The following is a 56,492-nucleotide window of genomic DNA, read 5'->3' as shown; positions in this document are numbered from 1 at the left end:
AGATCTTCATGCAGGAGGCGCTGCCAGCGGCCCCGGACGCTATCCGTGCCTTGGCCGGCGAGTTGATCATGATGACGCTCAGTGCGGTGGGAAAGGATTTTTCCGGAAGTCCTCGAACGCCAGCGGAGATCGAGACCTACGCCGACGCGATGGCCGATATGTTCTGCGCCTATCTCGGAAGCCTTGGACACCGGGCTTGAGGCAGTCGATTAGCCGGCGAACTATTACGTTCCCTTGACTTCACTCCGCCGCCTTCGCCAGTGGCCTGATGCGCGCCATCATCGAGCGCAGCGCCGCGGGTTTCAGCGGCTTGTTGATCACCGGAACATCGAGCCTGTCGGCGGCGGTGCGCACCTCGTTCGAACGGTCGGCGGTGAGCAGCACGGCCGGGATGTCCTCGCCATGGACCGCGCGCAGCTTTCGGATTGCACCGAGGCCGGTTTCGCCATCGAGATGATAATCGGCAAGGATGATGTCCGGGCGAGGCATCTCCGGCCGGTCGAGGTCCCGCGATCCGGGAGCGGTATCGACGATGCAGCCCCATCCTTCAAGCAACAGCCGCATGCCTTCGAGGATGCGGGTGTCATTGTCGATACAGAGAATGCGAAGCCCCGCAAGCGAGGTTGTGGCGCGCGCAGGCGCCTTCGCCTCGACCTCGCGGCGGGGCTCCTGCACGGCCGCGGCCGGCAGGATGACCGAGAAACGCGTGCCCTTGCCCGGATTTGAGAAGATCTGGATTTCGAGGCGCAGCACCCGGGCGAGGCGGTCGACAATGGAGAGACCAAGGCCAAGGCCCTCGGCTTCGCGCGCGCCTTCATCGAGCCGGGTGAACTCGTGAAACACGGTGTTCAGCTTGTCGCCGGCAATGCCAATGCCGGTATCGATGACCTGGATCTCGGCCAGGTCGCCGCGCCGCCGCACGCCCACCAGCACACGGCCATGGCGCGTATATTTGATCGCGTTGGACACGAGATTCTGGATCAGGCGGCGCAGCAGGTTGCGGTCCGTCATCACGCTGAGTGACGACGGCATGATCGTCAGGTCGAGCTTCTTCTCGGCGGCCAGCGGCCGGAAGTCGTTGCCGATCTGTCCGAGCAGTCCATCCAGGCTGAAGGTGGTGTCGTCAGGCTTCATCGCGCCGGCATCGAGGCGGGAAATATCGAGCACTGCGCCGAGGATGGTCTCCACCGATTCCAGTGATGATTCGATGTTGACTGCCGCTTTGCCGGCAGCCCCCTTGCCGGCCTTCTCGATCAGCGACGAACAGTAGAGCCGGGCGGCGTTCAGGGGCTGCAGGATGTCGTGGCCGGCGGCGGCAAGGAAGCGCGTCTTGCCCAGATTGGCCTCCTCGGCCAGCATCTGCGCCTGTGCCAGCTCCTCATTGACGCGGGTGAGTTCGATCGTGCGGTTCTTGACGCGCTGCTCCAGCGATTCATTGGCGCGCTTCAGCGCCAGGTCCTGTTCGACGCGCCCGGAGATGTCGGCGTAGGTGGCGACGATGCCACCGTCCGGCATTGGGTTGGAGCGCAGCTCCAGGATGCGGCCGCTGGTCTTCAGTTCCATCTGCCAAGGGCTGACGAAACTGGTCAGCCGGTTCAGCATCGCCACCCGCTGGTCCGCCGGAATGTCGCCGCGCTCGGCAAGGTGATAAAGGATGCGGTCGAGCGAGACGCCAACCTGGCCCATCTCGTCGGGCAGGTCGAACAGCGCCCGGTACTGGCGGTTCCAGCAGATCAGGCGGAAGTCCCGGTCGAAGACGGTGATGCCCTGTTCCATCTGGTCGAGCGCGATCTGCAGCAGGTCGCGATTGTGCTGAAGCGCCTCGGTGGCATCGTCAAGCAGGCGGAAGGCATCCTTGGATTCGCGGTCATTGCGACGCAACAACAGCTCCAGGATCAGCCGTGCCGAGGAGGAGCCGACGGCGCTCGCTAGCAATTGCTCGGAGAAGCGGATCACATCCATGCTCGCTTGCTCCTTGCCATGCAGCGACGTGCCGCTGCTCTTTTCGAAGGATTGAAAGGAGCGCTCGGTGCGTTCGACGCCGAGATAGCGCGAGATCGTGTCCTTGAGGTCGTTGACGGTGATGGCGGTGCGGAAGCGGCGAAGGCTCGGCATCGGACCGGCCTCGCGCGGCACGAAGATGGCCGCCTGGATGCGTTCGAGCGGCACCGAGGCACGGGAAAGCGAGCCCAGGACGAAGAACAGCGTGTTGATCGAAAGGCTCCACAGCACGCCGTGGTTCAGCGGCTCCGCGATGGTGCCGAACAGTGCCTGCGGCCGCAAGGCGTCGAAGCCGAACAGGCCATGGATGATGATGTCGGCATCGGGCGCGGCGAACGAAGGCAAGAGCAGCGTGTAGCCCCAGACGAGGATGCCGGTGACCATGCCCAGTGCCGCGCCCCTGCCGTTGGCGCCACGCCAGATCAAGCCGCCGATAAGGGCCGGCGCGAACTGGGCGATGGCCGCGAAGGACATCAGGCCGATCGATGACAGTCGCGCACTGTTGGTGCTCTCGCGGTAATAGAGAAAGGCGACGAACAGCATGATGAAGATGGATGCCCGCCGCACATTGAGGATCAGCGTCGACCAATCTTCGCTCTCCGAGGTCGTGGTCTTGAGCAGGCGGCGCACGAACAGCGGGATGACGAGGTCGTTGGAGATCATGATCGACAGCGCGACGCTCTCGACGATCACCATGGCGGTCGCCGCCGACAGCCCGCCGATGAAGGCGGCCATGGCCAGCACATCATGGCCGTTGAACAAGGGCAGGGAAAGCACATAGAGGTCGCTGCTGGTCCTGGTGCCGACCAGCGCCAGGCCGGCGAAGGCGATCGGCAGCACGAACAGGTTGATCGCCACGAGGTAGAGCGGGAACACCCAGGTTGCGGTGCGCAGTTCGGCCTCGCTGCGGTTCTCGACTATGGTGACGTAGAACTGGCGCGGCAGCATGATGATGGCGAAGCCGCTGAGGCCCGTCAGCACCAGCCAGGTTGCAAGCGACGTCGAGTAGCCCATCGCCTGGCGGACCTGTGTATTCTCGGCGAGTTTGGCGAACATGTCGGACGGGCCGCCGAAGATCAGGAAGGTGACCATCAAGCCGATCGCCAGGAAGGCGGCCAGCTTGACCACTGTTTCGACGGCGACCGCCAGCACGAGTCCGTCCTGGTGCTCGGTGGCGTCCGCGTGGCGCGTGCCGAACAGCACCGCAAACAGGGCGAGCAGCATGGCGACGACCAGCGAGATATCGCTGACAAACGGATCGAAGGAGGGAGGCGAGCCGGTATAGTGCTCGACCATCAGGCTGACCGAACCAGAGATCGCCTTCAGCTGCAGCGCGATATAGGGGACCGCGCCGATCGTGGCGATCAGCGTGGCGATTGCCGCGACGCTGAAACTCTTGCCGTAGCGCGCCCCGAGCAAGTCGGCGATCGAGGTGATCTTCTCCGACTTTGCCAGCCGCACGAGGCGGTTGAGCAGGGGAAAGCCGAACACGAACACCAGCACCGGGCCGGTATAGATGCCGAGGAATTCGAGGCCGCGCTCGGAGGAGAGGCCAACCGAACCGAAGAAGGTCCAGGAGGTGCAATAGATGGCGAGGCTGAGCGCGTAGATGAAGGGCCGGGCCCGGCCCGGACCTGATATGGCCGAGCGCCGGTCGCCCAGGCTGGCGATGACGAACAGCAACGTCACATAGGCGATCGCGATGATGACGATGAACCAGCCTTGCACGCCCGGAAAATCCTCCCTTCGCCGATTTTCTATCCGGCTTGCCCAGACGCAATCACAGCTTGGGGATCAAGTCCATCACGGCTTTGGGAGCACAAGGAGAGATGTATTGGCCTCCTACAGCCAAGATAAACCAGTGGCTTACCCGTTTTTGCCCATGTTGCAACCGCAGGTTTTTGCTATGTTGCGCATGGGTCGGCGCCGAACGAAGGGGTGGAGCGGTAGCGCGGCTTGTCATGACAGGAGGGTCATATGCTGAAAGAATTCCAGGAATTCGTTTCCAAGGGCAATGTGATGGACTTGGCCGTCGCTGTCATCATCGGCGCCGCCTTCGGCACGATCGTCACTTCGCTGGTCAACGACATCATCATGCCCTTCATCGGTGCGCTCGGCGGCGTCGACTTTTCCAACTATTTCATTGGCCTGTCACACAACGTGACTGCCACCAATCTGGCCGACGCGCGCAAGCAAGGCGCCGTTTTCGCCTATGGCAATTTCATCACCGTGGCGCTGAATTTCATCATCCTCGCCTTCATCATCTTCTTGATGGTCAAGGCGGTGAACAATTTGCGCAAGCGGCTCGAGCGCGAGAAGCCCGCTGCTCCGGCCGCCCCGCCGCCTGCCGATGTCGCTCTGCTCACCGAAATTCGCGATCTCCTCGCCAGGAGATAACGGCAACGGATCGCTGGACCAAAACCCCGGTCGTTCGCGGCCGGGGTTTTTCGTTTTCGCATCTGCTAGAGAGCGGCAACCCAAGCGAAAACGGATCCGTAGATGAGCCTGATCGAGACCTTGCGCGCTGAAGCCCGGGCCGCGCCCGAAAGCGGCATTGTCGCCGTCGTCAACCATGGCCGGCTGCGCGAAGGCCTGATCCCGCTCTGGGCGGGCGAAGGCGACCTGCCGACGCCTGCCTTCATCAGCGACGCCGCCACCCGTGGACTGGCAGGTGGCGAGACGTTCTACACCTGGCAGAAAGGTATCCCCGATCTCAGGCAGGCGCTTGCCCGCTATTACGCCAGGCATTTCGGCAAGACTTTCCCGGAGGAGGAATTCATCGTCACCGGATCCGGCATGCATGCGATCCAGTTGGCGCTCGCCGCACTCGCCGGCGCTGGCGACGAGGTTGTCTATCTGTCGCCGGCGTGGCCGAATTTCGAGGCTGCCGCGGCGATCGCGGGAGCGGTGCCTGTGCCTGTCACGCTAGACCAGTCCGGCAATGGCTGGTCATGCGATGTCGAGAAGATCGCAGTGGCAATCACGCCGCGTACAAAGGCATTGTTCATCAACACGCCGTCCAATCCGACCGGCTGGACCGCCGATCATGAGACCCTTCAGGCGATCCTCGACCTTGCCCGCGCGAAGAACCTCTGGATCATCGCCGACGAGATTTATTCGCTGTTCCACTACGGCCACGGACGCGCGCCATCCTTCCTCGACATCGCGTCACCGGAAGACCGCATCCTGTTCGTCAACAGCTTTTCCAAGAACTGGGCGATGACGGGCTGGCGTGTCGGCTGGATCAAGACGCATCCCGCCTTGCAGCAGGTGTTCGAGAACCTGATCCAGTACTCGAATTCCGGCGTTGCCCAGTTCATGCAGCGCGGCGCGGTCGCGGCCCTCGACGAGGGCGATGCGTTCATTGCCGAACAGGTGGAGCGGGCGAGGGCGGCCCGCGATCTGGTCTGCGATATCCTGGGCGCAACAGGCCGGGCACGGTTCACGGTACCACAGGGCGCGTTCTACCTGTTCTTTAAGGTAGACGGCATCACCGATTCACGCGCCGCGGCGTTTGACATCGTCGACAAGGCCAATGTCGGCCTGGCGCCCGGCACCGCCTTCGGTCCCGGCGGCGAAGCCTTTCTCAGGCTGTGCTTCCACCGCCGCCTCGATCAGATCGAGGAGGCGGCGCACCGGCTGGCAAAATGGATGAAGACTGCTTGAGTAGAATTTCGGGCGGCTTCAGCCGCCCGACTTGGGTACCAGCAGGGGAATGATGCGGTCGCTGTTGGCGATCGAAGGCCGGCCGGCGGAGCCGTAGGGAATGCCCAGCGCATCCCAGGTCTCGACCAGCGCGTCCTGCAGCGAGGCGATCAGTTCATCTGAGTGGAACGGCGTCGGCGTGATGCGCAGCCGTTCCGTGCCGCGCGGCACCGTCGGATAGTTGATCGGCTGGATGTAGATGCCGTGCACGCCAAGCAGGCGGTCGCTGGCCATCTTGCAGAGTTCCGGGTCACCGACGAGCAGCGGCACGATGTGGGTCGGCGATTCCATCACCGGCAGGCCGGCGGCGGCAAGGATCTGCTTGGTCCGTGTCGCCTGCCGCTGCTGGGAATCACGCTCGGCCTGCGAGCGCTTCAGATGGCGGATGGAGGCAGTGGTGGCGGCTGCGAGAGCCGGCGGCAGCGCGGTGGTGAAGATGAAGCCGGGCGCATAGGAGCGCACGGCGTCGATGACCGCGCTCGTGCCTGTGATGTAGCCGCCCAGTGTTCCGAATGCCTTGGCCAGCGTGCCCTGGATGATGTCGATACGATCCGCCAGGCCTTCGCGTTCGGTGATGCCGCCACCGCGCGGTCCGTACATGCCTACCGCATGGACTTCATCGATGTAGGTCATGGCGTTGTGGCGCTCGGCGAGCTCGACGATCTGCTTGATGGGAGCAATGTCGCCGTCCATCGAATAGACGCTCTCGAAGACGATCAGCTTGGCCCGCTCGCGGCCGGCCGCCTGCAGCAGGCTTTCAAGATGCGCGACGTCGTTGTGGCGGAAGATCTTCTTCTCCGCGCCGGAGCGCCGCACGCCTTCGATCATCGAGGCATGGTTCAGTTCGTCCGAGATGATCAGGCAATTGGGCAGCAGCCGTGCTATGGTCGAGATCGATGCTTCGTTGGAGACAAAGCCCGAGGTGAAGACCAGTGCGGCCTCCTTGTCGTGCAGGTCGGCCAGTTCCAGTTCGAGCTCGACCAGCGGGTTGCTGGTGCCGGAAATGTTGCGGGTGCCGCCCGCGCCCGAGCCCATTTTGCCCGCCGCATTCTGGAATGCTGCGATGACGTCGGGATGTTGGCCCATGCCGAGATAGTCGTTCGAGCACCAGACGGTGATTTCCTCGGCACGGCCATTGGCGCGCCATATGGCGCGCGGAAATTTGCCTGCGATGCGTTCCAGGTCGGCGAAGACGCGGTAGCGACGCTCGGCGTGGAGCTGATCGATCGCTTCTTCGAAGAACCGCTGATAGTTCATGTCGGTTTCCCAATTTTGCGCGGGATCATAGTCATTGGCCTATTCGGCGTCCACCGGGCCTCTTTGGTCAAAATGCCACGCCCCAAGCCTGTTCCTAACGAAGCCGGATCGTGGCCTATTCCCTTGATGTGGATCAACTTTGTTTCAGAACGATGCCACACGCCGGCGAGACTGGTTACCGTGGACTGTAATGGTTCTGTCACGGGCTTTCCATATGGCTGTCGATGAGACAGTTTCCTGTAAATCTTGATCTGCGAGGACGCGAATGACGGTTTTGGTCACGGGCGGCGCCGGCTATATCGGCAGCCACATGGTCTGGGAGTTGCTGGATGCGGGCGAAAGCGTTGTCGTGCTCGACCGTCTCTCGACCGGTTTCGAATGGGCGGTGGCGCCCGAGGCGAAGCTGGTCGTCGGCGATGTTGCCGACAAGGAATTGGTCGGCGGGGTCATCCGGGATAACAAGGTCGACGCGATCATTCATTTCGCCGGCTCGATCGTGGTTCCCGAATCGGTCGCGGACCCTCTCGGCTACTATGAGAACAACACCTGCAAGACGCGCACGCTGATCGAAACGGCGGTGCGCGAAGGCGTGCCCAACTTCATCTTCTCCTCGACCGCCGCGGTCTATGGCGGCGCCGGGCTGGAGCCGGTGCGCGAGGATGCACGCCTGGCGCCTGAATCGCCCTATGGCCTGTCGAAGCTGATGAGCGAATGGATGCTGCGCGACGCAGCCATAGCCCACGGGCTGCGCTACACGGCGCTGCGCTATTTCAATGTCGCCGGCGCCGATCCGAAAGGGCGTGCCGGTCAGTCCACGCCGGGCGCCACGCATCTGATCAAGGTCGCCTGCGAGACCGCGCTCGGCAAGCGTCCCTTCATGCAGGTGTTCGGCACAGACTATGAGACGCCGGACGGGACATGCATGCGCGATTACATCCATGTCAGCGATCTTGCGGCAGCGCATCGCCTGGCGCTGCAGCGGCTGCGGGCCGGAGGCACGAGCCTCGTCGCCAATTGCGGCTACAGCCATGGCTATTCGGTGCTCGAGGTCATCGACAGCGTGCGGCGCTCCTTCGGCCGGGATTTCGAGGTGAGGATGGGTGATCGGCGTCCCGGTGACGCGGCGGCGGTGGTTGCCAATTCGGATCTCGCTCGTGCGGAGTTCGGCTGGATCCCGCAGCGAGACGATCTCGACCAGATCGTTGCCGATGCACTAGCCTGGGAGCGTATCCTGACCAGCAAGAATTCAGTACGGAGTTGACCGACCATCTCTTGGGCCAAGGGCTCGTCCCCTGCGCGCAGACGCGCTATTGAGGGTCCTGGGGGGCGCCCGGAGGCGCGCCACCCGGTTTGATCCTTTGAGGTGGGGCGAATGAAGATTGTGGTGCTCGGAGCGGGCGTCGTCGGTACGGCGGCCGCCTATTATCTCGCGGCGGATGGCCACGAAGTCACTGTCATCGAGCGCCACCCGATGGCGGCGCGGGGCACCAGCCAGTCGAACGCCGGTCTGGTCTCGCCGGGAGACGCCACCGCCTGGGCCTCGCCCACCGCGCTGAAGACATTCCTGCGCGGGCTCTACAATCATGACCTCGGCATCAAGGTACGGCTGCGCTTCGATCCCTATTTCTTCGCATGGAGCCTGCGTTTCCTGCGCCAGTGCACCTTTGCGCGCATGCGCGCCAATACCGACATCAAGCTGCGCCTGGCGCTGTATTCCCGCGACTGCATCAACGCCATCTCGGCCGACACCGGTATTCACTACGATGAACGCAGCAAGGGCATTCTCTATTTCTTCCGCTCGCAGCAGAGCCTGGATACAGGGACGGACAATTATCGTTATCTCGGCCAGCATGGCCTGCCGATCGAGATCGTCGATCGCAATCGCCTTGTCGAGCTTGAACCAGGCCTTGCGGGTGCCAAGCACAAGATCGCCGGCGGCGTCTATTCGCCAATCGACCAGACCGGCGATTCCAGCCAGTTCACGCGCAATCTCGCGGCCTACGCCGCCGAGAAACTCGGCGTCCGGTTTCTCTACGGCACGACAGTGGAAGGCCTCGACATAGAGGGCGACCGGGTGCGCGCGGTGATGACCTCGGCCGGGCCGATAGAAGGCGACGCGGTGGTGATCTCGATGGGGCCGGAGAGTGGTCTGTTCGGCCGCCGCTACGGCATCGACCTGCCTGTCTATCCGGTCAAGGGCTACACCGCGACCATCCCGCTGGAGGACGAGAGCAAGGGGCCGACCATGGGTGGGGCGGATGAAGACCAGTTGATCGCCTATTCGCGGCTGGGCAACCGGTTGCGGCTTGCCTCGACCGCCGAATTCACGGGCTTCGACCGCACCCACAAGCCATCCGATTTCGCGGCGATGTTCCGGACCGGCAAGGATCTGTTCCCGGGCGCCTTCGACGAGAAGAAAGCCGAGCTTTGGGCTGGCCTGAGGCCGATGATGCCGGGCTCGGTACCGGTCATCGGGCCGGCCCGCTACAGGAATCTCTATCTCGACACTGGCCACGGCCATGTCGGCTGGACCATGGCCTGTGGCTCGGGAAAATTCCTGGCCGACCTTGTCGCTGGCCGCAAGCCGGAGATCGATCCGCAAGGATTGACCTACGCAGGGTAGATCTTGTCTGCGTCGACTGCCGCGCGCCACGAGCGAACGTAATCCACCCACGCCGGGTCGGCTGGCGGCTCAGTTCTTTCGCCCTTGCCTTGGGCGGCGCGGCCCTGATCCGAAGCCAGCAACGCCGCGCCGATGCTGGTGCCGGTCGCGGCTTCCGATGCGATCACGGGACGTGTGGTGGCCGCTGCCAGCATGCCGATAAAAAGCCGGTTGCGGGCGAAAGGGCCCTCGACGATGGTCGGACCGTCGGCCCCGATCAGATCGAGGCAAACAGAGGTCATAACAGCGAGATAGAACGAGATGGCGACGAAGCGCTGGCCGTTGGTCATGCCCTCGGCATTGAGCCATCCGGCGGCACGATGCGGGAACGGTCCCGAGCCTTGCTGGGTCGATGGCATCAGGAGTGTTTTGTGGGCCAACACATTGGCGACGTCGTCTTCGGTCCAGTCCTCCGAATGGCCCTCCGTCAGCACGGAAAATTCACGGCCACCCATGAAGCGCGCCGAAGGGACGGGGGCACCGAGCGCGTTGACATTGACCAGAGTATCGCGCGCCGGATCGAGCGCGACCTGCCGGCCCCCGACGGCCATCGACACCACCCAGGTACCCGTTGATACGACGGAAAAAGGCGGTGCGTCGGACAGAAGATGCGGTAGCAGCGAGGCGTTGGAATCGTGCAGGCCGCAGAATACGGGCGTTTGTGGCTCAAGCCCGGTTCGCGCGGCAAGCGCAGGCAGGATCGGACCGAGGCGGTCCCTGGCTTGTCGCACCGGCGCCATCAGGCCGCGCCAACCCAGGCGGTCGACCAATGACGAAAAATCCGCGTTCCACGGGTTCCACAGATCGGTGTGGCAACCGAGCGATGTCACCTCGTTGGCGGCGATGCCGGTCAGGCGCAGCGCCCAGTATTGCGGGTACATCAGCATCGCCGTGGCTCTGGCGAACTCCGCTGGAAAGCGTTTCTGCTGCCAGAAGAATTGCGCGCCGAGATTGAGACCCATGGGCAGGCGCGGCGTGCCGGTCTGGGCGAAGGGCGGCCGGACCGCATCATAGTCCGCCGCCAGCCCGTCGGGGCCGTCGAACTCATAGTCGAGCACCGGCAGCGCCAGTTCGCCCGAGGCGTCGACCAAGGCGCCTGTCGCGCCGTGCGTGGTGATCGAGATGGCGTTGATGCGCTGTTCGCGGTTGAGACTTGCCAGGCTGTTGAGGATGAATGTCCAGAGCGACTCGATATCGTGATGCGGGTAGGGCGCCTGCCGCACAGGCGCATTCTTCATGCGGCGCAGCGCGACCTCACTCAACGTCGCAAGGTCGACCAGTGCCACCTTGGCGTTGGTCTTGCCGATGTCGATGACGGCGATGTGATTGATAGCGCTCATTCCATATGGAACACGGTTTCCAGCGGCACGGCCACCGGCTCATTGTCCTGTCTGGTCTCCATGATATCAGCCATGTGAGCCCACCAGCGCTGCATCACCGGATGCTTCGGCAATTCGGCCATGCCGTGATCGTCCTGGCGCCACAGCACGCCGAACAGGATGTTGGTTTCCTCGTCGAGATGGATCGAATAATCGGACACGCCGGCCTGTTTCAGCAGCTCGACCAGCGACGGCCAGATCTCGTCGTGGCGCTTCCTGTATTCGGCCTTCATGCCGGGCTTGAGCCTCATCTTGAACGCGTATTTCTCGGGCATCAGCGTCCCCCGCGCATCCGCCGCCAGACGATCGGCAATGCGATGACGATGATCAGCAGCAGGCCGATGAAGATCGACATGACGATGCCGGGCACGTTGAGCAGGCCAAGCCCGAAGGTCACCAGCCCCATGATGAAGGCGGCAAGCACGACGCCCAGAATGCTGCCGGCGCCGCCGAGGATGCTGACGCCGCCGAGCACCACCATGGTGATGACTTCGAGTTCATAGCCCTGCGCGATCGAGGGCCGCGTCGAGCCCAGCCGCGAGGTGATCAGCACCGAGGCGATGCCCGACATCAGCCCGGTCAGGCAGAACAGGATGAATTTTGTGCGGCCGACGCGTACGCCGGAAAACTGTGCCGCGACCGGATTGTTGCCGATGGCAAAGACACGGCGGCCGAAGCTCGTGCGGTGCAGAAGGAACCAGTAGACGACGGCGGCGATGAGGAAGAGCACCAGCTCGAACGACACCACCCACCAGACGTAACCCTGGCCGAACAAGGCGAAGCTTTCCGGATAGCCCTTGTAGGCCTGGTCGCCGAGGATGATGAAGGCAATGCCGCGAAACAGGCTCATCGTGCCGATGGTGACGACGATGGACGGCAATCCCAGCCTCGTGACCAGCAGCCCGTTGAAGGCGCCGCAGCCGAGTCCGACGACGATGCCGATCAGCACCAGCACCGGCGTGTCGGCGCCGGTCTGCACGGCCATGCCCATCATGGTCGATGCCAGCGCGATGATGGCGGCCACCGACAGGTCGATCTCACCGGATATGATCAGCAGCGCCATGGCGAAGGCGATCAGGCCCTTCTCGGTGAAATTGAAGGTCAGATCCGACAGCGAATACGGATCGAGGAAATAGGGCGAGGCGAAGCTGTTGATGATGAAGATGGCAACGGCCACCACGACCAGCAGTGCTTCCCAGGAAAAGATCGCCGAGCGCAGCGGCGTGTCGAGCCGGTCGGGAATGTGGCGCGGGGCAGGGACGTCGGTCATGCCGCCTCCACTTTTCTCAGGATGATGCGGCCTTGCCGGCGTTCGCCGCGCGCGTTGAGCACGACGGCAAGGATGATGGCGCTACCCGAAATCGCCATCTGCCAGAAGGGCGAAATGTTGATGACCGGCAGCGCGTTGGAGATGATGCCGAGGAACAACGCGCCGAGCACCGCGCCACCGGCCGAGCCGATGCCGCCAGCGATCGAGATGCCGCCGATGACGCAGGCGGCGATGATGTTGAGCTCATAGCCGTTGGCGACCTCGACTGAGGCGATGACATAGCGCGAGATCCACAGGTAGCCCGAGAGGCCGCCGATCATGCCGGAGATGCAGAAGACGATGAATTTCGTCCGGCCGACATCGATGCCGGCATAAACCGACGCCGTCGGGTTGACGCCGATGGCGTAGATCGAGCGGCCGAGCGCGGTGCGCGTCATCAGGATGAAGAACAGCGCGATGACAAGGATAGCGATCCAGGACAGCACCGGAATGCCGAGGAAGGCCGCCCGCTGAAAGCCGATGAAATCCGGGCTCATCTTGTCGGCATTGACCCAGGCGCCCCCGGACAGGACGAAGGTAGCGCCGCGATAGATGGTCAGCGTGCCCAGTGTGACCACGATCGAGGGGATGTTCAGCCGCCAGACCAAAAGGCCGTTGATGGCGCCGAGCACGAGGCCGACCAGCAGTGCGATGACGATCAGCAGCGGGATGGGGATCGCCGGATGCGCGGCGTTCAGCATCGCCACCACCATGCCGGTAAAGCAGAGGTTTGAGGCCATCGACAGGTCGATCGACCGGGTCAAGATGACAACCATCTGGCCGAGCGCCAGGATCATCAGGATCGAGGTGTCGTTGAACACCTGGCGCAGATTGCCGGGGTCGGCAAAGGCTGGGAAGCGGGTCGAGATCAGCCCGATCAAAACGATGATTGCGGCCAACAGCCAGATTTCGCGGTACTTCAGGAAAGCCTTCATGCCGCGATCCCTGCTGCTGTCCTGACCAGCGTTTCGGCGTCCAGACCCTTGTTGTCGTAGACCGCCGCGACCAGACCCTCGCGCATCACGACGACGCGGTCGGACATGCCGAGGATTTCGGGCAACTCGGACGACACCATGATCACCGACAACCCCTGCGCCACCAACTCGGCCATGAAACCGTGCACGGCCGCCTTGGAGCCGATGTCGATGCCCTTGGTCGGCTCATCCAAAATGATCACCTTTGGCGCGGTCGCCAGCCATTTGGCGATGACGATCTTCTGCTGGTTGCCGCCCGACAGCGTGCCGACATCCTGGCTGAGCGAGGATGCGCGCAGGTCTAGCCGCTCGGTATAGGAGCGGGCGAGCGAGAACTCTTCCGCCAGCCGCAGCAGGCCGGATTTCGACGTGCGCTTGAGTGAAGGCAGCGAGACATTCTGGAAGATCGGCAGGCCGATCACCACGCCTTGCTTGCCGCGCTCCTCCGGCACATAGACGATCCCGGCATCGATCGAATCCGCCGCCGATTTCGGCGCGATCGTCCTGCCTTCCAGGGTGATCGTGCCGGCTGAGGTGCGGGTGATGCCCGAAATCGCCTGCATCACTTCGCTGCGCCCGGCGCCGACAAGGCCGTAGAAGCCGAGGATCTCGCCCTTGTGCAGTTCGAAGCCGATGTCGTTGAATTCGGTCGGGTGCGACAGGCCGGAGACGGAAAGCACCGGCACGCCGATCTCGGCCTTACGCTGCGGGAAGATGTGGTCGACCGAACGGCCGACCATCATGCGAACGATCTGGCTCTGGCCCGCATCCTTGATCAGGCCTTCGCCAACCATCTCACCGTCCCGGAACACCGTGTAGCGGTCGGCTATGCGGTAGATCTCATCGAACTTGTGGCTGATGAACAGGATCGCCTTGCCCTCTTCCTTGAGGAACTCGATGAGCAAGAACAGCTCCTCGATCTCCTTCATCGAAAGCGCGGCGGTCGGCTCGTCCATGATGACGATCTGCGCGTCGATCGACATGGCGCGCGCCACGGCGACCAGATGCTTGTTGGCGATGCCGAGATCCTTTAGCCGTGCGTCGGCGTCAATATGGCCGGCATGCATGGTGTCGAGCACTTCGCGAGCGTTCTTACGCATCGTGCGCCAGTCGATGGTGCCGAAGCGTGATCGCGGCGCATGGCCGAGAAATATGTTTTCGGCGACGGTCAGGTCGTCGAACAGAACGGTTTCCTGATGGATCGCGGTAACGCCATGGCCGAAGGCCGCATGTGCGCTGGGCAAGGTGACGGCCTGACCGTCAATGCTGATGGTGCCGGCATCGGGCTGGTAGATGCCGGTCATGATCTTGACCAGCGTTGACTTGCCGGCGCCGTTTTCGCCGATGAGTGCTGTCACCTGGCCCGGATAGAGCGCCAGGCTGACATTGTGCAGCGCGCGCACTCCGGGAAAACTCTTCGAGATACCGGACAGCGTCAGGCGTGGGGCTGAGGCCGGAGGCCCCTCCTTTGCCGTGCCGTCTTGGGCTGTCGTGTCCATATCCGTATCAAGCCCTGAAACAAGGTCCGTTTGAAGTCGCGGCGGAGCGTGAGCCCCGCCGCGTCAGCTCGAAGTGCGCCAGGATCAATAGATCTTGGAGAACTTCTCGATGTTGGACTTGTCGAACTGGAAGGGCGGAGCCATCGCAGCCGAGTTGGTGTCGTCGAGCGTGACCTTGCCGACGCGGCCGATCGACAGCGTGGCGCCGGGCTTCGCCACTTCCTTCTTCACGGCCAGATCATGGGCGAGGTAGACGGCGGAGTAGCCGAGGTCGATCGGGTTCCACAGGGCGACAGCCTGGCTGGCACCGTTGTCGATGAACTTCTTGAACTCGGACGGCAGCGCGAGGCCGGTGACATTGACCTTGCCGATCAGGTTCGCGTCGGTGACGACCTGGGCCGCGGCAACGACGCCGACGGTGGTCGGTGCGATGATCGCCTTCAGGTTCGGATAGGACTTCAGCAGGCCTTTGGCCTCGTCCGTGCTCTTGGCCGAATCGTCATCGCCATAGACGGTGGCGACCAGTTTGATCTTGGGGAACTTCTCCGGCAGCACCTTCTTGGCCGCGTCGATCCAGGCGTTCTGGTTGGTCGCGGTCGACGAGGCCGACAGGATGGCGACGTCGCCGCCTTCCGGCAGGTAGTCGGCGGCAAGCTTGATGATGGTCTCGCCGATCAGGCCGGTGTCGGACGGATTAAGGTGAAGCTGGCGGCCTTCCTTGGCAACGCCGGAATCCCACGAGATCACGGTGATGCCGCGTTCCATGGCCTTCTTCAGCACCGGAACCAGCGCATCGGCGTCATTGGCCGAAATGGCGATGGCGTTGACCTTCTGGGCGATCAGCGAATTGACCACCTCGATCTGCGCCTCGGCGGTCGCCTTGGTCGGGCCGGTGTAGATGATGTCGACGTCGCCGAGTTCCTTGGCGGCTTCTTCGGCGCCCTTGTTGGCGGCATCGAAGAAGCCGTTGCCCAGCGACTTCACAACCAGCGCGATCTTGACGTTCTCGGCATAGGCGGCATTCACGAACATGGCGGCGGAAAATGCCGCCGTAACCATCAATTTCTTCAGAAAGCTCATCGTATATCCTCCCTTGAGCGTTGCATTCCATCGCCGCTGCGGGCGCGAGTCGTCTCAGGCCTGCAGTGAAGATTCTTCCTTGTTGCTTGCCGGTTTGCGGGCGACGATCAGCGTCACGCCTGCGGTCTCCAGCATCTTTGCTTCCCTGTCCTCGATGCCGTCATCGGTGATGACCGTGGCGATGCGCGACAGTCCGCACAGGATCAGGCTGGAGCGCTTGCGGAACTTCGACGAGTCGATCAGCACCACCAGCTCGTCGGCCTGGTCGATCAGCTTCTGCTCGGCCTGGATCAGCAGCGGGTCTGCTTCCATCAGGCCGAGTGGCCCGAGCCCTTGCGCACCCATGAACATGCGGCGCGCATAGAAATTGCGCGTCACGTCATTGTCGAAGGGCGACAGGATGATGTTCTGCTCGCGGTAGATGGTGCCGCCCGACAGCATGACCGTGTTCTTGGAATGCTTGAGCAGATGCTCGGCGATCGGGAACGAATTGGTGAAGATCGGCATGCGGTGGCCGGTCAGGAAATGCACCATCTGGAAGGTCGTGGTGCCGCCATTGATGATGATCGGCTCGCCATCCTTGCAAAGCTCCACGGCTTCGCGGGCAATCGCCCGTTTCTGCGAGGCATTGATCGTTTCGTTGACGGAAAAGGGCCGGCCGGCAAGGCCGATGAATTGCGGCGGCGAGATCGCCTCGGCACCGCCACGCACACGGCGAAGGCGCTTCTGGACATGCATGGCGGCGATGTCACGCCGGATCGTCGCCTCGGAAGAGTCCGTCAGGTCGACCAGTTCCTGGACCGTCACCACAGGCTTTTCCTGGATGGCGGACAGAATGATCCTGTGGCGCTCTTTCTCGTGCATGGTTCCTCCCTTGCCCAGGCATCTAGGCACCCAAAACGCGCAGTGTCAATCATTTCCGATCATATAATTTCATTGTGCAGTGCAATATGATCGATTTTGATCGTTTGTGATTGACAAGTTCGGCGCTTCCGTGGAAATTCGGGCAAAAGGGACGACGCCGTTTGCGTGTCCCACGGGAGGATATCCAAATGCTCGACAAGCGCTCCGGCACGCGCCTCGCCAATTTGTGGGACGAGGTGAAAGCCCAGGCCATGAGCGAACCGGAACGCCTCGTCTATCGTTCCAATGTTCTGGGTTCCGACAAGCGCGTCACCAACTATGGCGGCGGCAACACCTCATCCAAGATCTGGCAGAAGGATCCGCTCACCGGCGCGAGCGTCGAAGTGCTGTGGGTGAAGGGTTCGGGTGGCGACAGCGCCTCGATCAAGCTCGACGGCTTTGCCACGCTCTACATGGACAAATTGCGCGCGCTCAAAGGCCTCTATCGCGGTGTCGAGCATGAAGACGAGATGGTCGGCTTCCTGCCGCACTGCACCTTCAACCTCAACCCGCGCGCGGCCTCCATCGACACGCCGCTGCATGCCTTCGTGCCGAAGCCTTTTGTCGACCACATGCATCCCGACGCCATCATCGCCATCGCGGCGGCAAAAGATTCGAAGGCGCTCACACAGCAGATTTTCGGTGATGCGATCGGCTGGCTGCCGTGGAAGCGGCCGGGCTTCGAACTCGGCCTGTGGCTGGAGAAATTCTGTCTCGAACATCCCGCCGCCAAGGGCGTCATCCTCGAAAGCCATGGACTGTTCACTTGGGGCGATACCCCGAAGGAATGCTACGAGACGACGATCTCGGTGATCAACCAGGCGATCGACTGGTTCGAGCGCAGGTCCGAGGGCAAGCCGATCTTCGGCGGCGAGCTGGTCAAGTCGCTCGATGCGGCCCACCGTCGCGCGGTCGCCGCGAAGCTGATGCCGAGGATACGCGGCCTGATCTCGGAAAAGAGCCACAAGCTCGGCCATTTCGATGATTCCGCCGCCGTGCTCGAATTCGTCAATTCCAGGGACATGCGTGCGCTGGCGGCGCTCGGCACATCCTGCCCCGATCATTTCCTGCGCACCAAGATCCGGCCGCTGGTCATCGAGTTCGATCCGGCCAAGCCTGATGTCGATGCCGTCATTGCCCGTCTCGCTGACCACGTCGCCGCCTATCGTGTCGGCTACCAGGCTTATTACGACAGTTGCAAGCATGCGGACTCGCCCGCCATCCGCGATCCCAATGCCGTGGTCTATCTGATGCCCGGCGTCGGCATGTTCACCTTCGCCGGCGACAAGGCGACAGCGCGCATCTCCGGCGAATTCTACGTCAACGCCATCAACGTCATGCGCGGCGCCTCGACCGTCTCGTCCTATGTCGGCCTGCCCGCACAGGAGGCCTTCAATATCGAGTATTGGCTGCTCGAGGATCTGAAGCTGCAACGCATGCCCAAGCCGAAGTCGCTTGCCGGGCAGATCGCGTTGGTCACCGGCGGCGCCGGCGGCATTGGCCGTGCAACGGCCAATCGGCTGCTGCGCGAGGGCGCCTGCGTCGTGCTGGCCGATATCGACGAGGCCGCACTCAACAGCGCCAATGACGAACTGGCCAAGGCCTATGGCAAGGATTTCGTGCGTCCGGTGGTGATCAACGTGACTTCCGAGGATCAGGTCGTCTCCGGCTTTGCCGAGACGGCGGTGGAATTCGGCGGCATCGACATTCTGGTGTCGAACGCCGGTTTGGCCTCGTCGGCGCCGATCGAGGACACGACGCTGGCGCTGTGGAACAAGAACATGGACATCCTGTCCACCGGCTATTTCCTCGTTTCGCGGGAAGCGTTCCGGCTGTTCCGGGTGCAGAAGATCGGCGGCAATATCGTCTTCGTCGCCTCCAAGAATGGCCTTGCCGCATCGCCCAATGCAGCCGCCTATTGCACGGCCAAGGCCGCCGAGATTCATCTCGCCCGCTGCCTCGCGCTGGAAGGTGCTGAGGCGCAAATCCGGGTCAATGTCGTCAATCCCGATGCGGTGCTGCGTGGCTCGAAGATCTGGACCGGCGAGTGGAAGGAACAGCGCGCCGCCGCCTACAAGATGTCGACCGACGACCTGGAGGAGCACTACCGTTCGCGCTCGATGCTGAAGCGGTCGGTGTTTCCCGAGGATATCGCCGAAGCCATCTATTTCTTCGCTTCCGATATGTCGGCCAAGTCGACCGGCAACATCATCAATGTCGACGCCGGCAACGCCCAGAGCTTTACGCGATAATCGTCTGACGGCGGCGCTGCCCCTCACCCTTACCCTCTCCCCGTAAAGAACGGGGAGAGGGGTCGCCGGCGCCGGAGTGCTTCCCTTCTCCCCGTCCCCATACGGGGAGAAGGTGCCGGCAGGCGGATGAGGGGCAGCGCCGACCAAACATACTTGGGAGGAAACCGCAGTGTCCGAAACCATCATCTCCGCCGATCTCGTCGACAAGGATAATGCCGCGCGCAAGGCCGACCTCGAACGCGACTACGCCTCGCTTGGTGAGCGTCTCGACCGCCGCGGCATCGCCATCGATGCCATCCGCGACAAGGTCGAAAAATTCGCGGTTGCCATTCCCTCCTGGGGCGTCGGCACAGGCGGCACCCGCTTCGCCCGCTTTCCCGGCGCCGGCGAGCCGCGCGACATCTTCGACAAGATCGAGGACTGCGCCGTCATCCAGCAACTGACACAGGCGACGCCGACCGTCTCCTTGCACATTCCGTGGGACAAGGCCGATCCGAACCGGCTGAAACAGGCGGCCTCGCGTTTCGGCCTCGGCTTCGATGCCATGAATTCCAACACCTTTTCCGATGCCAGGGATCAGGCTCTTTCCTATAAATTCGGTTCGCTGTCGCATGCTGATGCCGCCACGCGTCGGCAAGCGGTCGAGCACAATCTCGAATGCATCGAGATCGGCAAGACGCTGGGCTCCAAGGCGCTGACGGTGTGGATCGGCGACGGCTCGAATTTCCCCGGCCAGGTCAATTTCGCCAGGGCGTTCGAGCGCTATCTCGACGCCATGAAGGAGGTCTATGCCGGGCTGCCGGCCGACTGGAAGCTGTTCACCGAGCACAAGATGTACGAGCCGGCCTTCTATTCCACCGTCGTGCAGGACTGGGGCACCAACTACATGATCGCTCAGGAGTTGGGCGACAAGGCGTTCTGCTTGGTCGACCTCGGCCACCACGCCCCCAACGTCAACATCGAGATGATCGTGTCGCGGCTGATCCAGTTCAGGAAGCTCGGCGGCTTCCACTTCAATGATTCGAAATATGGCGACGATGATCTCGATGCCGGGTCGATCGATCCCTACCGGCTGTTCCTCGTCTTCAACGAACTGGTCGATGCCGAACTGTCTGGCGCCGAAGGCTTTGATCCGGCGCACATGCTCGACCAGAGCCACAATGTCACCGATCCGATCGAAAGCCTGATGCTGTCGGCCGTCGAGGTGCAGCGCGCCTATGCGCAGGCGCTGCTGGTCGACCGCAAGGCGCTGCAAGGCTACCAGGACAGCAATGACGCCCTGATGGCAACGCAGACGCTGAAGGCGGCCTACCGCACCGATGTCGAGCCGATCCTCGCCATGGCGCGGCTGAAGACTGGCGGTGCCATCGACCCGGTCGCCGCCTACCGTGCCGCGGGCTACCGCGCCAAGGTCGCGGCGGAACGCCCGGCCGTCGCCGGCGGCTCGGGCGGCATCGTCTAGCGCCGGTTCCCTCCTGTCCCCTCGGGGAGAGGTCGGATTTGCCCCGAATTGCCCTTTGCAATTCGGCTGGCAGTCCGGGTGAGGGGGTTCTTTCTCACGCTCCTTCAATTGTCAGTGGACTCGATCATTCCAACACGGTCTTCTAAGCGTCCCCGCCCGGAGACCCGCCATGCCTCTCAACCGTCGGACGCTGATCGCCGCCAGCCTTTCCATCACCTTTGCCCTGGCTCCATTGGCGAACGTCTTCGCCGCTTCGCCAGCCCCCGCCAAGGGCGAGCACGGCATGGTGGTAACGGCCCAGCATCTGGCCTCGGAAGTCGGTGTCGAGGTTTTGAAGAAGGGCGGCAATGCCGTCGATGCCGCGGTCGCCGTCGGCTATGCGCTGGCCGTCGTCTATCCCAATGCCGGCAACATCGGCGGCGGCGGCTTCATGACCATCCGCTTCAAGGACGGCAGATCGACCTTCCTCGATTTCCGCGAGCGCGCGCCGCTGGCGGCGACAAAAACCATGTATCTCGACAAGGATGGCAACCCCGTGAGAGGCGCCAGCCTGGACGGCTATCTTGCGGTCGGCGTGCCCGGTTCCGTCGCCGGTCTCGAGATGGCGCGTGAAAAATATGGCACATTGTCCAGGCAAGATCTGATGGCGCCGGCGATCAGCTATGCCAAGGATGGGTTCGTCCTCAATCAGGGTGACGCCGCTTCTTTTGCCGGCGGCGCCGACAGGATGGCAAAGGACCCCGCGGCTGCTGCCATCTTCCTGAAACCGGATAGCAAGCCCTATGGCATCGGCGAGCGGCTGGTCCAGCCCGACCTTGCCGCTTCCTTGTCAGCCATTTCCGAAAAAGGCCCTGATGCCTTCTACAAGGGCGCCATTGCGGACGCCATCGTCAAGGCGAGCGGCGCCAAGGGCGGCATCCTGGCCAAGCAGGATTTCGAGCAATATGCGGTGCGCGAACTCAAGCCGGTGACCTGCAGCTATCGCGGCTATGAGATCACGTCCTCACCACCGCCGAGCTCCGGCGGCGTCATCATCTGCGAAATCCTCAACGTGCTGGAAGGCTATCCGCTGTCCTATCTCGGCGCCGGTTCCGCCGAGACGGTCCATGTCATGGTCGAAGCCATGCGCCATGCTTATGTCGACCGCAATTCAGCACTTGGCGATCCCGATTTCGTCGACAATCCGGTGACCAAACTGCTGGACAAGGCCTATGCCAAGGACATCCGCGCCAAGATCGATCCGTCCCGGGCCGGCGTGTCGCAGGACCTGATGCCGAGGGGCTTTGGCGAGAGCAAGGAGACGACCCACTATTCCATCATCGACAATGACGGCAACGCGGTCGCCGTCACCTACACGTTGAACGGCTCCTTTGGCGCCGGCGTCGTCGCCGATGGCACCGGCATCCTGCTCAACAACGAGATGGACGATTTCACCCAGAAGCCGGGCGTGCCCAACCTCTATGGCCTGGTGCAGGGCGAGGCCAACGCCATCCAACCGAAGAAGACACCGCTGTCATCGATGAGCCCGACCATCGTGGCCAAGGCGGGCAAGCCGTTCATGGTCATCGGCAGCCCGGGCGGCTCGCGCATCATCACCATCACGCTTGAAGCGATCGTCAACGTCATCGACCACGGCATGAACATCCAGGAGGCGATCGACGCGCCGCGCATCCATCACCAATGGCTACCCGACACGGTGTATATCGAGCCCTTTGGTCTGTCGCCGGACACCGAAAGACTGCTGGCCGGCATGGGCTATCACCTCGATCTTGGTGATTCGACCTGGGGACAGGCGGCGGGCATCCTGGTTGGCGGCAAGAGCCTGGCGGAAATCGAGAAGGGCGGCGGCGCCCGCTACAACGGCGCCATCGATAGCCGCGCCGCATCCGGCGAGGCCCTGGGGTACTAGTCCGATCCGGAAAACGGAATCCGGTTCGCGCGCGGTCAGGCGATCAGCGTGATGGTCGATGCAATCAGCATCAACGCGGCGATGCCGACGAATATCGCATAGATGCGCGGCCGATCGAGCAGAAGCGCGTTTCCGGATATCCACGCCGAGGTGGCGCCGCCAAGCGCGTAGAGGAAACCACTGCGATGTCCAAGCGTCAGCGAGGCGGCCATCAATCCGCCGATGATCAGGGCACCGAACACGATGATCACGGCGACGGCATATTTCTCGAAGTCGTTTCCTCCGATGCTCGGGCCCATCGCGTTCAAGGTTGACAGGTCATTCGGGTCGAACGGATTCGTCGACCCATATTCGTCTTGACCCACAGGCTCTCGCATCATTCATTCTCCGTAAAGCGGCAACAAACCACCAAGCCTCGCCGAGCGCAACCGCGTCACACTTTGCTGATTGCGTTCGGTAAGGTCTTCAACACTTTCTGGCGGCGACCTGCCACCGTTTTTTCACCTCGTGCCCAACCAAGCGTCGCACAACCCAGCGCGCTTGCCTCATGGCGACTCTCAGCCGGACCGTTCGAATATGGGATGTGTTCGTGGAGGAAAGATGATCTCTTGAAGATCCGCTCACTGGATTTGATGGTCGGCACGAAAGCAGGTCAACAGTTTCTGCAAGGAGCGCCTGAGGGTTTCGGCGAATTCCGCGTTGAAATCATAACTCAGCCAATCGTTCAGCATGCCTGACATAAAGCACTGAAGCGTCGTCGACGCCGTTTCGGCCGTCCACAGACCAGCCAGATCGCCATTCGCCTGCGCGGCTTCGAACCCGCGCTGGAACGTCAGGAGCATGGTTGTTGTGAAGGGACCGCTGCCAAAGCAAGGCTTCCTGCATCTCACCGATATACTCACATCGCGTGACGATAATTTGATGGACCGTCTGCGTGTGTGCGTCCGTCTCGAACAGATCGATGACGTCGAGCGCGCGTGTGCCGACGGCCTTCAGGGGGTCCGCGGCACCCTCGATCGCTTTCTCTGTCAGTGCAGCGTGCAGGGAATAAACGCGGTCGAGTATGGCCGTTCGCCTTGTTCGGCGCGCTGGTGGCAATCTGGCTGCGTGGGCTCAGCAATGACGTCTACTTCCAGATCGGCCTGGCGGCGAAGAACACCATCCTGATCGTCGAGTTCGCGGTGCTGAAGCGGCAGGAAGGTCTCAGCGCTTTCCATGCCGCTCTCGAGGCGGCGCGGCTGCGCTTCCGGCCGATCATCATGACGTCGCTGGCCTTCATCCTCGGCGTCCTGCCGCTGGCGATCAGCACCGGAGCTGGCTCGGCCAGCCGCCACTCGATCGGCACCGGCGTCATAGGCGGCATGCTCGCGGCGACCTTCCTCGCCATCTTCCTCATACCACTGTTCTTCAAGTTGATCGGCGGCCGGGAGAAGAAACAGGCTGTGGCGCGGTCCGCCGGCGAGGGCAATGAAGTGACGGCGAGTGTTTAGTTCGCATGCTGGCGCTTCCCCGCGCGGCCTTTGATGCCTATCTGTCTACAGATGACAGGCATAGAGCGGGAACAGGTGGCAGGAGTTGGCGCAACGATCGGGAAGTGCTGACCTTCCGCTGCATGGCGGCCGCGTGCCGAAATGGCTGGGCGACCGCATGACGCGCCTTGGCGCTGTCATGTGCGAGGCGATCATTCATCACTATGGCCGCGACGAACTGCTGCGCCGCCTGGCAAATCCCTTCTGGTTCCAATCGTTCGGCGCCGTCATGGGGATGGACTGGCATTCGTCAGGCATCACCACCAGCGTTGTCGGCGCCTTGAAGCGCGGTCTGTCGCCGCTTTCCGGCGAACTCGGCATTCATGTCTGTGGTGGCCGCGGCGCCCATTCGCGCAAGACGCCGCACGAACTGACGCTGATCGGCGAGCGCGTCGGGTTGGACGGGGCGGGCCTCGCCAATGCCAGTCGCCTCGTCGCCAAGGTGGACAGCGCTGCCGTGCAGGACGGCTTCGATCTCTACCTGCATGGTTTCATCGTCACCGATGACGGCAACTGGGTGGTGGTGCAGCAAGGCATGAACGGGGACAGCAAGGTGGCGCGCCGCTACCACTGGCTCTCCGAGGGCCTGAAGAGCTTTGTCGATCAGCCCCACGCCGCCATCGAGGGCGCCAACCAGGGCGAGATCGTCAATCTGACCGATCGCCGTGCCGATGCCTCGCGCCAGGGGCAGTTGGACCTGCTGCGGGATCTCGGTCCGGACCGCATCGTCAGGGAGTTGGCGACGTTGGAGCGTGGTCCGCCACCTCCGCCAGAACAGCCGCTTCTGCCTTATCTCGTGATGCCGGCGCACCACGATGTCCGCGAGAGCGATGTCGTTATGCGCCGCCTTCACGGAAACATCGCGGCGGCTGCCGACCGAGGGCCCGAGGATTTCGCCGAACTGCTGCTGGTGCCCGGTGTCGGCGCCCGCACGGTGCGCGCCCTGGCTCTGGTGGCAGAGGTCCTGCATGGCGCGCCGTGCCGTTTTTCCGACCCCGGCCGCTTCTCGCTGGCTCATGGCGGCAAGGATCGGCACCCGTTCCCGGTGCCGCTGAAAGTCTATGACGAGACGATCGGCGTGCTGAAGTCCGCCGTCCAGAAGGCCAGGCTCGGACGCGAGGAAGAGGTCGCGGCACTCCGGCGCCTTGACGACCAGTCGCGTCAGGTCGAACGCTATGCCACCGGTCCCAGCCTCAAGGAAATCATCGCCGGAGAGCTCGATCAGTCACATCTGCTCGGCGGCAGAAGCGTGTTCGGATGGGAACCGGCGCCTGAGACTGCGCCCATGATATCGAAAAAGCCCTGACCGTGCCGCTTCCGGAACCCGGTCGGCACGCCGATGGAGGCGCCAGGCTCGCCTTCATCGACGATGGCGCGTGGCTACGCGCTCCAACAGGCTATGTTTTTGCTTATCGCCAAGATGGGTAATTCTGCGGCCAATGAAATTGTAGGCATCTATTTGAGCGCCGCTGCCGCGATTTCCTATCTCACGGGAGCCGGCGGCAATTCGAACAGGGTGGCGCCGTTCTCCTGGCCCCGCTCGACATAGCCGATGATTCGAAACCATCTGGCGACGTCAGGTCCCTGGAGCCAGCTGCGCGAGCGAATGGGAAGATTGCCGGCGAGCGCCTGGATGTGGCGAATGTGCTGCTTGCAGAAGCGAACGGTCGTGGCGCGGAAGAAATCCTCCTGTGCGGCAAACAGCGTATCGGCCGCGTCGCTATTCTCATGCCAGGCGATGATCGCCACCGTCTTGTCGCCCTCGACAAGCGCATGCGCCCGGCCTTCCTTCAAGTTCATCATCAGATTGTCGTAGGCGATCTTGCTGTCCTTGCCGGCCGCGACGTACTCGTCCGACATTCGCTTGGACAGACCATGAAAGACATCCTCCAGATCCCCGAGCGTTGCTGCGCGTGCTCTCATTTCTCCTCCTGCGGCCCCGGCAGGCAGTTTGCCCTAAGGTTGGGGGATCACCAAGCAAATCAAATCCGCCGACAGCCCGATAGGAGCAAAGTCGTTTCACCCAGCGCGCCATGCAGTGACGGGCCGAGCGGCGTCCTTCAGATGCCGCCCATGCAGAGATATTTCATCTCGAGGTAATCCTCGAGGCCATGGCGGGACCCCTCCCGTCCGATGCCGGACTGCTTCATGCCACCGAAAGGCGCGGCTTCCGAGGACATACGTCCTGTGTTGATGCCCACCATGCCATATTCCAAGGCTTCGGCCACGCGCCAGACACGTTTCAGGTTGGAAGCATAGAAATAGGCGGCAAGGCCATAAATCGTGTCATTGGCGTCACGCACGACCTGATCGGCGTCTTCGAAGCGGATGATCGGAGCCAGGGGCCCAAATGTTTCTTCTCGCGCCAATGCCATTTCGCTGGAGATTTCGGTGAGGACAGTGGGCTGGAAAAAGGTCCCGTCCTTTCCAATCCTGCCGCCTCCGCACCGAATTGCACCGCCCTTCTCCAAGGCATCGGCGATGTGGGATTCGATCTTGGCGAGAGCCGCCCCGTCAATCAGCGGACCAATGGCGACGTCGGGATCAAAACCGTCACCGACCTGAAGCTGGCGAACCCGCCCGGCGAATTTGTCGACGAATTCATCATGAACGGCCGACTGGACGTAAAGGCGGTTCGCCGAAACGCAGGTCTGGCCGGCATTGCGAAACTTGGCCTGGATCGCACCGTCCACGGCAGCATCTATGTCGGCATCGTCGAAGACGATGAAAGGCGCATTGCCGCCGAGTTCCAGGCTGACCTTCTTGATCTGGTCCGAGCACTGCCGCATGAGCAGCCGCCCTACCTCGGTCGATCCGGTGAAGCTGATCTTGCGCACTTTGGGATTGTGGCAAAGCTCACGCCCTACCGCAGCGCCCTCGGAGGCGTAGACGAGGTTCACGACACCTTCGGGAAAACCTGCCTCTGCGGCCAGCGCGAACATGGCTCCGGCGACAAGCGGCGTTTGCTCGGCGGGCTTCAACACGATTGCGCAACCCGCCGCAAGCGCCGGCGAAATCTTGCGCGCCACCATGGATGCGGGAAAATTCCACGGCGTGATGGTGCCGACAACGCCGATCGGCTGCTTGATTACCAGCATGCGGCGGTCTGTCGACGGTGCCGAGATCGTCTCGCCGTATATGCGATTGGCTTCCTCAGCATACCATTGCAGATACGCCGCCGCATGCGACACTTCCGATTTGGCTTCTGCAAGCGGCTTACCCATTTCGGCGGTCAGGATCGCTGCGAGGTCGTCGGTGTGGTTGACGATCAACTGATGCCATTGCCAGAGCATTTCGCTGCGCTCCCGGGCGGTCAGCGCTGCCCATTCGGCCTGCGCGACATGGGCCTTGTCGATCGCCGTACGTGTCTCCTCGACGCCCATGTCCGGAAGTTCCGCAAGCAACTCACCGGTCGACGGATTAAGGACCTCGAATGTACGCTCGCTGACGACCAGCCCAAGGGCTGGCGCCCGGTCGATGGCGCCAAAAAGGTCGGGCGATTTCAGGTGGCGAGTCAGCGAGGGGAAGAGGGGCAAGACCGTTCTTCTTAGCAAATTGTTCGATTGGTTGAGCGCCGATGTTTAGCTCGCGAAATCGGCTTTCGCATAGGGCCTGAACCGCCAGTGGGCAGACCCAAGGTGAATTCGTGGAATGAAGGCGGACCCTTCATCATGTCGCATTCGCCCGGTATCCAAACTCGCTTTGTTCACTCTACAACGCCCCCACGCCGTATGGCAGCTTTGCGCCCGACATCGGCCGTAGAAACAGATATCGCCCTATCCCGAAAGCGGCCTGCTATCGCAGGCAACCCGAACCGTGCCGGTCAATATCGTCGGGCAAGTCGTCTCTCGAAAAACTCGAAGCCGACAGTGATCAATGCCGCCAGCAGGAAATATCCAAGTGCCGCGGCGAACAAAGGCTCGTAGACCCGAAAGGTCTGCGCGCGAACGAGGTTGGCTGCACCCATGAGTTCGAAGACCGTGATCGTCGAAGCGAGCGCCGTTCCCTTCAAAAGCAGGATATTCTGACCGCCGATCGCCGGCAGCGCCAACCTGAAAGCCTGCGGGAGAAGGACGGAAATCATGATCCGTGTTTTCGACAGGCCAAGCGACTGGCCAGCCTCACGCTGTCCTTCTGGAATGGCCTGTATCGCCCCTCTCCATATTTCGCCGCAGTAGGCCGCGGTGTTCAAGGAAAGGGTAAAAAACGCATAGAAGTCAGCGCCTCGCAATATGGGCCAGAGCGGGCTGTAGCGTATCGAAGGGACGCCGGCGAGAATCTGGCCGACGCCAAAGTAGCAGAGATAGAGCTGGACCAGGAGCGGCGTGCCGCGGAATGCGAGGATAAACGCGACCGCTGGATATCGCAGCCATCTCCTGTTGGACAACCGGGCCAAGGCAATCGGGATGGCAAGCAAATTGCCGACCACCGCGCAGCCGACGAACAGGATTATGGTGACCTGGACGCCGGCCACAAGCTGATTAGCAAGGTACACCCCAAACTCAGTCACGCTAGCTCTTCCTCCCGCCACGGACGGTGGCTGTTTCGAGGGCATGGAAAAGCATCGCTGATATCCCAGACATCACGAGGAAAATGAAGGCGATCGCGCAATAGAACATGAAGTAATCACGCGTCGCGCCGGCAGCCATTTTGCCGGCAAGAACGAGCTCGGTAAAACCGATCAGGCTGACCAGTGAGCTTTCCTTCAAGACGACCAGCCACAAATTACCAAGCCCGGGCAAAGCCAGAGGAACCATCTGCGGCACAGTCACCAGGAAGAACGTCTGGCGGCGTGTCAAACCTAGTGCATAGGCTGCCTCGACCTGACCTCGCGGGATGGCCACGATCGCTCCGCGCAAGACCTCGGTGCTGTAGCCACCTTGGACAATTCCAAGCGACAAGGTCGCGGCGACAAATCCATTGAGCTGGAATTCGGACGTCAGTCCAGCCAAACTCACAGCCCAGCGCAACGCGTCTGTCGCGCTGTAGTAGACGAGAAATATGATGAGAATATCCGGCACGGACCGGATGATTGTGGTGTAGGCGACGGCTGCAGAGACCGCTACGCGGTTCCTTGAGATCTTGGCCACCGCACCCACGAGGCCGAGTGCCAGGCCCACAAGATAGGCGCTGATCGAGATACCAAGGCTCAGGCAAGCACCGCGAAGCAATTCGTCGCCCCACCCCTGGTGTCCGAAGCCGAGCAGGGTTGTCCAGGACATGATGGGATACATAAAGCGGGTTCCAGTTCAATGAAGTGGTGCCGGCCCCTATGGAAGCCGGCACCAGGCCTGGAACAGACGATCAATCGCCGTAGATGTCGAAATCGAAATAGCGCTTGGTGATCGTGTCATATTCGCCGCTGGCGCGCACCGCCTTGAGTGCAGCATTGAGGCGGTCTCTCAGAGCGGTGTCCTCCTTGCGCAGGCCAGCGCCGTCACCGTATCCAAACATCTTCTCATGCGGCAGAGTCACCTTGATTTCATAAGCCTGGCCTTCCGGCTTCTTCAAGAAATCCTGGATCTGGATACCCGCTGCTGCCATGAGATCCACCCGCCCGGCCTGGATGTCGGCGATTTCGTCGTCGAGTGTTGGGTAGATCTTCATTTCGGCAATGCCGTTGAACTTGTCCTGCAAGTAAGTCGCCTGCAGGCTCGCACTCTGTGCCGCCACGGCAACCCCCTTGAACGTCTCTGGCTTGGTCACGTCGAATTGCCGCGTGTCGGCCTTGGCGCCGACAAGCACGTTGGGCGAATAGTAATATTTGTCGGTGAAGTCGATCACCTCCTTGCGCTTGTCCGTGATCGACATAGAGCTCCATATGACGTCGAACTTCTTGGCCAAGAGCGCGGGAATGATACCGTCCCAGGCGATATCGACGATCTCGCACTTCGCCTTCATCTCTTTGCAGACGACATTCATCAGGTCGATTTCCCAGCCTTGCCAATTGCCGCTGGCATCCTTGACCGAGAAAGGCGCGTATGGCTCGGCGGCGACACCGAAACGGATGACGTCATCGGCCGCTGAGGATGGAGTGGCGGCGCTAAAGACCGCCACGATCAATGACAAGGCGATTGCAAGCTTTTTCATGATTGTTCCCCTTTTTTGTTTCTGTGGATTTGTATCTTCCGCGATGACGATCCTGGTCGCCGAGGATCCGCCGATCTTTCGATGTCGGATGGGATCGATACGTCGATCGATTCCGACGAGCGGCCAGCAACACTGAGCATCGTGGACTGGTTCAGATATTGTCGGCGATACGGGCTTGGCCATTAGGCTCAGTCGATCTTTTTCAGCTCGGTATTTGAAAACGCTAACAGTTCAAATGCTCTCGATCTAATGCCCCTTGCCACGCGGTTCATCACCAATAGTTATGACAGTGATCAGCCTTCGAGTGACGTGATCCGGCATCAGGCTCGACCACCAAACCACCAGCGCCTGTTAATGCACACCTGTGGGGACAGCTGGGGACAGCGCGGGAATTGAACGGTTCACGGCGCCCCATTGAGCCAGGCTATGAGTTTTCAGCGATAGACCCGCTTCCACAGGAATAGGCTCGCAACTGTCCCCCAAATTTCTGATGTGGCATCGTCGACCGGCATGGCCGGCCGCCATGCTGTCGGTCGGGACTCGTTCGCACTAAGGTCGTCATATGGATAGTAGTCCTTGCCCATCGATCGAGGAGATGAGCGATAAAATCGCGTCCGGCTTGTCGCCCGTGGCAATCGTGGAAAGCTGTCTCGGGCGGATCCGCGATCTGAACGAACAAATCGGGGCGATGATCTTTGTAAATGAAGCTGGCGCCCTCCATGCCGCGCTTCAGGCCACACGCGAAATCAGATCCGGTCACCGGCGCGGCCCTCTGCATGGCGTGCCGATAGCGGTCAAAGACGTTGTCGACGTAAAGCATTGGCCGACAACGGCTGGCTCCCGTCTGTTTGAGAACCACGTTGCACCGGCGACGGCGACCTGCATTGTCAATCTTCAAGCCGCCGGCGCCATCATTATCGGGAAGACAAACCTGCACGAACTGTGCGTGGGCGGGCATGAAAACCCCTGGTACGGCAAGGTTGCCAACCCGCTTGATCCAAGCCGTGGGACGGGTGGCACGAGCAGCGGATCGGCTGCAGCGGTCGCAGCCGGCTTTTGCCCGGCCGCGGTTGGCACGGACAGCGGCGGGTCAAACCGATCTCCGGCTGCCGCGACGGGGCTGTTCGGTTACAAGCCGACGAATGGTCTGATCGCCATGGAGGGCGTCATGAGCATAGCGCCTTCGCTGGACTGCGTCGGCGTTCTTGCACGCTCGGTCAGGGACGTTCGGCTGATGACCAAGGCGCTCGCCGGAAAACGACTCAGCCCACCCGGTGGCGCGCGCAGGGAGAGAAAATCGAAGGCCTGCGTCACGATCGGCATCTGTCCCGAGCTGGTTGGCGCTGCTGTCGACACCAGCGTCGACGTTGCGATGGCTGGCCTGCTCGATCGCCCCAACGTGCGCACGATCGAGATCACCTTCGACGACAGGGAGGCGTTCATTGCGGCCGGATTGAGAATCCTGCAGTGCGAGTTCGCGAGAACCTACCGCGATATAATCGAGCAGAAGCCAGATATGGTCGGCGACGCGGTTCGCTCCTTCCTGCAGGACGGCATTCGGATCAGTGCGGACGCATATGACGGCGCCATCGAAATCCGGAACGATGTGCGAGGCCGGTTTCTGGAGAAAATCGCAGGCCTGGACGCTCTCGCCATCCCAACGGCGCCTGGATCGGCGCCTCGGCTTTCCGACGAACTCACCGAGGTGAATGGGGACATGGCGCCATGGGGAATGGCCGGCGGCCGCTTCCGGCGCTGGGCAAATATGCTCGGCATGCCGGCGTTGGCCATGCCCTTGTTGGTTCCCGACGGGCTTCCTGTGTCGGTGCAGCTTGCCAGTTCGCCAGGCCAGGATGCCGATTTGCTCGACCTCGCCGAGATGTTGACAAGCAACTGAGCTCCGTTCCGCCAAAGCGCATAAAGTTCATAACCTGCAGGAATAAACTTCCTTCGCGCGGCTCTTGGAACATGGGCGCCTTCCCATTACCCTTGGCTTCCGCAGCTCGCTGTTTCGGCACAGTGATCGAGCTGCGCAGCAAGGCGAGTGGTAATGAATCTCGGCGAAAAGGACACGGTCACAAAGGGGGCGGAGTTTACGCCGCGCGAGATCGAGGTCTTCGCCTCGGTCATGCTGCACGGGACGACCACCAAGGCGGCCGACGCGCTCGACATCACGCAGCCCGCTGTCAGCAAGATGCTCCAGCAACTCAGCGAGAAGGCGGATTTCCAGCTGTTCAGGAAAAGCCGGCAGCGGCTGATCCCTACGCCTGAGGCGCATATGCTCTATGCCGAGGTGAAGCGCGTTTTCGAGTCGGCGCGCGGCATCTCGCGGGCTGCAAGGGAGATCCGCGAATTGCGCAGCGGCAGGCTGAACATCTGCGCGCTCCCGGCTTTCGGATCCACGCTGCTGCCGTCCATTATTACGAGCTTCTCAAAACAGCATCCATCTGTGTCGATTTCCCTGGATATCCGCAGCTCCGCGACAGTGGTGCAGCGGGCAAGCCGCAATCAGCTCGACATCGGAATAGGCGTCACGGCATCGGACGACAACTCTTCAATCGTCAGGCGCGCGCTGACAGCAACTCCACCAGTGTGTGTCATGCCGGCGGGTCATCGATTGTCCGAGCTCGAAGTGGTGCAGGCGGAGGACCTCGAAGGTCTCGACTTCATCTCGATGGGCTCCGCCGATCCGATGCGCCAGCAACTCGATGCCCTTTGCGAAGAACGCGGAGTGGGACGTCTCCTGAAAGTCGAGGCCAGCCTGTCTAGCGCCTGCATCGCCCTGGTCGCGTCCGGCGCGGGTGTGAGCGTCGTCGACAGGCTTTCCGCCTGGCTGGCACGCGACCTGCCGATCGAGATCAGGGATTTCCGGCCACATCTCGATCTGAATCTGAGTGTTTACCGGCCGTGGGGCGTCATTGCATCGACAGCGGCGGACGCTTTCACCGAGCATCTCATCCAGACGACGCGAAGCTTTATGAACGGCGTGGAAGCGGGAATCACAGCCTTGGGTCCTCGCCGCCAAGCCGACAGAACTGTTTCCATTCAACGCTGAGAGTCTCTAGCGGAGTGGGAGGCTTTCGAACAGGCGATTGATATCCGCTTCGTCGTTGTAGACATGCGGCGACACGCGCATCTTTGTGCCTCGTAGCGTGACGTGAACACCAGCACGTTTGAGCTCCTGTGCCGCGCTCGCCGCGAGACGATCGCCGATGTCGAGGATCGAGATATGCGGTGTCGGGTGTCGCGGACGCGCGACCGGCAGCCCTCTGCTTTCCGCCTGTGACCAGACGAGTTCGTTAAGGTGACGGAGGCGTCCAAACACGCTCTCGACGGTCCATCCGCGGATGAGCTTCATTGCAGCGATCGCGATGGGCAGGACCGCGAAATCGGAGCGTTCTCCCATGTCGAACCGCCGCGCGCCGGGAAGAAAGTCGGGCACGGCAACCTTATAGAAATCGGATTTATCTCCACCCACCCTGTTCCATGAATGATGTTCGAGCGTGCGCCCTGCTTCGTGCCAACGGCGATCGGCATAGAGGAACGCGAGGCGATATGGACCGAGCAGGAACTTGTAGGTGGCGAAGACGAGAAAATCCGGCCGGACGCGACGGACATCGAAGGGCACCGCGCCAACCCACTGGGTCCCGTCGACGACAAGGCTGGCGCCTGCTGCCCGTGCGGCGGCTGCGACTGTTTCAAGGTCAATGGCCATGCCCTCGAACCAATGAACCAACGTTCCCGCGACGACCGCGATGGGGCGGCTCGAGTTGCGGATCGCCGACACGATGGCGTTGGTCCAGTCGCCATCGGCTGGTTGCGGGACAATATCGACGTGAGCACCGGAGCGCTGTGCGAGATCGTACCAGATGTATCGATGCGAGGTGTGTTCGTTCTCCATCAGAAGGATGGCCGAACCTGTCGGAACCGGAAGGTTGGCGGCAGCGATAGCCATGCCATAGCTGGTGGCGGCCACAATGGCGATGTCGTCGGCATCCGCGCCCACCATCGAGGCGGCGAGCTGCCGCGCCTCCTCCACCTCGTCATAGTAGGAGGCGATGGTCATTTTCCAGGGCTCTGCTTTCACCCTGACGCCAGCCTCGCCGGCCGCCACGGCGGCAATCGGGATCGGCGACATATATGCGGCGTCCAGATAGGCCGTGTCGCGGGGGATGGAGAAGAGATCTCGCTGGCAGTTGAGCATGTTCTCACAACCTGAAATCAATTGAGGTGCCAAGACCGGCGTTAAGGGCTGAGGTGTAGACAAGATTGGCGAGTTCGATGTCTTGGGCAGGAACGCCGAGAGACCGGAAGAGCGTGATTTGACCGTCGCCAGCTCGGCCGGGCTTGGTGCCTGCCAGCACGTCGCCGACCTCGCCGCGAATATGGTCGCCGCCGATCATGCCGGTCTCGATCGCTTCGATCAGTTCCCCCGCAGCTGCGAGCGCCATAGGCAGGTAGTCCACCCAGATCTGCGCCCTACGCACGCACTCGAGGTCCAGCTCGCGACATGAAGCCACGCTAGCGCCGACCGCATTGACGTGAACACCAGGCGGTAGCCACTCGCCGCATAGCACCGGCTTTTCGGACGATGTCGTCGTGCAGATGATGTCGGCCTCACGGACGGCGTCGCGATGTGCCTTCGCCTCGAAGCCGACGGCAGACTGTTCGTCGGCGAAGCACTGGGCTTTTACAAAGTCGCGCCCCCAGACATGGATCGCACGGATCGACCGCACCTCCGCGATGGCAGCGACGTGCCGGCGTGCCTGCTCGCCATATCCTAACACGGTCAACGTCGAGCTATCGGGCCGCGAAAGCGCCCTCGTGGCGACAGCGCTGGCCGCCGCGGTTCGCCAGGCCGTCAGTTCTCCTCCGTCGATCAAGGCTACAGGCCGTCCGTGCTCCTTGTCGAACAGGAACACGCCGCCGCGGTGAGACGAGAGGCCGTGTGCAAAATTGTCGGGAAACACTGACAGCACCTTCGCCCCAAACAGCGGCCGGTCGTCCAGCGCGGCATACATAAGCGACAGGCAACTCCCGGCCGCACCTGGAAGTTCGAGCGTGCGCCTGATCTGCTGGCGAGCCATGCCAGTCAATGTCTTGCGCAGCGCAGCCTCGGTCGTCTCAAGCACCAGCGAGAGGGTCAAAATGCCCCGGATCGCGTTCTTGTCGATCATCAGGAATTCCGGCTGGCCGTTCACCTTGCTGCCTCTTCCATTCCGCGACACCCGATGCGCCGACCTGCCCAAGCGTAGCATTGCTCTCGGAAACGATTGCGCTCGAATTTGATAACCTCGCACGAGAAGTTGCCTGTGCGGGATCATGCGCCAGCATAGGAACCACGCCGGTTCATAACTTTTGGCCATAAACGGCAGCGGCCAGTTCAATTGACGGTGATCGGCGCCCACTGCAATGTTTTCGGGCAACTCAGGGTGCTGAGCGGACCGCAATCAAGATCATAATCAAAAAGTAGGCTTGAAATGGCTAGAGAGATTATTTCCCGAATTGCTTCAACGAAATTGATGTAGCGCCGCCCGCTAATATAAATACGATTGAAAGAACTTCTGCGGACCGCCGAGATTTTCTTAACCGGCTGGCGCAACTTAATGAGAATTATCGGAGTGATCTATATGCGCGTCGTGGTTATCGGTTCCGGCATCGTCGGTAGTTCTGCCGCCTATGAATGCGCCAAGGCAGGAGCGGACGTCATCGTCCTGGAGGCTGGCAGGATAGCCGGAGGCACGTCGGCGGTAAGCTTTGCCTGGACAAATGCAACGACCAAACGTCCCAGGCCCTATTTCGATCTGAACGTCTCCGGGATGCGCGCTCATCTTGAACTCAGGCGCGACTTCGGCGCTGCTCCCTGGTTCACCCAGACCGGCAGTTTCGACTGGCGAACGGTGCCGGAGACGATGGACGATTATTTCGAGAACTTCCGCCAGATGAGGGAATGGGGCTACGGCGTTGATTGGATCGACAAGAAGCGTGTAGCCGAGATGGAGCCCGATATCGACGTCTGCGCCTTTGGCGATTGTCCAATCTCCTATTATCCGGAGGAAGGTTGGGTTGATCCTGTCCTCTATTCGGCCTGGCTTTTGCGGGCGGCGAAAGAACGCTGGGGTGCACAGGTGAAGATCGGTTTACGCGTGACCGAGATCGAGACCGACGGCGGTCGTGTACGAGCGGTTCGCACGGCCGACGGCGAACGCTACGCTACCGATGCTGTCGTGAACTGCACCGGCGGCTGGTCGAGTGAGAGGCTCGGCGATGCGCAGGGCATCCCACTTTCCTCGACGATCGGCGTGCTAGCGATCACCCCACCGATAGCGTTGACGCTTCGAAGCCAGCTACATGCCGACGATCTGGACCTCCGTCCCGACGGTGCGGGCCGTATCATGATCCACAAGGTCTCGGTGGACATGACGTTCAAGAAGCCCGAAACGCTCAGCCCTATCGGTGACGAGGCGGCAACCCTCCTGGAGGCAGCGAGCCGGGTCCTGCCTTCGCTTCGCTCGGCAGGCGTTGAAGCAATTCGGACAACCGTCCGGCCTTTCCCGGAGGATGGCTATACCTGCGCCGGCGCCATGCCGGACATCGCCGGCCACTACATGGCGGTGACGCATAGTGGGGTGACGATCGCACCGCAGCTGGGCAAGGTGGTCGCCGACGAAGTCGTGCGCGGCAAGATCCATGAGGAGATGGAGACGTTTCGTCCGCAACGTTTCTTCCAGGCCCACACGCAACGCGCCGCCGCGCATGTTTGATCCCTTCTGCAGGCTGCGGGATCTCGCGTGGCAGCCTCCTTTTGGGAAATGTATCTGGAGCCCCGCGCCATGACGAAAATCCTGAGGCTTGACAAGACCGAGCGCCTTAGCCGGATCGTCGTTCACAATGGAACCGTTTATCTTTCAGGGCTGACGGCCGACGACAAGAACACCGATACGTCCAATCAGACGAGGCAAATATTGGAAACGGCGGATACGCTTCTTGAAAGGGTTGGCGCGGACAGGTCGAAGCTGCTGTTTGCGCAGATCTGGTTGAGGGATGTCGAGGACTTCGACGCGATGAATAAGGCTTGGGTCACATGGCTCGACGGCGCGGAGCCCCCGGCGCGCGCCACCGTCGGGGCAAGCTTCGCGCTCCCCGAGATTCGCATAGAGATTCAGTTTACTGCATCGATCTGATCCGAAGCTGGCGAGTGCGTTAGACCCGTCGACCAACTCCTTTACCCTTTCGACGGGCATTAATTCTGCGCCGCAAGCCGTTGATCTCAAGCGGACGCAAAAGGCACCTTGGTAGATCAACTATTGGAAAAGCAGACTTTCTGCTTGCGGCCATGTCGGCCGTTCGATGTCGCCTGTAGGCATGACCGCTCGTGGCGTCCGACTTAGCCCATGGGCTCCGGAAAGAAACCTCAAAACGATCTCAACGATCTCGGCTTCTCACCCAACCCGGAGGTCGACTGGCAACCGAAATTTCAGCCGCAACCCGAAGTGTTCCATCGCCTCTACGCCGAACTGAGATTGTCGGCGATCGTGCCCATCAGGTTCTGCATGTCGATGCGCATCGACGGGTTGATCGCCCGCGGCCAGGTCGACAGCTTCACGCCAACGAAATCCCGCCGATGGTCGATGTAGATCATCTGCCCATAGACCCCGAGGGCGAGGATAACTGGCGCGTCGACATCGGCGATCCAGAACTGATTGCGATAGGCACCGTTGGGGCGGTCGGCGCGATAGCGCTCTGGAAATAGGCTGGCGTCGCCAGCGCGCGTCTGCGCCCCCCATTGTTCCGGCACGATTTGCCTGCCGTTCGCGCAGCCATCCTCAGCATAGACAAGTCCGAAGCGGCCGAGGTCGCGCAGGCTGGCCGACAGGCCACCATCGGCGATGGCGTATCCTTCGGGATCCACAGCGAAATTCGCGTCGGCCTCGGCGCCCATCGGCCGCCAGATCAGTTCGGAGACGAGATCCGCGAGCCTTCTTCCTGTGGCGGCCTCGATGCAAAGGCCGAGCACTTCGGTTTCCATCGACCGGTATTCGAACTCCTGGCCATGCGGGCGCGACAGGCGGCGCAGCGAGGCGACCAGTTCGCGCACGGTTCTCGGGCTTGTAGTGCCGGGCGGCGCAGCCTTCCAGCCGACCGCGATATCCATCAGGCCGATGCCGGAGACGGGGTCGGCCACGTCCTCCGGGAAGTGCACGCCGCTGGTCATGTCGAGCAACTGGCTGACGGTCGCGTCGCGATAAGCGCAGGCCGCCAGTTCCGGCACATAGGCCGCGACGGACCTGTCCAGCGGGAGACAACCCTGGTGATGAAGGATTCCGGCCAGCGCCGCCACGACCGATTTCGAGACCGACTGCGTCAGGTGCACGCTGCCGGGACGCATGCCGTTCCGATAGTCCTCCAGGACGATCCGGCCGCGATGCAGGATGAGGAAGCCGTCGGTCCATGAGCCGTCGAGCGCGGCGGCCGCGTTTACCCTGTCGCCGCGATGGTCGGTGAAGGTGAGTGCGGCGAGGTCGAGGCCGGTGTCCGCCGCCATGAGCGCCATCGGTTCTCCGCTGGCGATCGGGCCCGTGGGCAGGAAGTCGCTTATGTGCTGGTAGGTCCAGCGATTATGCGGCGCGCGGTCCCAGTTGGCCAGCGACAGGTCCTTGGGCCGGCGAAAGTGCCCGGGTTCAGGATCGCGCATCGGCCAGGATCATGTCCGCCGCCTTTTCCGCGATCATGACCACGGCGGCATGGGTGTTGCCGCGCACGATGCGCGGCATGATCGAGGCATCGACCACGCGCAGGCCGGTGATACCGTTGACACGCAGGCGTGGATCGACGACCGCGCCGGCATCGGCGCCCATCCGGCAGGTGCCGACGGCGTGGATGTCGGAGCCCGCCTTCTGGCGGATGAAGTCGAGGATCTCGTCGTCAGTCCGAACATCCTTGCCCGGCTGCAGTTCCGAGGCGACATAGGGCTTCATGGCCGGTTGCTCGGAAATTCTGCGCACCAGCCTGATGCCGAAGGTCATGGCGCGGATGTCATATTCGGTCTGGAAGAAGTTGAAGCTGATTTTCGGTGCCGCCATGGCATCGGCCGAGCGTAGCGTGACAGTGCCGCGCGCATCGGGATTGACGTGTTCGGGGCTGAAGCTGAAACCGGAGAACGGATGCGGCTTGGCGCCCTTGGCCGTGCGTTCGCCGACGCTCCAGGCCGCCATTGCCATCTGGACATCCGGGCGATCCTGCGTGTCGTCGCTGCGGGCGAAGCCGCCGACATAGATGCCGGTCTCGGCCAGGTAGCCCTTGCGGGTGAAGGCATATTGCATGCCGACGCCGATGCGCCTGACCAGGCTGTTGGCGATGTCGTTGACAGTGATCGGCCGAGTGCAACGGAACATCAATTGGATGCAGGTGTGGTCCTGCAGGTTGCGGCCGACTTCCGCAAGGTCGTGGACGCAGTCGATGCCAAGGTACTTCATAGGCGCGGCGGCGCCGATCCCGGAGACCATCAGCAGTTGCGGCGAGGCGATGGTGCCCGCCGAGACGATGATTTCGCCGGCGGTCGCGGTCCGCCTTTGCCCGCCCCGGCTGAACAACACGCCGGTGGCGACGCGATCCTCGACCACGATGCGCTCGACCCTGGCGCCGGTGACGATCCTGAGGTTGGCGCGCTTGCGTGCCGGCGCCAGATAGCCGCGCGCCGTGCTCCAGCGCCGGCCCTTGTGGATGTTCATCTGGTAGTAGCCGAAGCCGTCTTGTGCCGCGCCGTTGAAATCGTCGTTGCGCTCCAACCCGGCCTCGGCCGCCGCCGCGCAGAGCGCGTTCGGCAGTTCGTGGTCGAAGGACTGGTCGGACACTTTCAGCGGGCCGCCGACACCGTGCCAAGGACTGGCGCCACGTGACTGGTCTTCCGCCTTGCGGAAATAGGGCAGGACGTCGTCATAGGACCAGCCGTCGCAACCGGCTTTGGCCCAGTCGTCGAAGTCGCGGGCGTTGCCGCGCACATACATCATGCCGTTGATGGAGCTGGATCCGCCCAGCACCTTGCCGCGCGGCTGGTAGAGAACACGCTGCTGCAGGGCGCTCTCAGGCTCGCTCTCATACATCCAGTTGTAGCGGTGGTCGGTGAACAGCTTGGAATAGCCCATCGGCAGGTGGATCCAGGGGTTGAGGTCCCTGGGGCCGGCTTCAAGCAGCAGCACTTTCTTGCGCCCGCTTTCGCTGAGCCGCGCCGCAAGCACCGCACCGGCCGAACCGGCGCCAATGACGATGAAGTCATAGGGGCCGCCGTCCAACGGGAGGGCATTGTGGGCATCAGGCATCGTCTACAACCTCGGACACGAACGGGACTGGTATGTGGATGGCCGGCGACAGCCGCGGCAGACCATCAGCGCGGCTGTTCCTCGCCGGTGGGCGACAGATATTTGCGAAGATCGAGAAGGTCCAGCGTCAGCGCACCCTGGCGGAGCCGGTCGCGGATCGCGACTTCCTGGGCAAGGCGATTTCTTGTGCTTTCGAAGACGCGGCCGATATCGGCGCGGCCAACCGCGCAGACCCCGTCATCGTCGGCGACGACCAGGTCTCCGGGCGCGATGCCGACGCCGCCGCATTGCACCGGAGCGCCGATCGATCCGGCATGGATCTTGGTCGCACCGCGTATGGCGAGGCCTCTGGCCCAGACTGGAAAGCGCATCCTGGTCAGTTCCACCGCGTCGCGGACGAAGCCGTCCACCACCACGCCGGCAATGCCGCGGCACGCCGCTGCCTCGGCGAGTATGTCACCCAGATAGCCGCAGGCCTCGCCGTGGCCCGCCAGCACGATAACGTCGCCGGCTGCGGCTTCGGCCACCGCGCGGTGCAGCGCCAGATTGTCGCCGCGCTCGCACTGCACGCAGAAGGCCGGACCGGCGACAGCCAAGCCCGGCACCATGGCGCGCAAGGCTGGATCGAGGTCGCCGATGCGTCCATGGGCCTCGTAGACGGTGGCCGCGCCGGCGCGGGCGAAGACCTGTAGGTGCGATGCCTCAATCATCGATTTCCTCCATCAATTCTATGCGGCAGCCGGGCAGGGGTTCGAAAAAGGCGATGCGGCGATGGCCGAAGCCGCCACGGATCGTCGAGGGACCCCAGATCAGCCTGGCGCTCCAGTCGGGATTTTCGAGAATGGCAGCGAGGCTCGGCACCGCAAAGCTGGCATGCAGGAAGCCGCCGCCCGGGGGCTGGCTCTTTGCGTCATAGAGCGCGGTCTCGAAGAAATTGATGCTGATGCCGCCGAAGCGAGCCTCCAGGAACTGTTCGCCATCGATGTCGTGCATGGCCCGCTTCGACCAGCCGCCGGTGCTTTCGACCAGCGCTTCCGCTTCGGCGACGCTGCCGACGCGGAATGCGAGATTGATCAGTTTCGCCTCGCCGTCACTCATCTGCCGCCGTCCTCCTTGGTCAGGACAGGCCATATCGTCAGTCGCAATTTCGATCAACAGAAATTGTTTTATGAGAACAAAAAAAGGCAATAGCCGCGAAAATCGATCGAAACCGCTTGACAATGTGCGACTGTCTGGCTTTTCATCGGGATGTCAGGCATATATGTTGTGTTAAAAACAACAGATGCCGACCACAACAAGAATGGGAGACGATCTATGCGTGGTTCGATATTGGCTGCTGGCATCCTTGCGGCGGCGTGTGCCGGAACGGCGTTCGCCGAGGAGGCGACGCTTACGCTCAACACGCCCGGCGGCGCCGTACAGGAAGGCGGGCGGGCCGTGCTCTGGGGGCCGGCCGCCAAGAAGCTCGGCTTCCAGGTAAAAGAGGAGACGGCCGACAACGCCCTCGACGTGCTTCGGCTCGAGGTCGGTTCCAACTCGGTTAAAACCGATATCATCATCATGAGCGGCTATCAGGCGGCAATCGCCGGGTCCGAAGGCATGCTGGAGCCGATCGACTATAAGGCCGTCGATGCTTCGGGCTTCCTGCCGGGGACGGCAGCGCCCTATTGCGTGGGCATTTACGGCTACGCGGCTGTGATGGCGTGGAACACCAAGACTTATGCCAAGGAAGCGCCTTCGAGCTGGGCCGACTTCTGGAACGTCGAGAAGTTTCCGGGCAAGCGCTCGATGCGTTCGGATGCCGAGGCGCAGGTCGAGATGGCGCTGCTGGCCGACGGCGTCGCGCCCAAGGACGTCTACAAGGTGCTGGGCAGCGAAGACGGCATCAAGCGCGCCATCGCCAAGATCGCGGCGCTGAAGCCCAATATTTCCGTCTGGTGGTCGTCCGGCGCCCAGCACGGCCAGTTGATGAAGGACGGCGAGGTGGACATGACCACCGGATGGAACGGCCGTTTCCAGACCGCCAAGGAAGCCGGCGGCCCGGTGAACTACACTTATAACCAGGGCGTCTTGACCTATGACTGTTTCGCCGTGACCAAGGGCTCGACCCACAAGGCCGAGGCGATGAAGATGATCAACGAGATGTCGTCGGCGCAGTCGCAGGCCGGCCTCACCAAATACGTCTCCTACGGTCCGCTGAACCAGGGCGCCTACAAGACCGGCATCATCAGCAAGGAAGCCGAGGCCGTGCTGCCGACGAGCCCTGCCAATTCGGGCGCGATGATCGTTCAGGACATCGACTGGTGGGCTAAGAACAACGACCACGTCCAGCAGTTGTTCGAAGACATGATGACCGAGTAGGCACCGTCCTCTATGCTTCTTTCCCCGGCCTCCACCCCCAGCCAGACAGGTCATATGAGCAGTCGTTCCGCCGAATCGGTCCGCATCGAGGCCGTGTCCAAGACCTATGGCGATTTCCGCGCCCTCGACGATGTCAGCCTGGCGGTGGAGGCCGGCGAGTTCGTCGCCATTCTCGGCCCTTCGGGCTCGGGCAAGAGCACGCTGCTGATGGCGGTCGCCGGTTTCATCCGCCCCGATCGCGGGAGGATCCTGTTCGGCGACAGCGACATCGTCAGGCTTCCCGCCAACCAGCGCGGTTTCGGCGTCGTCTTCCAGAGCTACGCCCTGTTCCCGCATATGGACGTCATGGCCAATGTGACGTTTCCGCTGGAGGTTCGCGGCGTGCCCAAGGACGCGGCGCGCAAACGGGCGGCGTCCGCGCTCGACGTGGTCAAGCTTGGCGGGTACGGGGCGCGGCGAATCGGCGAACTCTCGGGCGGCCAGCGCCAGCGCGTGGCGCTGGCACGCGCCATCGTGTTCGAGCCCAAGGTGCTCCTAATGGACGAGCCATTATCGGCACTTGACAAGATCCTGCGCGAGGAGATGCAGATCGAAATCCGCGAACTGCACAACAAGCTGCAGATCACTACGCTTTACGTCACCCATGACCAGCGCGAGGCGCTGACTATCGCCGACCGTGTCGCCGTCATGGACAAGGGCAAGATCGTGCAGCTCGACAGTCCGGAAACCATCTACCGGCGGCCGGCCAACGAGTTCGTCGCGCGCTTCATCGGCGAGGCGACCATCTTGCCTCTGGCCGAAGCGCGCGGCGTTGTCTCGGGCGATCTCGGCACGGTGGCTTCCTCGGCGCGGGCGCTGATGGTGCGCAGCGAGGATTTCTGCCTCGCCAAAAGCGGCGACGAAAGCGGCTGGCTCGCTGTCGCCGGCCTGCTGCGTGGCGTCGTGTTCCAGGGCGACAGCTGGCTGCTGCAGGTCGACCTTGCCGGCGGTCAGGCCATCACGGCGCGTGCGCAGAAGCATTTCAGCGCCGAGGTCGCCGACCTTCAGGTGGGACAGCCCATCGACCTGCACGTCCGGCGCGACCGCGTGCATTTCCTGCAGGTGTAGGAGGATGTCCGCCCTGAACCCGACCGTCGCGCATTCTGCGGCGCAAGCCGACAATGATGGGCGCTTGGCGTGGGACGCCAGGCTGGAGCGCCTCGTCTCCTTCGCCTTCACCCTGCCTTGCCTGGCGGTGGTGGCGCTTTGCGTGCTGGTGCCCTGCGCTTGGCTGTTCTTCCTGTCGGCCTTCGGCACGGACGGGAATCCGAGTTTCGAGAACTACCAGCGCATCCTTGACGGGGCGAGCTATGCGCGCATCTTCGTCACGACTTTCCAGGTCGCGCTGGCGACCGTGGCGGCCTGCGTGCTGATCGGCGTGCCCTTCGCAACCTTCATCAACGGCCTGCCGCCGAGGCGCTCGGTGATCTTCCTGGCGGCGGTGCTGCTGCCGTTCTGGACCTCGTTGCTGGTGCGGGCCTATGCCTGGCTGGTGCTGCTGCAGCGCACCGGCATCGTCAATTCGATGCTGATGGGGCTTGGCATCACCAAGGCGCCGCTGGAGCTTGCGTTCAACCACTTCGCCACGGTGCTGGGCATGACCCACATCATGCTGCCGATCTTCATCCTTCCGGTGCTGGGCGCCATGCGCAACATCGATCGCGCGCTGATCCGCGCCGCGGCTAGCATGGGGGCGTCCCGGTCCTATACCTATCGCCGGATCTTCCTGCCGCTGGCCGCGCCCGGCATTGCCGCCGGTGCGATCCTCGTCTTCGTGATGAGCCTTGGCTTCTACGTCACCCCCGCCATCCTGGGCGGCGGCAACGTCAACGTCATCTCGATGCGTATCGCGCGCAGCCTTTCCAACTATTCCAACTGGGGCGCCGCCAGCGCGCTCGGCGTGCTGCTGCTGGTGTTCACGGCCTTGTTGTTCGCGCTGAGCTACGGCGTCCAGCGCGTCCTGCTTTCCCGGCAGAGGAGCTGACATGTTTGATGGGTTCGAGGAAACGCCGCTGGTCGAGCGATTGAAATGGCTGCTTGCCATTCTGCTGGTCGTGTTCTTGGCGGCGCCGTCCTTCATCGTCGTGCCGATGTCGTTCTCGTCGTCGGATTTCCTGGCGTTTCCGCCGCCGTCGCTGTCGCTGCGCTGGTACCGGTATTTCCTGGAGTCCATCACCTGGACGCAGGCGGCACGCGCCTCGCTGACCGCCGGCACGCTGACCACGCTGGTGTCCGTGCCCATCGGCATCTTCGCCGCCTATGGCGCCATGCAGCTGAGCCAACGCTGGCGGCTTCTGGTCAGCGGGCTCATTGTCCTGCCGGCGGTGATCCCCTCGATCCTCATCGCCATCGGCCTGTTCTTTGTGCTGGCCCGCATCGGCATGGTCGGCACCATGACCGGCCTGGTTCTTGGCCATGTGGCGCTTGCGATCCCGGTGGTGTTCGTGGTGATGAGCGCCGCCTTCAGCCAGTTCGATTTCAGCCAGGAACGCGCCGCGCGCAGCCTGGGCGCACGCTGGCACCAGGCCTGGCTCCGTGTCGTGCTGCCGCAGGTGGGCGGTCCGATCGTCGCGTCCGGCCTGCTCGCCTTCGTCACCTCGCTGGACGAGGTGGTGGTGGCCATGTTCGTGTCCGGGGGCAACAATGCAACTTTGCCGAAGGTGATGTTCACCGCGCTGCGCGACAAGATCGACCCGACGATCGCCGTCGTGTCGACGGTGTTGCTGGTGGTCGCGACAGTTGCGGTCATCGTCATCCTGCGCAAGGGTGCGGCGGCGCTGAGGGCCTGAGGCCGCATCGCTTCAGGTGCATTGTCGAAGCCGTCGAGAAACAATTGTTGTCTTGAGAAGACTATAAGTTCCTGAAGCGCGCTGCTCGACCGGGACCGAGGATCTGGCTCATCGCGTGCTCCTGCTGCCAGCAATTGCACCGGGCTTGACCAGGCGAGCGCCCGGAATGTTCGTTTGACAGGTGAGGGTCGACAGCCTATTCCATTGTTTGATAATCAAACTTTCGGGAGACAATGTTGGACAATCCGAACCCCGTGAATGAGGTCGAGAGTCCGGCCGGCCACATTCAGAGCCTCGAAAAGGGCCTGCGCATTCTCGACGAGATCATCGAGGCGCCGGCGCCGCTCAAGCTGTCGGACATCGTGCGGCGCTTCAACATGGATAGGGCGTCCGCCTTCCGATTTTTGCAGACGCTCGAGCATCGCGGCTTCCTGCGCAAGGACACCACGACCAAGGAGTATGACGTCGGGGGGCGCATCTACTACTGGGCGTCGCGGCTGCGCGAGAAGACGCGGCTGATCGATTCCTTCCACGACCAGCTGCAACGGCTGGCCAGCATCACCCAGCAGACCACGCATCTTGGGCTGTTCGTCAACGACAGGGTGTTGCTGGCCGATTTCGCGCTGTCGGATTCGATCATCTCGATCCGCCATTGCATCGGTGTCCTGGAGCCGCTCTACAGTTCCGCCGTGGGCAAGGCGGTGCTCGCCTTCCTGCCGCATGAGCAGCGCGAGACGCTGATCAACAACATCGAGTTCGTCCGTCTGACCGGTAATACGATCATGAACGCCGATGCGCTGCGCATCGACCTGGCGGTCACGCGCGAGCGCGGCTATGCGATCGACGCCAACGAGACGCATGAGGGGCTGACATGCGTCGCCCGCCCGATCTTCGGCAAGGACAACATTCCGGTCGCCTCGATCGGCATTACCTGCGTGACGGCGCTGGTCGGCGCGGAGCCCGGCAAGTTCGAGCATCTGATCCATTCCATCCAGGCGATGGGAAACGAGATCACCACGAACCTTGCCGTCTAGGCTGCCGCCTTGCGGTAGAGGAAGAGGGTGGCAAGCCTGTTCTGCTGTGACTGTTCCTGCTCGTTCTCCAGCCGGCGCAAAGGGGTCTCGAAGGCTGACAGGTCAAGCTGCGTGGCATCGGGATGGTCGATCTCGAACAGATTGTCCGAGGGATCGCGCACGAACATCTGCAATTCGCCCGACGGCAGCAGCCACAGGTCGGCATAGCGCGTACCTTCCTCGAAGGCGCCTCGCGCCCGCAACGCCCGGTAGGCGCCCATGAAGTCGGCCACCTCGACCGCGAAATGCTGGTAGGTGCGCACGCCGGCGGACGGACCGACCTGCTGGAGGTGAAGCTGCAAATTGCCCAGCCGCATCCAGCATACCGGGAAACCGAAATTCGGCGCCTGCACGCGCTCGCATCCGAGCACCTCGCGATAGAACGCTTCCGACTCGGCAAGATCGTAAGCGGGAATGCTGACATGGTTCAGCGTGGCTGACTGCGATTGTTGGCTCATCGTGCGCTCCTCAGGCGTGTTGCGGCTTTTGCCGGCTGAAATCGGGGCAACATCGCGCACTGATAAAAAAATATCAACGATTATTGTTCTAAAAGATACGCCATCATGAGGCCGTTTCCGCGATAGCGCTCGTAATTGGCGAATTTCGATGTCATGGCTCGGAAATTTCGGTACAATTGTTGTTCATATAGATATATGTGTCTCGCTATGAGAGGAATCAAAAGCGAGAGGGTTGCATGAGGCGGTGTCTGATCATTTCCGGGGGCTACGCGCCGCATCGTGCGTTCGAAGCCGGCGAGCGCGTCCGGTCCATGCTCGAGCAAGACGGATTTGCCGTGACGCACAGCGAAACGCTCGATGCCTATGACGGGGAAGACCTCGCCGGCTATGACCTCATAGTGCCGAATTGGACGGTGGGCCGGATGAGCGTCGACACCTCGAAGCGGCTTTGGTTGGCGATCTGGTCGGGCGTTGGGCTCGGCGGCTTTCATGGCGGCATGGCCGATGGCTTCCGCGACAACGACCGCTTCCGCTACATGGTCGGCGGCGCCTATGTGTCCGAGCCCGGCGGAATAACGCGGTACACGGTTGAGAATGCGCGCCCGGACGATCCGATCATGGTTGGTATTTCCGACTTCGAATATCATTCGGAGCAGTACTACATGCATGTCGATCCGGCCAACGAGGTGCTGGCGACCACCCGCTTCACCGGCGAGGACTATCCCTGGATCGAAGGCGTCGTGATGCCGACGGTGTGGAAGAAGCCGTTCGGCAGCGGCCGGGTCTTCTTCAGCGCGCTTGGCCACGTGCCCGAGGAATTCGACAACCAGTCCATGAGTACTATCTTACGGCGGGGGCTGAATTGGGCTAGCCGCACGAAGTCTCGGCTTTAGATGGAACTTTCATTTGCGCGGCGCTGAAGACGGGAATGCCCGCTTCAGGCGCAGAACGGTTATGCCGGTACCTTCGCAACCTTGGTGATCGGAGCGTAGAAGCGGCGTTCGTGTCTAACTGACGATAGGACAATCGAGACGTTCTTGAGGGCGGACCGTAGGGAACCGGAAGAAACCACGTCTACGCCATAGCACTCCTGAATCGCTAAACCGGATACCCGTGCCTTGTTGATCAGAGCGTTTCGAGCGCCACCTGCCTTGCTATCGTGACCGCATGAGATCGGGCCTGCGGCGCGCCTGACTCGAAGTCGAACTCCAGGATCAGTAACCGCGGGATGATGCTCCAGACCGCCTCGTCGTCATCAGCTACACCTTTGGCGACCAGATTGGCGCGAAAGGTTTGGGCGAAGCTGCGCATCGCGTCGCTGGCCACGCCCTTGAGCGCAAGCCGCGCGAAGAATTGAACCCCCGTCTTTGCGGTGCGGGCCCATTCGAGCACGTCCTGATAGGGGCCGGAAATCGCGAAGCTCGTGCGCTGAGTGGCGACTGCGAATAGATGGCGGTCGGTGGGCTTGCTTGCCAGTTCGCTTCGCGCGATCTGGTCAGCCCTGACCTGTACGCGAGTTCGGCCCTGCTGTGGGTCGGGCGCCGTCTCAGTAATCGCTGCCGAATTTTTGGACGAGAATGTTCAATCGAACCTCGGCGCCTGCCGTTGGGATACGTTCAGATTGCATGAGGACGACCATTCCATGCAACGCGCTCCACAGGACTTCGGCCAGAAATACTGGCTCTTGCCGATCTGGCCCAAGTGCGGTGACCAACGCATCGAAGGCGGTACGAAGGGCTGTCGGCGTTTCCTCGCTGGCGAACTTGATCTTCGTCGGCAAGACGAACATCGCCTCGTAGACAACCGGCCGCGAGCGGGCAAAATCAAGATAGGCAGCACAAACGTTGCGCAAAACGTCTGGAGCGCCGGTGACGTTCGCCGTTTCCATTTTTAATCGCGTCGCAAGTTCCTCGAATCCTCTCGTGGCCACTGCGGCCATGATGTCGGCCTTGCCCTTGAAGTGGCTGTAGAGAACCGGCTGGCTATAGTTGATTAGCTCCGCGAGACGGCGAGTGGTGACAGCGTCCCAGCCATCGGCTTCCGCCAGTTCGCGCGCTGCAGCCAGGATGAGTTCATAGCGCTCCGCACGCTGGCGCTCTTTGCGTTCCGCGATCGACATCAGACAACCCTATCGATGCACGGAATTATGTCAACGCTAGATTTCCCTTGACGCTTAATTCTAGCGCCGCTAGTATCCCTGCAACTGATAGGAGTTTCAGATGATTCAAATCGGATATGTGCTTTCGGGCCTGATCGCGGCCGCAATCATGTTCCTTGGCGCGCGCTTTTGGTGGGCGCCTGGTGCCGCATCGGCGGCCTTTGGCATTGCCGATTCACCGCCGCTATCGACCGGATTTACCGCATGGCTGTCTGTGAAGGGCACGCGAGATATCGCGTCGGGCCTTTTTGTCATCCTGCTCATGGCCAATGGCTCGCCGCGCCTGCTCGGCGAATTCATGCTCCTGGCCAGCCTCATCGCATTTGGCGACATGGCGACGGTCCTTCGGTCGCACGGAAGCAGAGCCCTCGCCTTTGGCATGCATGGCCTTACGGGGCTGGTCATTGTCGCAACCGGCGTCTGCCTCATCGTGGGTGCCAAGTGAAAACTGCCTTTTATTACTGAAAACTGGAAAGGACGAAAAATGACGACCCCAATGTCAATTGATCTCATCAAGCTCGGCCACTTGTTCGCCGAGATCATGTCCAGCCACGATGTGTCGCGCCTCGACGAAATCAAGGCGCCCAATTATGTGAACCACAATGCCTTCGCCGAACCGGGCCTGGAGGGTTCAAAGAAGGTCCTTGGGGCCATCATCGCCGGTGTGCCCGACCTCAAGGTGACCGCAGAAGATGTCTTCGTCTCGGCGGATGGCTCCCGCGTGGTCGGCCGCTACCGTTACGTGGGCACGCACACGGGAAACCTCCTCGGCTACTCCGCTACGGGCAACCCCTTCGTCATGCGTTCGATCGACATCTGGCGGGTCGAGGACGGACGCTTCGTCGAGCATTGGGACGAGCTCAATACCCTCGACGTCTTCATTCAAATGGGCGCCGTGTCGCCTCCTCGCCAACCGTCATAGCCCCGCGAAACCAATGGCCCCCGATCCCTGTAACGTCACGGCTAGGAGCGATGGGGGGCCCTACACTCCTGCTGGCCGCGATGGCGGCGCTGATCGCCATCGCGACTGGGGCGCCTGACTGAATTTCACTTAAGAGGAAACCATCATGCGAACCTTTGAGATGCGAGTGTACTCACTGCGCACTAAAGAGGCACTCGATTTCTATACCTCTACGGTCTATCCGCGCCATCTCAACAATTTTGGACTGTTCGGTGTCGAGGCCCACGGCTTATGGACCGAGAAGGACGATGTAGCACATCGGGTCTTTGTGTTGGTTTCTTACGCAGAGGGCGACGATCCTGGTGAGGTCTCGCGGCGCTACATACAAGGCCCAGAGGCTGCTAACGATGCCAGGGGCTTTGATGTCGCCGACATTCTAGGCGTCGTATCAACAATACTGATCCCGTCAGCAAGTTCTCCGCTCAAATAACGAAAAGAGAAAATAGAGAGTCAAACAGAAGAATTAGTTTCAGCTGCAGCACGACCGCTGGCGGTGTGGGCGCAGAATCAAGCGATGGTCGGAAAGCGTTTCTGGCGCCACGGCATATTGGCATCACTAGAACTTTTTCCGCCACCGCGCAGCGGGCAAAGCGTTCAGGAGCGGACATTGATCGGCGCTCGACGGCCAGCATTGCATTAGTCGCCAGCCGATTCATCATCACCTTCGAGCTTGGTCCGTAACGCCGTCATCACCCGCTTGGCTGTTTCGATCTCGCTGAGCGAGAACCCCTCTGCGAGTGTGTTGACGAGCGGGGCATATCGACCAGCCTCAGCCTATTTCTTCCAGGCGCCATAGCTTTTTGGAATGCACGCCCAAGCGTGTTGCCCTTGGCGGGAGGAGGCGCCAAAGGCTTCTCCTAGCTTGGCGTGCTGGCGGAGATCGAGGGGCTCATTGCTGTCGGCTGCAGCCGGCCAATTTTCGAAGACCTCCGGTCAAGGATTTCGGAGTCGTGATGCTGGACATGAGCGCCTTGTCGCCGCCGCGCATGGAGCGATCGACAGCGGCTTCGCGCCGGATGTCGACCGTAGAGCTAAGTCCTACTGTTCACCCAAAGCTGTCATTCGCCGCGACGAAATTCTAGAGGTGGCGTGGCCAAGCCCGTTGTGCAAAGCCCTCAGACAACAACCGATCAGAGCCTCCGCTCACCGCTCCAGGCAGATCGCCACACCCTGGCCGCCGCCTATGCAGAGCGAGGCTAGGCCCTTGCTGGCTTTGCGTCCGATCATTTCGTGAAGCAGCGTCACCACGATGCGGCAGCCGGATCCGGCCAGCGGGTGGCCGAGCGCGATGGCGCCGCCGCTGATGTTGATGATCTCCTCGTTCCAGCCCATCTCGCGGTTGACGGCGATCGCCTGCGCCGCGAAGGCTTCGTTGATCTCCATGACGTCGAGCTCGGACGGCCGCCAGCCGGCCTTCTCCAGTGCAAGGCGTGACGCCGCGACAGGGCCCAGCCCCATGTCCATCGGCTCGACACCCGCCGAAGCATAGGACGCGATGCGGGCGAGGGGCGTTAGCCCGAGTTCGATCATCCGTGTCTCCGCCATCACCATCACGGCGGCAGCACCATCGTTGAGGCCGGAGGAGTTGCCGGCCGTGATTGTCCCCTCTCGCTCGAAGACCGGCTTCAGCCGGCCAAGCCCTTCGAGCGTGGTCGAGGGGTTTGGATGCTCGTCGCGGTCGACAACGACATCGCCTTGCCTGGTCTTTACGGAGACAGGCACAACTTCATCGTCGAACCTTGCCGAGCGGATGGCGGCGTCGGCTTTCTCCTGCGAGCGCAGCGCGAAGCGGTCCTGCTCATCGCGCGTGATCTGATAGCGCCGCGCCAGCGACTCGACCGTGACGCCCATATGGACCTGATGGAAGGCGTCCCACAGCCCGTCGGTGATCATCGAATCCTTGACGACCCGGTCGCCCATGCGCACGCCACCGCGAACGCCTGGAATGAAGTGCGGCGCCGATGTCAGCGAGTCCTGTCCGCCGGCAATCACGCAATCGGCGTCGCCGCAGCGAATGGCCTGCGCCGCAAGATGGATCGACTTCTGGCCGGCGCCGCACACCTTGTTGACCGTCATGGCGGGGACGCTGACCGGCAGGCCGGCCTTGAGCGATGCCTGTCTTGCCGGGTTCTGCCCGGCGCCGCCGGTCAGCACCTGGCCCATGATCACTTCGCTGACGGCCCCTGGCGCAAGCCCGGTTTCGGCCAGCATCGCCTGAATGAGCTGCCCCCCCAGTTCCGCCGCCGAGAGGCTGGCGAGCGCGCCATTCAGCTTGCCGATCGGCGTGCGTTTGGCCGCGACGATATACACCGCATCCTGCAATTTCCCGTCCTCCACCTCCGCGGCACACAGGCTGTGTTCACCGCTTGACATTCTGGTTATAACCAATAATCTGAAAGCAACATGCAGACAAGATGACGGCTTCGTGCCGGCCTGCATTCCGGGAGGAAATTCATGTCATCCGTGCTTTGGGCGCCGGCGCCAGCCGCGTTCGAATCGTCCAATCTTGCGCGCTTTTGCAGGGCCAACGGCTTCGACCCGCGCGACTACGAAACGCTGCATCGCTGGTCGGTCAGTGACCCCGGCGCGTTCTGGCGGGCGGTGTGGGACTTTGGCCGCGTGATCGGCGATCCCGGCGCGATCTCTTTCATACGCGACGATCAGGCGCCGATGACGCAGAGCCGGTTCTTCCCTGACGCATCACTCAATCTCGCGGAAAACCTGCTGCGGGGCGACGATGATCGGGCCGCGGTCATCGAGGCCGATGAGAGTGGCCATTTCCGCACCTTCACCCTTGGCGAGTTGCGCCGGCGCGTCGCCAGGACGGCGCGAGGCCTGCGCGCGGCCGGCGTGGCGAAGGGCGATAGCGTCGGCGGCATCCTGCCCAACCGTGTCGAAGGTCTGGTGGCGCTTCTGGCGACGCTTTCGATCGGCGCCGTCTGGTCGTCCTGTTCGCCGGATTTCGGCGCCGCGGCGATCGTCGACCGTCTCGGCCAGATCGGCGTCAAGGTGCTGTTTGCAGCACCCCGCTACCGCTATGCGGGCAAGCAGCACGACATCTCCGATCGGCTCGCCGAGATTGTCGTGGCGATGCCGACTGTCACCACGCTGGTGCTGACCGGCGAACCGGGCGCAAAGCCAAACTGCGCGGCGACCTGTCTCGCGTTTGACGATTTGGGCAGCGACGGTGCGCCGGCCTTCGAACGCGTGCCCTTCGATCATCCCGCCTACGTGCTCTACACTTCGGGCACCATGGGTGCGCCAAAGGCGATCGTCCACCGCACCGGCGGCGTGCTGCTCCAGCATCTGAAGGAGCATCTGCTGCATGGCGACGTTCGCCCCGGCGACGCGATGAGTTGGTACACCAACACCGCCTGGATGATGTACCATTGGCTGATCTCGGGCCTCGCCTGCGGCGCGGCGATAGTGCTCTATGACGGCGCTCCGATCCTGAAGACCGCTGACGGCCTCGACCCCAGTCCGCTCTGGACAATGGCGGAGCGTGCACGCGTCACCCATTTCGGCACCAGCCCGAAATATCTGGCGACGCTGGCCGCCGAAGGTTACGCGCCGGGACGTCTCCACGACCTGTCCTCGTTGCGCTCCCTGCTCTCGGCCGGCGCGCCGGTTTCCCTCAGCCAGTTCGACTGGGTCTACGCACAGGTGAAGCCGGACATGATCTTTGCCTCGATCTCGGGCGGTACCGAGATCATCGGCTGTTTCCTGCTCGGGTCGCCGATCCACGCCGTTCGCCGTGGCGAGCTGACTGTCAAAGGGCTGGGCCTCGCGGTGGCTGTCATGGACGAGCGCAATGCGCAGGTCATCGGCCGGCAGGGCGACCTCGTCTGCACCGAACCGTTCCCGTCCATGCCTCTGACCTTCTGGGGCAAGGACGGCGACGCGCGTTACCATGCCACCTATTTCGCGGCACGCCCCGAAATCTGGACGCATGGCGATGTCGCGGAGATGACGGCGCACGGCTCGGGGATCATCCATGGCCGATTGGACACGACGCTGAAGCCCGGCGGCGTGCGCATCGGCACGGCCGAAATCTACGCGGCCTGCGAGACCTTCGCCGAGATCGAGGATTGCCTGGTCTTCGGCGCGCCGGTCGAAGGCGACGAGGAGATCGTGCTGTGCGTCAAGCTGAACGACGGTTTTGGGCTCACGCCCGAGCTTGCCGCGCGGATCCGCCGCGCCATCCGCGAGGGCGCTTCGCCGCGTCACGTGCCGCATCGCATCCATGCGGTGCAGGCCGTGCCTTACACGCTCAATGGCAAGCGAGTGGAAGGGGCCGCCCGCACCACGCTCGAAGGCAAGCCGGTGAAAAACATGGCTTCGCTCGCCAATCCCGCATGCCTCGAGGAGTACCGCGCGCTCGACAGGAGCAAGGCGGCATGAGCCGGGCCAAGGGAGCGATCGTCGGTATCGGCGAATTGAAACCGCAGCGCCTGACCGGCGGCGTGACGACGCTGGAAATGATCGCGGAGGTTTCGCGCCTGGCGGCGTTCGATGCCGGGCTGGAACCGTCTGACATCGATGGGCTACTGATCGGGCCGCAGGTCGGCGAGACGCCGCAGCATGTTCCGGCAACCATTGCCGAATATCTCGGGTTGGCACCGACGATGGCCAACGTCGTAGACCTCGGCGGCGCTTCGGGAGCAGGGATGGTCTGGCGCGCGGCGGCGGCAATCGAGGCCGGCATGTGCGAGACAGTGTTGTGCGTGCTTGCCAATAACCGCGAAGAGGTTGCGCCGCGCTCGCTCAACCGCAATCCGATCCGCGAGTTCGACGTGCCATTCGGCGCCTCGGGCGCCAATATTTCCTATGCGCTGCTGATGCAGGCGCATATGGCGCAATATAACTCGACCGCGAGGGATTTCGCTCTGATCGCCGCGACGGCGCGGGCCAACGCACAGCTCAACCCCGACGCGATCTTCTTCGGCAAGCCAGCGGATGTGGAGGCGGTGCTGGCCTCGCCGATGATCGCCTCGCCACTGCATCTCTATGAAATCGTCATGCCGGTCGCCGGCGGCGAGGCGGTCGTCGTCACTTCGGCCGAACGTGCGCGCTCGCTGCCCAGAAGATCCGTGCAGCTGCTGGGGGCCGGCGAGAAGGTCACGCATCGCGCGGTCAGCCAGGCGCCAAGCCTCACCTCCGGTCCGCTGAAGAGCGCCATGGCGCGGGCCTTCGCCCAGTCCGGCACCGACGCCAATGAGATGGACCTCCTGTCGCTCTACGACTGCTATACGATCATGGTCGCCACGACGATCGAGGATGCCGGGCTCTGTGGACCCGGCCAGTTCGGCGCGTGGCTGTGCGACCATGATCTCTCTCACCGGGGCGATAAGCCTCTCAACACCCATGGCGGCCAACTCGGCTTCGGCCAGCCGGATCTCGCCGGCGGCATGACGCATGTCGTCGAAGCGGTACGCCAGCTGCGCGGCGAGGCGGGCGAACGCCAGATCGGCAAGGCCGACCTCGCGCTGGTCACAGGCAATGGCGCGACGATGAGCGAGGCGACCGCGCTCGTGCTGGGAGCCGCCTGATGTCCGTCGATCTCAACGCATTGAAAACCCCCGGTCCGACGATCACCTCCTTGACCCGGCCATTCTGGGATGCTGCTGCCGAAGGGCGGCTGAAAATCCAGCAGTGCAAGGACTGCGGCAAGGCCGTGTTCTATCCGCGCCCGATGTGCCCGCATTGCTGGAGCAAGCGCCTGGTCTGGAAAGAGGCGTCGGGCTGGGGCCAGCTGAAATCCTTTTCAGAAGTGCACAAACCCGGCCATCCCGGCTGGCTGCCGGCGGCACCTTACGTGGTTGGGCTGGTCGAACTGGCCGAAGGGCCGACCATGCTGAGCTTCATCTTGCCGGGCATGCGATCGCCCAGGGTAGGGGACGCGCTGTTGCTCGCGCCGACAGCCATAGGCGGCCGTGTCCTGCCGGCCTTCAAACCAGTCGAAACCGCAACAGAGGAGAAGCCGAAATGAGCACTGGGACGAAAGACGGCTGGGCAGGCGTGGTGAAGGGCCGTCCGCAAGTTGGCGCCTTTGCCGAACGCACGCGGCGCACGCGCGCCAGCGACATCGAAGCCTTCACCGACATCACCGGCGACCGCAATCCGCTGCACTATGACCGCGCGCTGGCTGAGAAATCGGTGTTTGGCAAGCTGATCGTCCAGGGCGGCGTCACCTCAGGCATCCTCAATGCGCTGGTCGCCGAGGATCTGCCGGGACCCGGCACCGTGTTCCTCGAAGTCGCCTGGAAGTTCGTCAAGGCGGTTGGCGTCGACGAGGAGATCACCGGACGCGTGGAGGTCAAGGA

52 protein-coding genes and 1 pseudogene (2 of these 53 running past the window's edge) are annotated in these 56,492 nt (G+C 62.4%); 27 read left to right on the top strand and 26 right to left on the bottom strand.

Annotated elements, in window-relative coordinates:
* Positions 1–200, top strand: the 3' end of a protein-coding gene (locus tag ABVQ20_RS17095; RefSeq protein WP_354460686.1) for a TetR/AcrR family transcriptional regulator. Its footprint begins 436 nt before the window's first position; 200 of the gene's 636 nt are visible here — the last part of the coding sequence; its start codon lies beyond the left edge, outside the window; it ends in the stop codon at positions 198–200.
* Positions 201–240: 40 nt separating this feature from the next.
* Here ABVQ20_RS17095 and ABVQ20_RS17090 read toward each other — a convergent pair whose 3' ends face one another.
* Complete coding sequence (locus tag ABVQ20_RS17090; protein WP_354460685.1) at positions 241–3,729, bottom strand: hybrid sensor histidine kinase/response regulator; 3,489 nt, start codon at positions 3,727–3,729, stop codon at positions 241–243.
* A 249-nt stretch (positions 3,730–3,978) separates the two neighbouring features.
* On the opposite strand from ABVQ20_RS17090, the gene mscL reads away from it, so the two are divergent.
* Both mscL and ABVQ20_RS17080 read left to right on the top strand, forming a co-directional pair.
* On the top strand, positions 3,979–4,398 hold the full coding sequence (gene mscL / locus ABVQ20_RS17085; protein WP_354460684.1) for a large conductance mechanosensitive channel protein MscL: 420 nt from the start codon (positions 3,979–3,981) through the stop codon (positions 4,396–4,398).
* 102 nt (positions 4,399–4,500) lie between these two features.
* On the top strand, positions 4,501–5,667 hold the full coding sequence (locus ABVQ20_RS17080) for a pyridoxal phosphate-dependent aminotransferase (RefSeq protein WP_354460683.1): 1,167 nt from the start codon (positions 4,501–4,503) through the stop codon (positions 5,665–5,667).
* Positions 5,668–5,685: 18 nt separating this feature from the next.
* Here the strand turns inward: ABVQ20_RS17080 and hemA are convergent, their stop codons facing one another.
* Entirely contained in the window at positions 5,686–6,963 is a 1,278-nt protein-coding gene (hemA, locus tag ABVQ20_RS17075) for a 5-aminolevulinate synthase (protein WP_354460682.1), read from the bottom strand.
* 265 nt (positions 6,964–7,228) lie between these two features.
* Here hemA and galE point away from each other — a divergent pair, with 265 nt between their 5' ends.
* Both galE and ABVQ20_RS17065 read left to right on the top strand, forming a co-directional pair.
* Positions 7,229–8,224, top strand: coding sequence for a UDP-glucose 4-epimerase GalE (gene galE / locus ABVQ20_RS17070; RefSeq protein ID WP_354460681.1), 996 nt, complete (start codon positions 7,229–7,231; stop codon positions 8,222–8,224).
* A 111-nt stretch (positions 8,225–8,335) separates the two neighbouring features.
* Positions 8,336–9,586, top strand: a complete 1,251-nt coding sequence (locus ABVQ20_RS17065) for a D-amino acid dehydrogenase (protein ID WP_354460680.1) — start codon at positions 8,336–8,338, stop codon at positions 9,584–9,586.
* Here the strand turns inward: ABVQ20_RS17065 and ABVQ20_RS17060 are convergent.
* From ABVQ20_RS17060 to ABVQ20_RS17030, 7 genes are all read right to left on the bottom strand, one after another.
* On the bottom strand, positions 9,574–10,965 hold the full coding sequence (locus ABVQ20_RS17060) for an FGGY-family carbohydrate kinase (protein ID WP_354460679.1): 1,392 nt from the start codon (positions 10,963–10,965) through the stop codon (positions 9,574–9,576). The two genes, ABVQ20_RS17065 and ABVQ20_RS17060, sit on opposite strands and share 13 nt — an antisense overlap.
* The gene (rhaM, locus tag ABVQ20_RS17055; RefSeq protein ID WP_354460678.1) at positions 10,962–11,279 is read right to left on the bottom strand and encodes an L-rhamnose mutarotase; all 318 of its coding nucleotides are present in this window, start codon (positions 11,277–11,279) and stop codon (positions 10,962–10,964) included. The genes ABVQ20_RS17060 and rhaM overlap by 4 nt, the downstream gene beginning before the upstream one ends.
* Positions 11,279–12,274 carry an ABC transporter permease gene (locus tag ABVQ20_RS17050; RefSeq protein WP_354460677.1) on the bottom strand — a complete coding sequence of 332 codons (996 nt, stop codon included), beginning with the start codon at positions 12,272–12,274 and terminating at the stop codon, positions 11,279–11,281. Before ABVQ20_RS17050 ends, rhaM begins: the two co-directional genes overlap by 1 nt.
* A complete protein-coding gene (locus tag ABVQ20_RS17045) occupies positions 12,271–13,248 on the bottom strand; it encodes an ABC transporter permease (RefSeq protein ID WP_354460676.1) in 978 nt (325 codons plus the stop codon). Before ABVQ20_RS17045 ends, ABVQ20_RS17050 begins: the two co-directional genes overlap by 4 nt.
* Positions 13,245–14,786 (bottom strand): sugar ABC transporter ATP-binding protein, encoded by a 1,542-nt coding sequence (locus ABVQ20_RS17040; protein ID WP_354460675.1) that lies wholly within the window; start codon positions 14,784–14,786, stop codon positions 13,245–13,247. The genes ABVQ20_RS17045 and ABVQ20_RS17040 overlap by 4 nt, the downstream gene beginning before the upstream one ends.
* 84 nt (positions 14,787–14,870) lie before the next feature.
* The gene (gene rhaS / locus ABVQ20_RS17035; RefSeq protein WP_354460674.1) at positions 14,871–15,866 is read right to left on the bottom strand and encodes a rhamnose ABC transporter substrate-binding protein; all 996 of its coding nucleotides are present in this window, start codon (positions 15,864–15,866) and stop codon (positions 14,871–14,873) included.
* Positions 15,867–15,920: 54 nt separating this feature from the next.
* Entirely contained in the window at positions 15,921–16,730 is an 810-nt protein-coding gene (locus ABVQ20_RS17030; protein ID WP_354460673.1) for a DeoR/GlpR family DNA-binding transcription regulator, read from the bottom strand.
* A gap of 188 nt (positions 16,731–16,918) precedes the next feature.
* On the opposite strand from ABVQ20_RS17030, the gene ABVQ20_RS17025 reads away from it, so the two are divergent.
* The 3 genes from ABVQ20_RS17025 to ggt all read left to right on the top strand — a co-directional run bounded on the left by ABVQ20_RS17025 (position 16,919) and on the right by ggt (position 22,392).
* On the top strand, positions 16,919–19,021 hold the full coding sequence (locus ABVQ20_RS17025; protein ID WP_354460672.1) for a bifunctional rhamnulose-1-phosphate aldolase/short-chain dehydrogenase: 2,103 nt from the start codon (positions 16,919–16,921) through the stop codon (positions 19,019–19,021).
* 169 nt (positions 19,022–19,190) lie between these two features.
* Entirely contained in the window at positions 19,191–20,483 is a 1,293-nt protein-coding gene (rhaI, locus tag ABVQ20_RS17020; protein WP_354460671.1) for an L-rhamnose catabolism isomerase, read from the top strand.
* A gap of 169 nt (positions 20,484–20,652) precedes the next feature.
* Positions 20,653–22,392 (top strand): gamma-glutamyltransferase, encoded by a 1,740-nt coding sequence (gene ggt / locus ABVQ20_RS17015; protein WP_354460670.1) that lies wholly within the window; start codon positions 20,653–20,655, stop codon positions 22,390–22,392.
* A gap of 35 nt (positions 22,393–22,427) precedes the next feature.
* Here the strand turns inward: ggt and ABVQ20_RS17010 are convergent, their stop codons facing one another.
* Together ABVQ20_RS17010 and ABVQ20_RS17005 are read right to left on the bottom strand one after the other, a co-directional pair.
* The gene (locus ABVQ20_RS17010; protein ID WP_354462194.1) at positions 22,428–22,691 is read right to left on the bottom strand and encodes a hypothetical protein; all 264 of its coding nucleotides are present in this window, start codon (positions 22,689–22,691) and stop codon (positions 22,428–22,430) included.
* A gap of 321 nt (positions 22,692–23,012) precedes the next feature.
* The gene (locus ABVQ20_RS17005) at positions 23,013–23,234 is read right to left on the bottom strand and encodes a hypothetical protein (protein ID WP_354460669.1); all 222 of its coding nucleotides are present in this window, start codon (positions 23,232–23,234) and stop codon (positions 23,013–23,015) included.
* A gap of 225 nt (positions 23,235–23,459) precedes the next feature.
* Here ABVQ20_RS17005 and ABVQ20_RS17000 point away from each other — a divergent pair.
* Positions 23,460–23,882, top strand: a pseudogene (locus ABVQ20_RS17000) (efflux RND transporter permease subunit); the annotation flags it as partial.
* A gap of 85 nt (positions 23,883–23,967) precedes the next feature.
* Complete coding sequence (locus tag ABVQ20_RS16995) at positions 23,968–25,227, top strand: DUF763 domain-containing protein (protein ID WP_354460668.1); 1,260 nt, start codon at positions 23,968–23,970, stop codon at positions 25,225–25,227.
* Positions 25,228–25,403: 176 nt separating this feature from the next.
* Here ABVQ20_RS16995 and ABVQ20_RS16990 read toward each other — a convergent pair whose 3' ends face one another.
* The 5 genes from ABVQ20_RS16990 to ABVQ20_RS16970 all read right to left on the bottom strand — a co-directional run bounded on the left by ABVQ20_RS16990 (position 25,404) and on the right by ABVQ20_RS16970 (position 30,011).
* Entirely contained in the window at positions 25,404–25,844 is a 441-nt protein-coding gene (locus tag ABVQ20_RS16990; RefSeq protein ID WP_354460667.1) for a hypothetical protein, read from the bottom strand.
* A gap of 137 nt (positions 25,845–25,981) precedes the next feature.
* Positions 25,982–27,457, bottom strand: a complete 1,476-nt coding sequence (locus ABVQ20_RS16985) for an NAD-dependent succinate-semialdehyde dehydrogenase (protein WP_354460666.1) — start codon at positions 27,455–27,457, stop codon at positions 25,982–25,984.
* A gap of 287 nt (positions 27,458–27,744) precedes the next feature.
* Positions 27,745–28,431 (bottom strand): ABC transporter permease, encoded by a 687-nt coding sequence (locus tag ABVQ20_RS16980; RefSeq protein WP_354460665.1) that lies wholly within the window; start codon positions 28,429–28,431, stop codon positions 27,745–27,747.
* 1 nt (position 28,432) lies between these two features.
* On the bottom strand, positions 28,433–29,143 hold the full coding sequence (locus ABVQ20_RS16975) for an ABC transporter permease (protein ID WP_354460664.1): 711 nt from the start codon (positions 29,141–29,143) through the stop codon (positions 28,433–28,435).
* An 82-nt stretch (positions 29,144–29,225) separates the two neighbouring features.
* Entirely contained in the window at positions 29,226–30,011 is a 786-nt protein-coding gene (locus tag ABVQ20_RS16970; RefSeq protein ID WP_354460663.1) for a transporter substrate-binding domain-containing protein, read from the bottom strand.
* A gap of 562 nt (positions 30,012–30,573) precedes the next feature.
* Here ABVQ20_RS16970 and ABVQ20_RS16965 point away from each other — a divergent pair.
* Positions 30,574–31,908 carry an amidase gene (locus ABVQ20_RS16965; protein WP_354460662.1) on the top strand — a complete coding sequence of 445 codons (1,335 nt, stop codon included), beginning with the start codon at positions 30,574–30,576 and terminating at the stop codon, positions 31,906–31,908.
* A 153-nt stretch (positions 31,909–32,061) separates the two neighbouring features.
* Complete coding sequence (locus tag ABVQ20_RS16960; RefSeq protein ID WP_354460661.1) at positions 32,062–33,066, top strand: LysR family transcriptional regulator; 1,005 nt, start codon at positions 32,062–32,064, stop codon at positions 33,064–33,066.
* A gap of 6 nt (positions 33,067–33,072) precedes the next feature.
* On the opposite strand, the gene ABVQ20_RS16955 is transcribed toward ABVQ20_RS16960, so the two are convergent.
* Positions 33,073–34,215, bottom strand: a complete 1,143-nt coding sequence (locus ABVQ20_RS16955) for an aminotransferase class V-fold PLP-dependent enzyme (protein ID WP_354460660.1) — start codon at positions 34,213–34,215, stop codon at positions 33,073–33,075.
* Positions 34,216–34,219: 4 nt separating this feature from the next.
* A complete protein-coding gene (locus ABVQ20_RS16950) occupies positions 34,220–35,437 on the bottom strand; it encodes an ornithine cyclodeaminase family protein (protein ID WP_354460659.1) in 1,218 nt (405 codons plus the stop codon).
* Between the two features lie 180 nt (positions 35,438–35,617).
* Here ABVQ20_RS16950 and ABVQ20_RS16945 point away from each other — a divergent pair, with 180 nt between their 5' ends.
* Complete coding sequence (locus ABVQ20_RS16945; protein WP_354460658.1) at positions 35,618–36,775, top strand: NAD(P)/FAD-dependent oxidoreductase; 1,158 nt, start codon at positions 35,618–35,620, stop codon at positions 36,773–36,775.
* 69 nt (positions 36,776–36,844) lie between these two features.
* Complete coding sequence (locus ABVQ20_RS16940; protein ID WP_354460657.1) at positions 36,845–37,195, top strand: RidA family protein; 351 nt, start codon at positions 36,845–36,847, stop codon at positions 37,193–37,195.
* A 323-nt stretch (positions 37,196–37,518) separates the two neighbouring features.
* On the opposite strand, the gene ABVQ20_RS16935 is transcribed toward ABVQ20_RS16940, so the two are convergent.
* The 4 genes from ABVQ20_RS16935 to ABVQ20_RS16920 all read right to left on the bottom strand — a co-directional run bounded on the left by ABVQ20_RS16935 (position 37,519) and on the right by ABVQ20_RS16920 (position 41,428).
* Entirely contained in the window at positions 37,519–38,706 is a 1,188-nt protein-coding gene (locus tag ABVQ20_RS16935; protein ID WP_354460656.1) for a serine hydrolase domain-containing protein, read from the bottom strand.
* Complete coding sequence (locus ABVQ20_RS16930) at positions 38,693–40,330, bottom strand: GMC family oxidoreductase (RefSeq protein ID WP_354460655.1); 1,638 nt, start codon at positions 40,328–40,330, stop codon at positions 38,693–38,695. The genes ABVQ20_RS16935 and ABVQ20_RS16930 overlap by 14 nt, the downstream gene beginning before the upstream one ends.
* A gap of 65 nt (positions 40,331–40,395) precedes the next feature.
* Complete coding sequence (locus tag ABVQ20_RS16925) at positions 40,396–41,040, bottom strand: 4-carboxy-4-hydroxy-2-oxoadipate aldolase/oxaloacetate decarboxylase (protein WP_354460654.1); 645 nt, start codon at positions 41,038–41,040, stop codon at positions 40,396–40,398.
* The gene (locus ABVQ20_RS16920; RefSeq protein WP_354460653.1) at positions 41,033–41,428 is read right to left on the bottom strand and encodes a hypothetical protein; all 396 of its coding nucleotides are present in this window, start codon (positions 41,426–41,428) and stop codon (positions 41,033–41,035) included. The genes ABVQ20_RS16925 and ABVQ20_RS16920 overlap by 8 nt, the downstream gene beginning before the upstream one ends.
* Positions 41,429–41,644: 216 nt before the next feature.
* Here ABVQ20_RS16920 and ABVQ20_RS16915 point away from each other — a divergent pair, with 216 nt between their 5' ends.
* From ABVQ20_RS16915 to ABVQ20_RS16895, 5 genes are all read left to right on the top strand, one after another.
* Positions 41,645–42,691 (top strand): ABC transporter substrate-binding protein, encoded by a 1,047-nt coding sequence (locus ABVQ20_RS16915; protein WP_354460652.1) that lies wholly within the window; start codon positions 41,645–41,647, stop codon positions 42,689–42,691.
* A gap of 54 nt (positions 42,692–42,745) precedes the next feature.
* Positions 42,746–43,798 carry an ABC transporter ATP-binding protein gene (locus ABVQ20_RS16910; RefSeq protein WP_354460651.1) on the top strand — a complete coding sequence of 351 codons (1,053 nt, stop codon included), beginning with the start codon at positions 42,746–42,748 and terminating at the stop codon, positions 43,796–43,798.
* Between the two features lie 4 nt (positions 43,799–43,802).
* The gene (locus tag ABVQ20_RS16905) at positions 43,803–44,714 is read left to right on the top strand and encodes an ABC transporter permease (RefSeq protein ID WP_354460650.1); all 912 of its coding nucleotides are present in this window, start codon (positions 43,803–43,805) and stop codon (positions 44,712–44,714) included.
* Position 44,715: 1 nt separating this feature from the next.
* Positions 44,716–45,519, top strand: coding sequence for an ABC transporter permease (locus ABVQ20_RS16900; protein WP_354460649.1), 804 nt, complete (start codon positions 44,716–44,718; stop codon positions 45,517–45,519).
* Between the two features lie 236 nt (positions 45,520–45,755).
* Positions 45,756–46,553, top strand: a complete 798-nt coding sequence (locus ABVQ20_RS16895) for an IclR family transcriptional regulator (RefSeq protein WP_354460648.1) — start codon at positions 45,756–45,758, stop codon at positions 46,551–46,553.
* On the opposite strand, the gene ABVQ20_RS16890 is transcribed toward ABVQ20_RS16895, so the two are convergent.
* On the bottom strand, positions 46,550–47,050 hold the full coding sequence (locus ABVQ20_RS16890; protein ID WP_354460647.1) for a VOC family protein: 501 nt from the start codon (positions 47,048–47,050) through the stop codon (positions 46,550–46,552). The genes ABVQ20_RS16895 and ABVQ20_RS16890 overlap by 4 nt on opposite strands.
* 236 nt (positions 47,051–47,286) lie before the next feature.
* Between ABVQ20_RS16890 and ABVQ20_RS16885 the strand changes: the two genes are divergently transcribed.
* The gene (locus ABVQ20_RS16885) at positions 47,287–47,943 is read left to right on the top strand and encodes a ThuA domain-containing protein (RefSeq protein ID WP_354460646.1); all 657 of its coding nucleotides are present in this window, start codon (positions 47,287–47,289) and stop codon (positions 47,941–47,943) included.
* A 232-nt stretch (positions 47,944–48,175) separates the two neighbouring features.
* Here the strand turns inward: ABVQ20_RS16885 and ABVQ20_RS16880 are convergent, their stop codons facing one another.
* On the bottom strand, positions 48,176–48,442 hold the full coding sequence (locus tag ABVQ20_RS16880; protein WP_354460645.1) for a hypothetical protein: 267 nt from the start codon (positions 48,440–48,442) through the stop codon (positions 48,176–48,178).
* A gap of 154 nt (positions 48,443–48,596) precedes the next feature.
* A complete protein-coding gene (locus ABVQ20_RS16875; RefSeq protein ID WP_354460644.1) occupies positions 48,597–49,169 on the bottom strand; it encodes a TetR/AcrR family transcriptional regulator in 573 nt (190 codons plus the stop codon).
* A gap of 100 nt (positions 49,170–49,269) precedes the next feature.
* Between ABVQ20_RS16875 and ABVQ20_RS16870 the strand changes: the two genes are divergently transcribed.
* From ABVQ20_RS16870 to ABVQ20_RS16860, 3 genes are all read left to right on the top strand, one after another.
* Positions 49,270–49,653: a DUF4267 domain-containing protein gene (locus ABVQ20_RS16870; RefSeq protein WP_354460643.1), complete on the top strand. Its 384-nt coding sequence runs from the start codon at positions 49,270–49,272 to the stop codon at positions 49,651–49,653.
* 51 nt (positions 49,654–49,704) lie between these two features.
* A complete protein-coding gene (locus ABVQ20_RS16865) occupies positions 49,705–50,130 on the top strand; it encodes an ester cyclase (protein ID WP_354460642.1) in 426 nt (141 codons plus the stop codon).
* A 145-nt stretch (positions 50,131–50,275) separates the two neighbouring features.
* The gene (locus ABVQ20_RS16860; protein WP_354460641.1) at positions 50,276–50,599 is read left to right on the top strand and encodes an NIPSNAP family protein; all 324 of its coding nucleotides are present in this window, start codon (positions 50,276–50,278) and stop codon (positions 50,597–50,599) included.
* A 713-nt stretch (positions 50,600–51,312) separates the two neighbouring features.
* Here ABVQ20_RS16860 and ABVQ20_RS16855 read toward each other — a convergent pair.
* Positions 51,313–52,491, bottom strand: a complete 1,179-nt coding sequence (locus tag ABVQ20_RS16855) for an acetyl-CoA C-acetyltransferase (RefSeq protein WP_354460640.1) — start codon at positions 52,489–52,491, stop codon at positions 51,313–51,315.
* 132 nt (positions 52,492–52,623) lie between these two features.
* Here ABVQ20_RS16855 and ABVQ20_RS16850 point away from each other — a divergent pair, with 132 nt between their 5' ends.
* The 4 genes in view from ABVQ20_RS16850 to ABVQ20_RS16835 are tightly spaced (each overlapping or abutting the next) and all read left to right on the top strand, a layout consistent with a single transcriptional unit that may run on beyond the window.
* A complete protein-coding gene (locus tag ABVQ20_RS16850) occupies positions 52,624–54,570 on the top strand; it encodes an acetoacetate--CoA ligase (RefSeq protein ID WP_354460639.1) in 1,947 nt (648 codons plus the stop codon).
* A complete protein-coding gene (locus tag ABVQ20_RS16845; RefSeq protein WP_354460638.1) occupies positions 54,567–55,718 on the top strand; it encodes a thiolase family protein in 1,152 nt (383 codons plus the stop codon). Before ABVQ20_RS16850 ends, ABVQ20_RS16845 begins: the two co-directional genes overlap by 4 nt.
* Positions 55,718–56,158, top strand: a complete 441-nt coding sequence (locus tag ABVQ20_RS16840) for a Zn-ribbon domain-containing OB-fold protein (RefSeq protein ID WP_354460637.1) — start codon at positions 55,718–55,720, stop codon at positions 56,156–56,158. Before ABVQ20_RS16845 ends, ABVQ20_RS16840 begins: the two co-directional genes overlap by 1 nt.
* Positions 56,155–56,492, top strand: partial view of a MaoC family dehydratase gene (locus ABVQ20_RS16835; RefSeq protein WP_354460636.1) — the 5' portion only. It continues 115 nt past the right edge of the window; 338 of the gene's 453 nt are visible here — the first part of the coding sequence; the start codon lies at positions 56,155–56,157; its stop codon lies off the right edge, out of view. Before ABVQ20_RS16840 ends, ABVQ20_RS16835 begins: the two co-directional genes overlap by 4 nt.

Source organism: Mesorhizobium shangrilense, assembly GCF_040537815.1.
In the GTDB taxonomy this organism is placed as follows: domain Bacteria; phylum Pseudomonadota; class Alphaproteobacteria; order Rhizobiales; family Rhizobiaceae; genus Mesorhizobium; species Mesorhizobium shangrilense.
This window is presented reverse-complemented; position numbering and strand designations above follow the sequence as displayed.

Excerpts from the sequence above, each read along its gene's own strand:
- mscL (WP_354460684.1), top strand. The coding sequence starts at position 3,979 with ATGCTGAAAGAATTCCAGGAATTCGTTTCCAAGGGCAATGTGATGGAC.
- ABVQ20_RS17080 (WP_354460683.1), top strand. The coding sequence starts at position 4,501 with ATGAGCCTGATCGAGACCTTGCGCGCTGAAGCCCGGGCCGCGCCCGAA.
- hemA (WP_354460682.1), bottom strand. The coding sequence starts at position 6,963 with ATGAACTATCAGCGGTTCTTCGAAGAAGCGATCGATCAGCTCCACGCC.
- galE (WP_354460681.1), top strand. The coding sequence starts at position 7,229 with ATGACGGTTTTGGTCACGGGCGGCGCCGGCTATATCGGCAGCCACATG.
- ABVQ20_RS17065 (WP_354460680.1), top strand. The coding sequence starts at position 8,336 with ATGAAGATTGTGGTGCTCGGAGCGGGCGTCGTCGGTACGGCGGCCGCC.
- ABVQ20_RS17060 (WP_354460679.1), bottom strand. The coding sequence starts at position 10,965 with ATGAGCGCTATCAATCACATCGCCGTCATCGACATCGGCAAGACCAAC.
- rhaM (WP_354460678.1), bottom strand. The coding sequence starts at position 11,279 with ATGCCCGAGAAATACGCGTTCAAGATGAGGCTCAAGCCCGGCATGAAG.
- ABVQ20_RS17050 (WP_354460677.1), bottom strand. The coding sequence starts at position 12,274 with ATGACCGACGTCCCTGCCCCGCGCCACATTCCCGACCGGCTCGACACG.
- ABVQ20_RS17045 (WP_354460676.1), bottom strand. The coding sequence starts at position 13,248 with ATGAAGGCTTTCCTGAAGTACCGCGAAATCTGGCTGTTGGCCGCAATC.
- ABVQ20_RS17040 (WP_354460675.1), bottom strand. The coding sequence starts at position 14,786 with ATGGACACGACAGCCCAAGACGGCACGGCAAAGGAGGGGCCTCCGGCC.
- rhaS (WP_354460674.1), bottom strand. The coding sequence starts at position 15,866 with ATGAGCTTTCTGAAGAAATTGATGGTTACGGCGGCATTTTCCGCCGCC.
- ABVQ20_RS17030 (WP_354460673.1), bottom strand. The coding sequence starts at position 16,730 with ATGCACGAGAAAGAGCGCCACAGGATCATTCTGTCCGCCATCCAGGAA.
- ABVQ20_RS17025 (WP_354460672.1), top strand. The coding sequence starts at position 16,919 with ATGCTCGACAAGCGCTCCGGCACGCGCCTCGCCAATTTGTGGGACGAG.
- ggt (WP_354460670.1), top strand. The coding sequence starts at position 20,653 with ATGCCTCTCAACCGTCGGACGCTGATCGCCGCCAGCCTTTCCATCACC.
- ABVQ20_RS17010 (WP_354462194.1), bottom strand. The coding sequence starts at position 22,691 with ATGGGCCCGAGCATCGGAGGAAACGACTTCGAGAAATATGCCGTCGCC.
- ABVQ20_RS17005 (WP_354460669.1), bottom strand. The coding sequence starts at position 23,234 with ATGCTCCTGACGTTCCAGCGCGGGTTCGAAGCCGCGCAGGCGAATGGC.
- ABVQ20_RS16990 (WP_354460667.1), bottom strand. The coding sequence starts at position 25,844 with ATGAGAGCACGCGCAGCAACGCTCGGGGATCTGGAGGATGTCTTTCAT.
- ABVQ20_RS16975 (WP_354460664.1), bottom strand. The coding sequence starts at position 29,143 with ATGTCCTGGACAACCCTGCTCGGCTTCGGACACCAGGGGTGGGGCGAC.
- ABVQ20_RS16970 (WP_354460663.1), bottom strand. The coding sequence starts at position 30,011 with ATGAAAAAGCTTGCAATCGCCTTGTCATTGATCGTGGCGGTCTTTAGC.
- ABVQ20_RS16965 (WP_354460662.1), top strand. The coding sequence starts at position 30,574 with ATGGATAGTAGTCCTTGCCCATCGATCGAGGAGATGAGCGATAAAATC.
- ABVQ20_RS16960 (WP_354460661.1), top strand. The coding sequence starts at position 32,062 with ATGAATCTCGGCGAAAAGGACACGGTCACAAAGGGGGCGGAGTTTACG.
- ABVQ20_RS16955 (WP_354460660.1), bottom strand. The coding sequence starts at position 34,215 with ATGCTCAACTGCCAGCGAGATCTCTTCTCCATCCCCCGCGACACGGCC.
- ABVQ20_RS16945 (WP_354460658.1), top strand. The coding sequence starts at position 35,618 with ATGAGAATTATCGGAGTGATCTATATGCGCGTCGTGGTTATCGGTTCC.
- ABVQ20_RS16940 (WP_354460657.1), top strand. The coding sequence starts at position 36,845 with ATGACGAAAATCCTGAGGCTTGACAAGACCGAGCGCCTTAGCCGGATC.
- ABVQ20_RS16935 (WP_354460656.1), bottom strand. The coding sequence starts at position 38,706 with ATGCGCGATCCTGAACCCGGGCACTTTCGCCGGCCCAAGGACCTGTCG.
- ABVQ20_RS16930 (WP_354460655.1), bottom strand. The coding sequence starts at position 40,330 with ATGCCTGATGCCCACAATGCCCTCCCGTTGGACGGCGGCCCCTATGAC.
- ABVQ20_RS16925 (WP_354460654.1), bottom strand. The coding sequence starts at position 41,040 with ATGATTGAGGCATCGCACCTACAGGTCTTCGCCCGCGCCGGCGCGGCC.
- ABVQ20_RS16920 (WP_354460653.1), bottom strand. The coding sequence starts at position 41,428 with ATGAGTGACGGCGAGGCGAAACTGATCAATCTCGCATTCCGCGTCGGC.
- ABVQ20_RS16915 (WP_354460652.1), top strand. The coding sequence starts at position 41,645 with ATGCGTGGTTCGATATTGGCTGCTGGCATCCTTGCGGCGGCGTGTGCC.
- ABVQ20_RS16910 (WP_354460651.1), top strand. The coding sequence starts at position 42,746 with ATGAGCAGTCGTTCCGCCGAATCGGTCCGCATCGAGGCCGTGTCCAAG.
- ABVQ20_RS16905 (WP_354460650.1), top strand. The coding sequence starts at position 43,803 with ATGTCCGCCCTGAACCCGACCGTCGCGCATTCTGCGGCGCAAGCCGAC.
- ABVQ20_RS16900 (WP_354460649.1), top strand. The coding sequence starts at position 44,716 with ATGTTTGATGGGTTCGAGGAAACGCCGCTGGTCGAGCGATTGAAATGG.
- ABVQ20_RS16890 (WP_354460647.1), bottom strand. The coding sequence starts at position 47,050 with ATGAGCCAACAATCGCAGTCAGCCACGCTGAACCATGTCAGCATTCCC.
- ABVQ20_RS16885 (WP_354460646.1), top strand. The coding sequence starts at position 47,287 with ATGAGGCGGTGTCTGATCATTTCCGGGGGCTACGCGCCGCATCGTGCG.
- ABVQ20_RS16875 (WP_354460644.1), bottom strand. The coding sequence starts at position 49,169 with ATGTCGATCGCGGAACGCAAAGAGCGCCAGCGTGCGGAGCGCTATGAA.
- ABVQ20_RS16870 (WP_354460643.1), top strand. The coding sequence starts at position 49,270 with ATGATTCAAATCGGATATGTGCTTTCGGGCCTGATCGCGGCCGCAATC.
- ABVQ20_RS16865 (WP_354460642.1), top strand. The coding sequence starts at position 49,705 with ATGTCAATTGATCTCATCAAGCTCGGCCACTTGTTCGCCGAGATCATG.
- ABVQ20_RS16860 (WP_354460641.1), top strand. The coding sequence starts at position 50,276 with ATGCGAACCTTTGAGATGCGAGTGTACTCACTGCGCACTAAAGAGGCA.
- ABVQ20_RS16850 (WP_354460639.1), top strand. The coding sequence starts at position 52,624 with ATGTCATCCGTGCTTTGGGCGCCGGCGCCAGCCGCGTTCGAATCGTCC.
- ABVQ20_RS16845 (WP_354460638.1), top strand. The coding sequence starts at position 54,567 with ATGAGCCGGGCCAAGGGAGCGATCGTCGGTATCGGCGAATTGAAACCG.
- ABVQ20_RS16840 (WP_354460637.1), top strand. The coding sequence starts at position 55,718 with ATGTCCGTCGATCTCAACGCATTGAAAACCCCCGGTCCGACGATCACC.